Below are 57,671 nucleotides of genomic sequence, written 5' to 3'. Positions count from 1 at the left end.
TGTATAAAAAACTGATGCTTAAGCAAAATCAGCAATAAAATCAGGATGAGAGCCGATGATTAAAAGCAATTTAAGCAATCTGATTGTTAAAAAAGATGTATTAGCTCTTTTAAATGATTTTGCTAAAGCAACAGATAGCCAGTTCACAATAGAAGATATAGAAGGTCAAATACTCTTCGGTACAGCAGTAGATATTTCAGAGATCGCCTGTCCTATAGAGTTCTCTGGTGAACTTATTGGTTGGGTACATAGTTCACAGCAAGCCGCAGGAGTTGTGGCAATACTAATCTATGCACTCAAACAAGAGTCTGAGAAAAAAAATCTCGCTCATGAATTACTCGAAAGATATCAAGAAATTGATTTACTTCATGATATTTCAATTCAAGTAACTGCCAGCCTCAATCTCAAACAAGTTTCTCGATTGCTAATTCAAGAAGCTGGTCAATTAATCCCATCCACTGGTGGGGCTATTTTATTATTAAACAAAAAAACAAATATTTTTGAGACTTTGGCTGAAATTGGTGCCAATAGCTATCTTCAGCACCCGATAAAATTAGGCGAAGGAATTATCGGTGATATAGTTCAAATGGGCAGAGGCGAAATTATCAACAATATTGTATCTTATCCTCGATTTATTGGGGAACAAAAACAATTTAATTCGTTGATTTGTGTCCCGTTAAATGTCGAAGAAAGGGTAGTTGGAGCAATTATTATTGGCAGCGAAACTGCAATTAATTATACAAATAGAGACTTAAAACTATTAAGCATCTTAGCAATGCAAGCAGGCGTTGCAATTGAAAAAGCCCTGCTTTATGAACAAAGTTGTGAAGCCGCTAAAATAGCCCAAATCCAAGCTCAACAATTGCAAACTACACTCCATGAATTACAACAAACACAAGCACAGTTAATTCAAAGTGAAAAAATGTCAAGTTTGGGGCAGTTAGTTGCTGGAATTGCCCATGAAATTAATAATCCAGTCAACTTTATCAGCGGTAATATTAGCCATGCTCAACAGTATGTTGATGATTTATTGCGCCTAGTGCATATTTACCAAGATAATTGCGAATACATCCCAGAAATTCACGACCTCACTGAAGAAATCGATCTAGACTTTCTCTCCAAAGATTTGCCTAAACTAATAGGTTCAATGAGTCTAGGAATTAAGCGTGTTCGTGAGATTGTTGTATCTTTACGCAACTTTTCGCGCACAGAACAAGCACAAATGACGGTAGCAGATATTCATGAAGGCATTGATAGTACATTGTTGATATTAAATAATCGCTTAAAGACAAGCTGTGGAAAATTAGGAATTGAAGTTATTAAAAATTATGACGTACTGCCTTTAGTTGAATGCTATCCCAGTCAACTGAATCAGGTATTTATGAATATTATTGCGAATGCGATCGATGCCTTAGATGTTCAAGAAAAAGAGGGGATTATTACTATTAGTACCTCATTAGAAAATGGCAAAATATTGACAAATCCTCCATATATAGTCGTTCGGATTCAAGATAATGGTTCAGGAATGAGCCAAGATGTGCGCGATCGCCTTTTTGAACCTTTCTTCACTACAAAACCCATTGGTAAAGGCACAGGCTTAGGAATGCCCATCTGTCGCAAAATTATCGAAAAGCATAACGGTAAAATAGAATGCTTCTCTGAACCCGGACAAGGCACAACTTTCTGCATTCAAATACCCATCACTGCTCGCAAGAATGCTGATTTACCAAAAAAAATGCTAAATAAAGGTTCTTTTACCTTTCAACCACCAATTAACACCGTCGGCGCACCTATACCCACAACCGTAGTCAACGGCACACCAGTTACAGTATTCACACCAGCTACCTGAGATGTGACTCGCGCCGCAGGCCTACCACCAATCAAGACGGTAAAAGAACCCATTACAATACTGCCAGTTACTACAGGCCCCGCTACTAAATCACCAACACAAGCTGCGGGTAAACCTGCAATTAAAACATTAGGCACACCAGGCCCAGTAATCGGATCGCCTGTGACAGTTAAATCAGTTAATCGTGCTGCTGGAAACATAAGTTTTTTAGGGAGTGGGGAGTGGAAGAAAAGGTAGGGTGCAGGGTGCAAGGGGGAGAAGAACAAATGACTATTGACTATTGACCAAATTAACAATTCAACCGAATTATCCCGCCTAAAATGCCGACGGAAGCTGCACCGTTGATACTGACCGCAGCGCCAGCATTGACGCTGACCGAACTACCAGAATTAGCGGAAATTGCGCCACCAGCATTAGCACTCAAAGAACCTCCAGCTTGCACGCTGATGGAACTACCAGATTGGATACTTACAGTTCCAGTCGTTCTCATTGTGATACCGCTGGGTGTAAGTTCAATACTTGTACCCCCTACAGTTAAGGTAATTTTTTGCGTTGCAGTTAAAGCAATTTCTCCACCGTTGACACTAATTTTCTTGGCTGTCCCGGTTGTCCCAGATTTAACTGTAATGTCACCTGTGGAAGTCAAACTAATAGTTTTATTACTATCATCACAGCGAAATTTGTGTCCGCCTGTAGTTTCTAATTCGGCAAATTTCTCGCTGTCATTCATTCGCAAATTATGACCGTCTACTGTTTGCAGATATGCACCTTTTTTAGTGCCTTTGTCTTCTTCGACAAATTGCAGTTTATGTCCAACGCGGGTTTTAAACGTCCGTAGCCGCACTTTCCCGCCAACAACAGTATCAGCCACTGCTTCTGGTGGCGCATCTGTGCCATTCCACACACCACCAATCACATAAGGACGGTGAATATCTCCGTGTTCAAAGGCTACTAAAACTTCGTCGTTAATTTCTGGTAAACAGTCAAAACCCCGACCTATACCTGCACCTACACTCACAACTCTTGCCCAATTGCTTTCATGTTCTTCAGTTAATGTCGGAAACTTCACCCGCACACGACCCCAACCTTTCGGGTCGTTGTTATTACTAACCACACCCACTAAAAGAGTTTGTCCTGGTTGCAGATGTTTTTGGGGTGACAGAGTTGCTAACAAGTCTCCTGAACGCAAACCACGGACACTAAACTCTGTGACAAATTTTCGCTCATGGAACAGATGGCGCGTTTCGGTAACGTAATAGCTACCACTGTAATTACCCATATCTGTCAACTTAATTACTTTACCCGGTCTGATTTCGGGATTTCCTTCACCTTTAGCATCAGCTGCAACAAATTCACCGCCTAGTTCATTACACAAAGCTTGGGCAATTTTCTGGGATTCAGCGGCACTAAACACAGGCTGATCTACCACAATCATTTTCGGACTGATGCTGAATTTTGTGCTAGTTGAACTGCCTTTACCGTTATCTGTGCTGGTAATTACTTGTTCTGTAGAGGCTGTAGAAATAATAGGCTTCTTTGTAGTGTAGTCCCACCCCCGCACTTCCACAGAACTGACTTGTTCCGCAGTACTAACACGAACGCGGAAGCTATGGATATCTTCTAACCATTTGAGCGATAAAGATTGGTCTTGTGCGGGTTGGCGAAAGTTTAATTTGCTATCTTGCACATACAACTCAAAGCCGAGACGGGCTGCTCTTTCCCGCAAAAATTCCATATTGGTCTGATTTTCTTGAAAGACGTAATCATGAACAATACTAGTAGAAGTAACTGTACCTGCTGTAATGCCTGCTTCCTTAATAACTTGATTCACAACATCGCTATCGGTGACATTTTGAAAGGAGCGATTATATCGTCCTCGATGCAAGCGATGAGAAACATCATAGCCACGAATCACGATGGGAGCTTGAGAACCACTGGTGAACTCAGTTTCTATGGCTGTAATTTCCCCTTCTAATACGTAACCTTGCTCTGCATCTTCAAAATCTGCGTTTTGCGTCGTGCTGGAAATAAAACCGAGTTTAATTTTTTTACCAATAGCAAATAACTTTTGATGTTTCCACGTTTCCTCTGCTGTCAATCCTGGAAAGTAATCATTGCGAATCACTAAAGTAAACATTCCTGGTAAATGTAGACTTTCTTCTACTGTGATTTGCAAAATATCATTCAGCAAATCAGCAGAAGCAAGAGTGCCATCAATTTGCAATAGTGGTTCAGGGATGTAAAGGACAGCAGGCATAGGTATAGGCAAGAGGAGGTTGCCAATAGCCTAATGAATATGGTGCATTACAGACTATTCCCCAAAGGTCGAATTAACTCCGGCTACTTCTGCTGTCGCCAGCCCGGTTTACACTGCTAGATGTACCCATGCCTGGCTGAGAAATTGATTCATCAACTTCTTCTAGAGTGAGGTTAACTTTAGCACGTACTGGTGTACCGTCGGGCAGAAATAAAGTGAGGCTGTAGTTGAGAGATTGGACAAAACAGCGTAAATATTGCTGATCACCCCAGGTAAATATATACACTGGTGGGCGTTTTTCTTTACCTGCGCCAGCTTCGGCAAAGTTAACGGCTTTTTCAAATTTTTTGAGATGGGTGAGAACGCTAGAACCATCTTCATAGGTATCAAATATGATATTACTAATACTTAGCTTGCATGGTTCTGGGTAAGCAAAACTAACTTTTGGTAAGCCTCTTCCGGTACGCGCACCGCTACTTTTGGTCAAATTAATTTGCTGCGAGAAGTCTAACTGGCTGGGGTTAAACATGAATTCGATATCTGGCGCAGCTTGTTCTGTGGCGATAAGTTTTGCTTTGACTAAACGAGTTGTCATAGTTGGGGAGTGGGGATGGAATTGATAAAGTGAAAAATAAAAAGTAAAAAGTAAAAAGTAAAAAACTAATCTTTACTTTTGCCTTTTTCCTTTTGCCTTACTAGCCCCTATTTCCTGATTATTTTTGCTGAACTGTCAAAGTATACTTATGCTTGGCATCAGAGTTAAATGTACCGACCCAAATCTGATAAATACCTTTTTTCCAGTTGCGATCGCTAATACTAGCATCTTTACTTCTACCAGTGTCATCACCGCAACGAATTGTGTCATCGTTTGGCCCTTTGATGAGTAAAGTTGTATCAGTATTACCTGTATTAACCAATATTGTTAGTTGGTCAAAGTCTTTTTCTAACACCATTGTGTAATCTGGTTTGGGGTCTGCAAAGCCTAGACAAGCTTTTTTATCGCGATCGCGGTTACTAATGGCAGACAATGAGAAAGAACCACCTGTATAACCCGAAAATTTACCTTGAACTGTTTCAAACCCCGGTAACAGACTAAACTTACCAAAATTCGCTGTTTCTGCGATCGCTGGTGTCGCAGTTACCGTGGCTAATATGGCTAAAACCCAACCAATTCGTTTCTGTAGTCGGGGGCGACAGTCTCTCATAGTAGCCCTCCAACAGGCTTAACTAAATGTAGTTATATATACATATTGTAATTAATTAATTCCCGAATAATTTGACTGGTCTGTGCCACATTAAGATGTGACACAAAAAGATATTGGTCATTGGTCATTGGCTTCCTCTTCTTTCTTAATTTCATACTTCATACTTCTTTCTTACTCTTGTAGCTGCAAGAAAACACCGCCTTTAAGTACGTTTGTTTCGCTACCGTAACTACTGACTGTGAGCGATCGCAAACTATTAAAAAATGGTTTACCTAGTACTTCTATAAGCTTCAAAACAGGAATTTGTCTTTCTAAAATTCCTTGACTTTTTACCCAATCAATGTATATATATCCTTGGTTGGGTTGGGGAATTGCTGCAACACTATTTTGGAAATTGCGATCGCTAATTAATGATTTTTCTTGATTGGTGAGAACTTCATTCATTGTTGCCAAGTCGGAGGCAAAAATTTCGTAATTATCTAAGGTTGTGTGTATACCTTGAGCTTGGGCTTCAATAGTGAATAATGGTCGGTCTTTGTCTGGTGTTTGTTTAGCAGTTAACTGTGTCCAAGCGGAGATTTTTTGTTGATCTAAACTTAAATTACTACTGCTAAATCCACTGGAGGCGGCGATCGCATCTAATTTAGCAATCCCTTCTGGTACGCCTTCTGTTTTCTCCACAACAAAAATCCAATCGGGGATATTTTGTCCAGGATGGGGTAAAAGTGCGATCGCATATTCTCCTGTTACCCAGCTAAAAATATCTTGAGCAAAGTTGATTCCCCAGGTTTTCTGCACTTCGGTTAATGGTTGTACCAAACGAGAAATTACATCTGTTCCTGAACCAGAAATAGCTGTTTTCATTTGTGTCCAGAATTTGGCTAAATCACTGTCACCCAAGTTGCTTAAATTAGCACCAGAAATTGCTAACCCCGCCGACACTGGAATATATCTCAACGCTCCTACTGGTTTTGCTAGGGGCGATGATGGCGGCGTGAGTTCTAATTCAGATAAAAAGCTGGTTTCTGCTAATAAACCTTTGGAGTTCAAGCCTAGTGAAATTATTTCACTATCGTAAGTTGGTTCTGGTAGTTTTAAACCTTGCCATTGAGCAATGATGGGAAAATTTAAGAAAGTAACAGCTAAGGAAGCTGGCGGTAATTGCTGGAGAGCTTTTTGATATTGGGGAGAACTAGTTAAATTGAGGTCTGGTGCTTGGACGTTGTTAATTGCATCTTTAACGACACTAGGAGCATTGGCAAATAACACAAAGCCATCACCAACCACTGCGGCGGCTAATTGGCTATCGTAAAGCACTTTCACACCTTGATATTCTTCGGTATCTAAGTTAGCTCCAGCTAATACCCGTTTAGAAAATAGCAACTCGACAAACTCGCGGCTTTTGTCTTGTTTATTGGTAGCTAAAACCATGAGATATCCTGGCTGCTGTCCGTTGGCGGAATCACGGTCTAAATCTGTTGTCGTCACAGCTAGGGTAATTTCGTTTCCTAGCCAAGGCTGAATATCTTTTTGATAATCGATGCCACTCTTAGCTAATAAACTGGTTTTGATTTGAGAAATTTCCCCATCTCGTTCTAAGGCTTGCAAACGGTCAGGGTTGGTGAGTAACGATACCATCACCGGAGAAAGTTTCGATACAAAAATAGCTGCACCAGGTTGGGAAGTCGAGGCGACTAAGTTCACAGGACTTTTGGTAAAGAACCAAAAAGCTGCGATCGCCATTAATAAAAGTGCGATCGCACCAGCCGCGATTAAACCAAAGAATGAGCTTTGCCGATTCACCATAAACCTATTCAATAATCAGTTTCACAGCCATTTAACCAGAATTAGTCAAGACTTAAGCAACTAACCCACTAAATCAATGTGTTTAGTTGTCAACAGTCAATGGTCAATAGTCAAGCTTTTTTTGACTATTGACAGCCTCAACTAAAAATCTATGATACGTAGCTATAGTTCCGTTATTAAGAATGGATGCTCATGCTAAGGGAAAGGTTTTCTGTCAACATAAATGTATAGGATCGTTTACAAAAACTTCATGACAGATAAATCCTTTGGTCAACCCATGACTCAGATTAGTGTTGAGGAATTAGCAGAACGTTTAGCTGCTGGTGATGCAAATATTCAGTTAGTAGATGTACGTGAACCCCAAGAATTAGCGATCGCTAGTCTTCCAGGGTTTGTTAACTTCCCGTTGAGTGAATTCGCTAACTGGAACGAACAAATCTTCGCAATGTTGAATCTAGAAGCTGAAACTCTGGTACTTTGCCATCATGGCGTTCGTTCTGCTCAGATGTGTCAGTGGTTACTGGCTCAAGGATTTACCAATGTAAAAAATATTTCTGGTGGTATTGCTGCCTATTCCCACCTAGTTGACCCAACAATTCCGCAATATTAGTCAATGGTCAATGGTCATTAGTTATTAGTCATTGGTTCTTCCCCGTACTCCCTACCTTCCGCTTCCCACAATCAGCATTTACCCTGACGACATTTATCTTAAAGGGTGAGAAAAATAAGTATCTAACAATACAGCTTATATGAGCAATTTGTGGGAAGATACTTAACAATTAAAAAACTTTAAATCGTTAAATAACTTTTGCTGGGAATATTTATTAGTTCAGAATTAGCAATCTAAGAATGTTGCTATAAGTAACTATAATAGAAATAAACATTTTGCTATCTTAATTAATTAATATTTAGTCTTTTTTGCATTAGCTAAAAAATTTTTCCAATTTTTCTTAAATTTGCTTTCAGTCATAAATACCTTATGGAAGTCCAGTTGACAAATCGACAACAGCACATACTTTGGGCAACAGTACGTCACTACATTGCTACAGCAGAACCTGTTGGATCAAAGGTTTTAGTTGAAGAGTATGACCTAGGTGTAAGCTCGGCCACCATTCGGAATGTGATGAGTGCATTAGAAAAATCTGGGCTACTTTATCAACCACACACCTCAGCCGGAAGAATCCCTTCTGACTCAGGCTACCGCATCTATGTTGACCAGTTAATTGCACCTTCTCTGCGAGACACTACACGAACAGAAACTTTAGCTAAAGAAGTAGAATTGTCACTCCAACAACGGCTGCAATGGGAAGATTGGAGTTTAGAAGCCCTGATCCACGGAGCCGCGCAGATTTTAGCCACATTGAGTGGTTGTATTAGCTTAATTACTATGCCACAAACTTCAACAGCCTTAGTCAGGCATTTGCAATTGCTGCAAATTGAAGCTGGTAGAATTATGCTGATTTTAGTCACAGATGGCTATGAAACTCATTCTAAAGTAATGGATTTGCCGCCTGTAAAAGAAGATGCTCAACTTGATTCTGAAGTAATTGATCGTGGGTTGCAGATTGTTTCTAACTTCTTAAATAGCCACTTACGAGGGCGGAGTTTACTAGAAATAGCTAACCTAGATTGGAGCCAATTAGATCAAGAATTTCAACGTTATGGAGAATTTCTGAAAAGTGCAATTGCGGAATTAAGTCGTCGCACTCAAGCACCAAATACGACACAAATTATGGTGCGGGGTGTAGCAGAAGTTCTGCGTCAACCAGAATTTTCCCAATTGCAGCAAGTCAAAACGATTATGCAATTGTTAGAAGAAGAACAAGATAAACTATGGCAATTAATTTGTGATGAACCAGAAATAGAAGACACTAGTAAATCTAGAGTGACAGTGCGAATTGGAGCAGAAAATCCACTAGAGCCGATACGTACTTGTAGTTTAATTTCTTCTACCTACCGCCGAGGTTCTGTACCTATAGGTAGCGTGGGAGTTTTAGGGCCAACCCGCCTAGATTACGAAAGTGCGATCGCAGTAGTAGCCGCCGCCGCCGATTACCTCTCAGAAGCTTTTAGCTAACAGATTTTTAGCAATCCCACTGACTGAATTTGTATATTTAATTACCCTTGATGATTTAGCTTCATCTAGGTTTTAATGGAATTTACTTCCTCATACGTTTCTACATTACATAAATTACAGAGTATTATCCCAAAAACGCAGTTAAACTCATTTCTCAAGTGAAACGCATTTTCTGAGGAAGAATTAAACATTAAGCTCGGCTAGGGGATTCAGTCAATGATCAAAATTGTGGGATTGTTAATGACCGGATTTTGGTTGTTCATGCTTTATGACTGTATTCGCAACGAACCGAAGCAGCGATTATGGCTGTGGATTTTGATTCTGGTTAACTTTCCGGGTGCGATCGCTTACTTTTTCACGCGCTGGATATCACGAAGTAATGTCCCACTTCTTAATTATTTGAGTTACTGGAAAAGTAGCCACAAACTGTGGACAGCAGCAACACAAGCAAGAAGTATAGGTATAGGCAAAGTTAACATTGGCGATTTTGGAAGATTTTATCAAGCAGAAACAACCTCTAAACAAGATTTAAAAAACACAGATGATAATCTGCAAACCCTTTGGAATGCAGCAGTTATTGATATTCAAAATCAAGAATTTGCTTCTGCTCAACAGTATTTACAAACTATATTAAAAATAGACCCAGATTATCAATATGGTGACGCTTCTTTAATTTATGGCGAAACACTGTTTGCTTTACAAGAATTTGCAGCAGCTAAACAACATTTGGAAAATCACATCCAACATTGGAGTCATCCACAAGCTTATATAACATTGGCTAAGATTCTCTATCGACAGGGTGATGTGGAGACTGCACGTAATTATTTGGAAACTATTATTGTTAAAGTTAAAGAATCTTCTTACTACCACTACAAGCGTAAACAGGTTATAAGTAAAGCCGAGAAGCTATTAAAAACCATAAAACGTTAAAATAAAGTTATTTTTAAGTTTATGTTGAGGAAGGTAGCTTTGTTTTCTCTGTGGATTGGGTTGATTATTTATGCGTTTTTCTTAGCGCCACCCGATCAACCAGATACATTTGAGTTAATCAAGAAACTGTCTATTGGACAATGGCAAGGGATTAATCCTTTAATTATTTCGTTATTTAATCTCATGGGGGTTTGGCCTCTCGCCTATAGTGCATTAGTATTTACTGACGGTAGAAGTCAAAAAATCCCAGCTTGGCCATTCGCTACTGCATCTTTTGGTGTCGGTGCGTTTGCATTATTGCCTTATTTATTTCTTCGAGAACCAAATCAAGAGTTTGTTGGCAAAAAAAATATTTTCATTAAACTGCTAGATTCGCGTGTGACTGGTATTATCCTCACAGTAATTGCCAGCATACTAGTTGCTTATGGAGTACAAGGTGGCAACTGGCAAGATTTTATCCAACAGTGGCAAACTAACCGCTTTATCCATGTGATGAGTTTAGATTTTTGCCTACTGTGCATATTATTTCCGGTGTTATTAGGTGATGATATGGCGCGTCGAGGCTGGAAAAATAATCAACTATTTTGGTTAATCAGTTTAGTACCTTTACTTGGCCCCTTGATTTATTTGTGTGTACGTCCAGCATTAACAGAAGATAATGCAACAGATATAGCAAAGCAACAAGTGATTGATTCACATATCTTGTAATCCTCTCTAACAAATAGAATTCGCGGCTACAACAAGCAAATCCGCCTGCCTCATGTCACCCAAAAGCCTTGATTTTGAGCGACATGAGACAGGTTTTGTTAGTGTAGCTGCTTACACTGGAATTTCAATTAAAAATTCAGTACCTTCATTGATAACAGAGTTACAACTCAATTTTCCGCTGTGAGTTTCTTCGACGATTTGACGGGCGATCGCCAATCCTAATCCCGTTCCTTTTTCTACAGCTTTCGTAGTAAATAAATTGTCAAATACCCTCTGTTTAATTGATTCATTCATCCCCTTGCCATTATCAGCAATGGCGATTTTAACTAGATTATTTTCTAGTGAAGTTGTAACGCTAATTCTGTTGGGTTGAGCTTTTATTTCTTCAAAATTCCGTCCAATGTTTGATTCTTCTAATGCGTCAATAGCATTAGCGAGAATATTCATAAATACCTGGTTTAATTGCCCAGGAAAACACTCTATTTGTGGTAAATTACCGTAGTGATTCACAATTTCAATTGCCGGACGTTGTTCGTTAGCTTTGAGACGATGTTTGAGAATAAGAATAGTGCTATCAATGCCTTCATGAATGTTAAACGGCACTTTGTAATCTTTATCGGCACGAGAGAAAGTACGTAAACTAGTGCTGATATTTTTGAGCCTGTCACACGCCAAAGTCATGGAATCAAGCATTTTGGGCAAGTCTTCTAAGCTATATTCCAAGTCAATTGATTCGGCATGGTCTTCGATTTCTTCACTTTTGTTTGGAAAAGTTTCTTGATATAGATTTAAGTGTTCCACAATATCATTAAAGGTGGGTTTAGCTTGTTTAAGACTGGCAGCAATAAAACCCAAAGGATTATTCATTTCGTGAGCAACACCAGCAACTAAGTTACCCAAAGCAGACATTTTCTCACTTTGAATTATTTGTAATTGCGCTTGTTGCAAGGCAAGTTCTGCTTGTTTGCGATCGCTAATATCAATCACTACCCCATCCCATACAGTTACCCCATCAGCTTGTCGCGTTGGCCTTGAAGCAAATTGCACCCATTTCACCCTTCCCGAAGGCAGGACAAGGCGACATTCTTGTTCAAAAGATGTGAGATTTTGTGCAGAGTAGGCTAGTGCTTCTATCATTGCTGCATTATCGTCAGGATGGTGCATTGTAGAAAGATTATGTATCCCTGCCATCACCAACTCTGGATCTAACTCATACAACTCCCAACAGCCAGAACTAACGTAGGGTGTAGAGGTGGAACCATCCGCAGCCAGATGGAATTGGTATACCATACCCGGAATATTATTGGCTAAATTTTGAAAGCGGATTTCATTAGCCTGCAATTGCGTGAGAGATTGTGTCAATTTTTGAGCATAGTTCTGGGAATTTTCATAAAGTCGCGCATTTTCTAGGGAAATGGCGGCTTGAGCGCAAAGTAGATTGAGGAGTTCGACGCGATCGCTTGTAAACGCTCCTGCAACTAAACTATTTTCCAGATATAAAATGCCCATCAATTTGCCTTGATGCAATATTGGACTGCACAAGATACTTTTAGGCTGTTGACGCAGTATATACGGATCTTTGACTAAAGTGGGATCTGCTGTTGCATCCATCAGAACAACAGTTTGGTTGTTGTGCTTGACTTTGTAAATTACCTTGTGGGGAATATCTTGACTATCTTCAACCCGGAGGTTCTGTAAAACAACTGGCTGTTTTCCTAGAATAATTGAGCCTTTAATCAGCAGGCGCGAGTCTCTTAACAGCATTAACACGCATTTATCAGCTCCCGCATTTTCGATGACGATTTTCAGTAAAGATGCCAGCAATTTTTCTAGTTCGATTTCACTGGACATTGTGTGGGAAGCTTTGAGAATCGCTTTTAAATCTAGGGTATCGGAAACACTGCTGCTAGACGTGGCAGAATTTGTGGAGGTGACAGTCCCCAAAGCGAAAATAGTTTCATCAGTTGAGAAGGCTGAACGACTTTGCTGTAATATCGGGGCAAGTAGTTGGAAATAGCGTTTTTCTAAATCGGCAACTTTGGCTTTTGCCCCCCATTTGGCGTAACAATAGTAAGCTTCTTGCATATAGCCTGCGGCAACTTTTGCTTTACCCCAGCCCAGGTAAAATTTAGCTGCTAGTTCGTGAGCTAAGGCTTCTTCTTGGAGATAGCCATTAGCTTTAGCAAGAGAAATAGCGCGATCATAATATTCTATTGCTTCTGCTCGATTCCCCAAGACTCCATACCACTCTGCTGCTACCAGATCGTATTTGTGTTGGAAATTCATGGGTGCGTGCGTTGCCCAGTATTTGAGAATTTCTTGGTTACTAACAATGCGTTCTTTTATCTGCTGTTGTTCTGAAACTGAGAGTTGTTCAAACACCGCTAGTTGCGCTAAAGACTCATAAAAATGAAAGATGGGTACATAAACAAAAGACAGAACAGCATCTAAATACTGTCTTGCTTGTCGGGCTTGTTGTAACGCTGGGGCAAACTCAGCGAATAGATAAGAAACAATTAGTTTGTTCATCCACAGCAATGCTAATCCAGTGCGATCGCTTGCGGCTTCATGCAATGGTAATTTTTCCTGTTCGTTGTAAGCTGTACCGCTCAAATCCACAGGATGATCTGCATATCCCGTTAAATTCAGGATAATTTGTCGAGCTAATAGAGCATAAGTGAGAGTGAGATTTTGCTTGAGATGAGCGAGTGCTTGACAATACGCATGAGATTCTACTTCTAGTTGAGTTAAATTTTGTCCAGCAAAATAGGAGTATAATACGTAATTATACGCACAATAACCAGTAAAAGCCAAATCGCCCACGCCCAAACAACTAGAATAGGCATTTTGTAAAGGTTGTAAAGTCTCACGCAAATGCCTTTTGCCATGTCTAGTGTAAAGATAGACCAGTGATAAAGTTTTTCCTTTGAATTGGGAATTGGGATCTTGAGATAGTAAATCCAGGGCTAACTGACCAAATTCATAGCCTAATTCCAAGTCGTTTATGATACCACATAGCAATATTCCATAAGAAGCATAGGCAAAGGGTGATGTTGACTCATTGCCGTAGACAACTGATAGATAAACCTTTTTTAAAATCACCACCAAATATAAGAGTGGCTGAGATAGATAAGCTGGAGGTGCTACTGATGTTAAAATTCGTGCTGCTGCCAGAATCTTGAGATCTGTTGCAGGTGGGAGGTGAAGTAATTCAGCAGGTGAGCGTCCGCCAAGGACATGGGAAACGGCATCAAAGGCAGCTGTTACATCTGCTTGACTAGGTACTGAGGGCAGTTCTACATCTAATTGTCCCAGAATAGTAATTGCGCCAGCGATCGCATCGGCAACCTGAGCCTGAGCAGTGAATGACTCAATTATCACCTCATACACGCTGACTCGATCTAATGGCGTTTTGGCATGGCTGAGAACCAGATCTACAAAGGTTTGCATCTGTGGCAAATCACCAATGAGATGGGCTGTTTCTGTCGCTATTTGATGCAGTTCCAGAGTCAAGTTATACTGAGTTTCCCAACTGTCTTCAGCCAGGACTTCCATACCCTTCTGGGCATATTGCAGAGATGCAACATAAGCTGTGGCGGTTTTGGCTTTGCGACTTGCCAAAAGGTTGAACTCTGCTAAGGCTTGACGTTCTGCCGATTGGGTGAGTAATTCTTGTGCCAAGTTTAGTTGACTGACAATCGTAAAAATGCCATCTTCTAGGTTGGCTGCTGGTGTATTGTTGAGCAGTAATCGCCCAATCTTCAAGTGAACAGATTGTTTTTCTTCGGGTGGAATCAAAAAGTACGCTGCTTGTTGAATGCGATCGTGCAGAAACTTATAGTAACAGTGTTGAGTGTTAGAAGTTAAGTGTTGAGAGTCAAGTTCCAAGTTTTGATAAAATTTGTAGATTTCGCTCTGCGGTAAAATTAGTTCTTCTTGCAAAGCTTTCCACAATGCTGTTGCTGTTTCTATTTCCGATTGTTCGGAAATAATCGCCAGAGTTCCTAAATCGAATTGGTTGCCAATACAAGCAGCTAACTTCAAAATGTTTTGCGTTGCAGGAGATAACTTTTGTAGCTGTAATGCCATGAATTCCACGACATCATCGGTGAGTGATAGCGCTCTCACTTCAGCAACATCGCATTGCCAAGAGCCTGTCTGCCAGTCAAATACAATCAATCCATCTTCATATAATGCCTTCAAAAACTGGGTTGTGAAAAACGGATTTCCTTTGACTTTTCGATAGACTAACTCAGTCAAGGGTAAAGCGCGATCGCTCTCACAACTAAAAGTATCAGCAATCAAATGATTTACGTCAGATTGACTTAACGGAGTTAGCTCAATGGTATTGACAGTTGCTTGTTTTTTTTGGATTTTCTCTAATGCCAACATCAGCGGATGAGTGGGAAAAACTTCGTTATCACGATAAGCACCAATAATAAATAAATAGCCTCCCTCTGTTTGACTCATTAACAACTTCATTAAATTGAATGATGCTGCATCTGCCCATTGCAAATCATCTAAAAATATTACTAATGGATGTGATGCACTGGTAAAGACTTGAGTAAATTTTTGAAATAATAAATTAAAGCGATTTTCTGCTGCTGTTCCTAATAATGCTATTGCTGATGGTTGTTCGCCAATAATTCTTGACAGTTCAGGAATGACTTCAATAATTACTTGACCATTTTCGCCAACAGCCTCTAAGATTTTATTTTTCCATTGCTGAATTTGGGCATCACTTTCTGTTAATAATTGTCCCATCAAATCCCGGAATGCTTGCACAAAAGCACTGAAGGGAATGTTACGTTGAAATTGGTCGTATTTGCCTTTGATAAAAAAGCCGTGTTGTCTGGCAATTGGTTTATGAACTTCGCTGACGACTGCGGTTTTACCAATCCCGGAAAACCCAGCAACGAGCATCATTTCGGTTGCACCAAGGCTTACTCTATCAAAGGCTTGTAGCAGGGTTTGAACTTCGGTTTCTCGTCCATAAATTTTATCAGGAATGAGGAAGCGATCGCACACATCCCTTGTGGCTATTTCAAAACTCTCAATTTCACCAGTTTCTTTTAGCTGATGTAAACATTTTTCTAAATCAAATTTCAATCCTAATGCACTTTGATATCTATCTTCGGCATTTTTCGCCATCAATTTACTAACAATTTCTGATAGTACAGATGGAATTTTGGAATTGATTTCATGTACTAATGGTGCAGTTTTAGCAATGTGACAATGTACTAATTCCATTGGATCATTTGATGCAAAAGGTAATTCACCTGTGAGTAATTCGTAAAAAGTTATACCCAACGAATAAAAGTCGGTGCGATAATCAATCCCACGATTCATTCTCCCTGTTTGTTCTGGAGAAATGTAAGCTAGTGTCCCTTCTAACACATTGGGATTGACGAGGGCTTGGGTTTCTCTTGGTAATAAAGATGCTATACTAAAGTCGATTAATTTAACTTGCTTAGTTTCGGGATTAATTAATATATTGCTGGGTTTAATATCTTTGTGAATAATGCGAGCGCGGTAGAGTATATCTAGTGTGTTGCAAATGGCTATTGCTATGGGCAAAAATTCTTGTAAAGACGTTATATAGTTAGCGAAATAATGTTTGAGAGAAATCCCGCCAAAGTCTTCCATCACTAACATATAGCCATTTTGCACAATTTCGAGGCTATAGATTTGGATAATTAGAGGTGAATTGAGATTTTTGGTAATGGTGTACTGATTGCGAAACGACAAGAGTTCATGAAAGCTGGGATAAGAGTTTTTCAGTAGTTTAATCACTACTGGTAACGAATCACTGTCTTGATAACCACGATAAACCAGTGTTCTTGAACCATTGTAGAGTTCTTCAGTTATGTGATATCCGGGAATATTCACAAGAGTAGTAACCATACAACTAAATCCTCAAAATGTTGTGATTTATTATTCCCGGATATATTATATTTTTTATAAACTAGAGCAATAATTTACAAAGGAATTTGGATGATAAATTCTGTACCTTCACCCAGGACTGAGTTACAGTATAATTTTCCACCGTGGGTTACTTCGACGATTTGTTTTGCTATAGCCAATCCTAATCCTGTACCTTTCCCTACAGATTTAGTAGTAAATAAATTGTCAAATATTTTTGATTTAACTGATTCATTCATTCCCTTGCCATTATCAGCAATAGCAATTTGAACTAGATGATTTTCGAGGGAAGCGGTAATTTTAATTCGGTTAGGATTGGCTCGAATATGATCAAAGTTGCGTCCCTGATTTGATTCTTCTAAAGCATCAATAGCATTGGCTAAGATATTCATGAATACCTGATTTAATTGCCCAGGAAAACAATCAATTTGAGGTAAATTCCCGTAGTTGGTGAAAACTTCAACCGCCGGACGTTGTTCGTTAGCTTTGAGACGATGTTTCAATATTAAAACTGTGCTGTCAATTCCTTCGTGAATATTAAATGGCACTTTGTAATCTTTGTCAGCACGGGAGAAGGTGCGGAGTGAAGTGCTGATATTTTTTAATCTGTCACACGCCATCGTCATAGAATCAATTAGCTTTGGTAAATCATCTAAGATATATTCCAAGTCAATTTCGACCGCATGATCGAGAATTTCTGCACTCTGGTTTGGTAAAGTTTCTTGATAGAGTTTTAAGTGTTCGACAATATCAGCGAAAGTAGGTTTAGCTTGTTTGAGACTGGCAGCAATAAAACCCAAGGGATTATTCATTTCATGGGCTACGCCAGCAACTAAGTTACCCAATGCAGACATTTTTTCACTTTGAACAATTTGTAATTGAGCATTTTGCAAGTTGTGTAATGCCTGTTCTAACTGTTGAGTAGATTCCTGAGAACGCTCATATAGTCGGGCATTTTGTAGAGAAATCGCGGCTTGAGTGCAGAGTAAGTTGAGGAGTTCGACGCGATCGCTCGTGAACGCCCCCGTAACTAAACTGTTTTCTAGGTACAAAATTCCTACCAACTTGCCTTGATGCAAAATCGGACTGCACAAGATACTTTTAGGCTGTTGACGCAGTATATACGGATCGTTGGCTAAAAGCGGATCTGCTGTCGCATTTACCAGGACAACAGTTTGATTGCTGTGCTTGACTTTGTAAATTAGTTTGTGGGGAATATCTTGACTATCCTCAACAGGAGTTCTCTGCAATACAACTGGCTTTGTTCCCTGGGTGATAGATCCTTTAATTAACAGGCGCGAGTCTAGTAAAAGCATTAACACGCATTTATCAGCCCCCGCATTTTCGATGACGATTCTCAATAACGATGCCAGCAATTTTTCCAGTTCGATTTCACTGGAGATCGTATGGGAAGCTTTGAGAATCGCTTTTAAATCTAGGGTATTTGAGACACTGCCGCTAGAAGTGGCTCCACTGGTGGAGGTGACAGTCCCCAAGGGGATGATGGTTTCGTTAATTGAGAGGGTCGAACGGGTTTGCTGTAATATGGGGACAAGTAGTTGGGGATAGCGTTTTTCTAAATCGGCAACTTTGGCTTTTGCACCCCATTTGGCGTAACAATAGTAAGCTTCTTGCATATAGCCTGCGGCAACTTTGGCTTTACCCCAGCCCAGGTAGAATTTAGCTGCCAGTTCGTTAGCTAAGGCTTCTTCTTGGATGTAGCCGTTGGCTTTAGCAAGACAAATAGCGCGATCGTAATATTCCTCTGCTTCATAATTCTTGCCTAATACTCGATATTTTTCTGCCTCTACCAAATCCAATTTATGCTGGTGATTCATGGGTGCATAATCCGCCCATTGCTTTAACTTGGTTTGGTTTTCTGTTACACATTGCAATGTTGCCGATGTTTCATCTAACTGTGGATTCAATTGTGCCAAAGTCAGCAGAGAATCATAAAGATAAAATACTGGTTCGCTGACTAATCCCGCACCAGCCATAAAATAGCGCCTGACTTCAATAGCATGATTTTTCGCTGGCTCAATTTCTCCAAACAAGAAACAAAGCATTAATTTATATAAATGGAAAATATACAATCCATATCCATCATTGGTGGATTGTAGCTGCTGGAGAAATTCTGTTTCTTCCAGGGCTTTTCCAGACAAAAGAGTGGTATTCTCTGCCAAACCAAGCAGATTTAAAACCGGTTGCCAATAAATCCGACAATAGTTTGCGGTTGTCAATTGATTTATCTGCATTAAACTATGGCAGTAGGCGGAAATATCCTGCTCTAAGGTAGCCAGGGGTTGATTACACCAAAAAGAATTGAGACAAAAAGTGTGTCCATTATATCCAGCAAGTACCAGGTTTCCAAATTCTAAGGCACTGGTGTAACCTTCTTGCAAAAGGGGTAATGTTTCTTGAATGTGAGATTTGCGGTGTACGATAAATATCCCCAAAATCATCAAAATCTCTGTTTTAGTGGCTTTGGCATCGAGTTTTGAGATGATCTGGAGTGCCAGAGAACCAAACTGCGTTCCTGTATCTACGATTTGGAAGAAATTGCAGAGAATATTGCCATAGTTCACATAGCCGAAAGTAGAATTCGATGTGTTACCATACTGAATAGAGAGTTTAACGGACAAAGTATTCAGCAATGGGTACAACGGTGAGCCAGTGAGGTAAGCTGCTGGGCTGATGATATTGCCAATCTTCAGAATAGCGAGTTTTTCGGCATCTTGCATTTGTGGCAAGTTAACCAAATCAGCAATTTGCCTATTTCCAATCAGTTGCTCAATCTCTTGGATTTCTTGTTGCCAATCTGATGGTGTCGGTGTTTCAGGAAAGGTAATACCAAGCTGTTGTAAGACTGGTTGAGCAAGTGCGATCGAACAAGTCAATTTACTTTGAAAAATCTGAGATTGAATTCTAATGCAATAAACATTAACCTTTTCTAATAAAGAATGTGCCTTTTCAATGACAGTATCAATGAACTGTTCCATCGACTCAAAATTACCATTTAGCAGTGCTACTTCTGCTGCTAATTCATGCAAGGCAAGGGTCATTTCATACTGCTGCTGCCAAGTATTTTTTCCCAACAAAGACAATCCCACTGTGACATATTCACGCGCTGCTTGATAGGCGGTAGAATTTTTGGCTTTGCGAGATGCAATCAGATTAAGTTGTGCTAGTTCATTTCGTTGAGTTTGTTCGCTAATTAAAGCCGTGCCGTAATTTAATTGATTGACGATTTCAAAAATCCGGTCTTCTCTTGCTTGTGCGGAAATCTGTTGTAGTAGCAGTTGTCCGATTTGGTAGTGAGTCGTCTGTTTTTGGTCATCAGGAATCAGGGAATAAGCTGCTTGCTGTACTCGGTCATGTAAGAATTTGTATGTAACAATCAGTTGATTTTCCGATGTACGTGCTTGATTTTCTTGCCCGACATAAAACTTATAAATATCACCAATTGGTAAAATCAACCCTTCTTGCAAAGCTTTCCACAAAGCCGCAGCCGTCTCAATTTCCGATTGCTGCGAAACAATTGCCAAAGTTGCTAAATCAAAAGAGTTACCAATACAAGCAGCTAACTGCAAGACATCTTGTGTTGATAGCGGTAATTTTTGCAGTTGCCAACTCATAAAAGTTACAACGTCATCTGTAACTGCTTGAGCCGTCACTTCTGATATATTGCATTGCCAACAGCCTATCTCAAAATCAAATTGAATTAATCCATCTTGATGCAATGCTTTGAGAAACTGTGTGGCAAAAAACGGATTTCCTTGAGTTTTTTGATAAATCAATACAGAAAGATGCCATGCTAAATCTTCTGAACATTTTAGTGTATCAGCAACTAACTTATTTACTTGCACTTGACTCAGTGGTGCTAAAGTAATCGTATTAATCTTTGCTTGTGATTTCGCAATTTCATTCAAAGTTAACATCAATGGATGTGTTGGATTGACTTCGTTATCTCGGTACGCACCGATAATGAAAAGATGGCTTGTATCAGCCATTAATAGCTGCATTAACTTGAGCGATGCCGAATCTGCCCATTGCAAGTCATCTAAAAATATTACTAAGGGATGTGATGCACTGGTAAAGACTTGCGTAAACTTTTGGAATAATAAATTAAAGCGATTTTCTGCCGCTGTTCCTGATAACTCTATCGCTGGTGATTGTTCGCCAATAATTCTGGAAAGTTCGGGAATTACTTCAATAATTACTTGACCATTTTCGCCAACAGCCTCTAAGATTTTATTTTTCCATTGCGCTAATTGAACATCACTTTCTGTTAGTAATTGTTCCATTAAATCCCGGAATGCTTGCACAAATGCACTGAAGGGAATATTGCGTTGAAATTGGTCATATTTACCTTTGATAAAATAGCCGCGCTGCCTGACAATTGGTTTATGTACTTCGTTGACAACCGCAGTTTTACCAATACCGGAAAACCCAGCAACGAGCATCATTTCTGTAGCACCAAGGCTTACTCTATCAAAGGCTTGTAGCAGGGTTTCTACTTCAGTTTCGCGTCCATAAATTTTATCAGGAATCAGGAAGCGATCGCACACATCACGCTGTGCAATTTCAAAGGATTTAATTTCACCAGTTGCTTCTAGCTGCTGTAAACAATTGTCTAAGTCAAACTTTAATCCTAATGCACTTTGATATCTATCTTCGGCATTTTTTGCCATCAATTTCATGACAATCTCACCCAGAACTGAAGGAAGTTCTATTTTGGGATTACTTAACTTTTCTGGGAGTTTTGCCAAATGAGAATGTACCAACTCCATTGGGTCACTAACTTGAAAAGGTAACTCTCCTGTAAGTAATTCATAAAAAGTTACACCGAGGGAATAGAAATCTGTGCGATAATCAATCCCACGATTCATTCTCCCTGTTTGTTCTGGAGATATATAAGCTAGTGTTCCTTCTAAAACATTAGGATTGATTAGTGTTTGCGTTTCTCGTGGTAGTAAAGATGCAATGCTAAAGTCAATTAATTTAACTTGTTTGGTTTCGGGATTAATTAATATATTACTGGGTTTAATATCTTTATGAATGATGCGATCGCGGTAGAGTATATCTAAGGTATCGCACAAAGCGATCGCTATCACTAAAAACTCTTTTAAAAACGCGACACTTTGATTTTGGGCAAAATAATCGGTGAGAGAAATTCCCCCAAAGTCTTCCATTACCAGTGCATAGCCATTTTGGAAGGGTTCGAGGCTATAGGTTTGAACAATCAATGGTGAGTTGAGATTTTTAGCAATGGTATACTGATTGCGAAACGACAAGAGTTCATGGAAGCTAGGAAAAGAATTTTTCAGTAATTTAATCGCTACTGGTACTAAGTCGGATTCTCTAACTGCTCGATAAACTTGGGTTCTAGAACCACTGTAGAGTTCTTCAATGATGCGATATCCAAGAATACTAGCAACAGCACTAACCATACAGCTAAATCCTCACTATTTCTGGTGGATTTAGTATTCCCAGATCGTTAATGATAAGTGAAGAATAGAAGCAAATTGTCAAGCATGGTATTTGCTGTGTTAGCATACTCCCTACCCTGAAGGGTTGAAATCTGTGTCAAAATTTACGTGGGATGGCATAACAGCTTCTTTTAAAAGTAAAAACTAATATTTTTTATTTCTAACCTGCGGTAAAAGCTGAGATTGGTATTTTTGAATTTCCTCTAAAATCTCTTGGCGTTGTGGATGACCTTCACTCTTATTTACTAATGGAAGCGAATTCGTCTAATACAATTACCTTTGGCTGTGGCTCAGGATTGTTTGCATCTGGTTCTAGGGAGTTCATAATTTTTATCTTTGAAGTGTGTTTGTTTGAGTAAATTTTATAAGCGCATTTTAATGTTTATATATTCGCTTACTTTCGCTCCAAGCCACAAAACCAATACCTAAAATTACGCTCAATCCTACTATAAAACCTGAACGACAACCACCAGTGAGCAACAGCATAGCTAAAAATTCAAGCCCAACATAAGCTGTTTGCTTGAGTGAATAAAAAATACCTTTAGTTGGTGCGTTAGGTTATCTTAATTTACGTCCTGCATTACGCACAAATATTGCTCCAGATTTTGCCGGAGCAAATAGATAATTTTATCTTAGCGATCGCTGCTGATCAAAAAATAGATTATGGGAAAAAATAATACCCATAATCTAGAGTTTTACAGAGTTTACTACTTTTGAAATCAGCCTAATTTTTAGCGGGAATTATAAGCAACTAGATGAAGTACATCACGCACTATGCTATAACCATTTAAATCCCACAGTAGATAAGCAAGAAAACCAATCATAGCTAAACGACCGTTCCAAAGTTCAGTCTGGGGAGTTATTCCAGCTTCCAAAGCATTACGATCTTTGCCATTGTATGCGGTTTCTGTTTTATCACTAGGATAACGTTCCATTGTTAAATTTCCTAAATAGAATCATTTCATTTCTTATAGTAGTTACCAAACTACATACTATTATCTGTCTCTAGTTTCAAATCACCAGTAAATCTTGAGAGAGAGTTTTCAAAATCAATAAATATCACAAAAGATAAGTATTATTTATCTACAGATACATAATTTATAGATGAGTAAAATTTCCGAATATCAACATTTTACTCATCAATGTTATGGCTAAATTGCTAGTGAAATACTGCTTCAGTTAGAGGAATTATAAATTTTGCTATTAATTCAGCAATGAGTCTAATTCAAGCATAAATCTTACGTATGAGGAAATTTTCGTACTTGATACTCGGCTGACTCTATTAGCTGATAAATATCTCCTAATGCTTGAGCAAATTTACTATCAATAACTGCTAAGTCTGCTTCAGAAATAGCTTGCCACTGTTCTCTTGTTGCCCAACGAATAATGAAAGTAACTTCTGAAAGATTGTGTGGGTTAATCCAAACTTCTTTACTGAGGAAACCGGGATACTTAGCTAAGGCTGTTGTCCAAATTTCTGCATCTTGTTGGATAAAACTTTCTCGCCGATTTGGGTCAACCTGGAATTTTAGCAGTTCTATAACCACACCTATTCATTCCTTCTGTTTGCTAATTTGCCAAAATAGAGATGTAGGCTAGAATTAACTCCGCTTCCAGCATAGCTTGATTGCATACACTCAAGAGCAAGGAGGCTGGTTTGAAATAAATAACAGGAAGGACGTATGGATAGCAACAATTGGTTGCAACAGCTAATGATGGTAGGAATTGGTACAACGTCTTTGGTAGCAGAAAAGTTGCGAGAAGTCAGTGATGAATTAGTCAAAGACGGCAAGCTAAATCCTGAGCAAGCTAAGGCGGTAATGGATGATATTGTACAGCAGTTAAAGTCGGAGCAAGGAAACTGGGATGTTCAAATGCAAAGACAAATGCGGAATATGATGCAGGACTTAGGGGTGGCGCGTCAGTCTGAAGTAGATGAGCTACGGGGAAGAATTGACCGTTTGGAACGTCAAGTACGTGATTTAGAAAATAAGCTTTGGCGTTAAATCTGTCCTTTGTGATTTAAACTAAATGTGTTCTGTTAGTATTGCTTTTTCCAAACGACCTCAGTAGGGAGGACTAATTTTGAAAGCAATTTTACTCAGCGTGGGTGTCATGCTGGTTTGTGTTGTGGTTTTAGTGTTAGGGCAATTAGGCAATAAACAAGATACTGCCATTGCTGCTAATTTGACTCAATCGCAATCATCGCCCACTACCATTACAAAAAACGATACTCTAATAGCGAACAACACTATGTCTGATAAAAATGTTGTCACTACTTCCTCTGGGCTGAAATACGTTGAAATCAAAGAGGGAACAGGGGCAACTCCTCAGTCTGGCCAAACAGTTGTAGTTCACTACACTGGCACTTTAGAAGATGGTACTCAGTTTGATAGTTCCCGCGATCGCGGCCGTCCTTTTAGCTTTCAAATCGGAGTAGGACAAGTGATCAAAGGTTGGGACGAAGGACTTAGCACAATGAAAGTTGGGGATCAGCGTGAGTTGATTATCCCCGCAGAGTTAGGCTATGGTTCCCGTGGTGCAGGTGGCGTAATTCCACCTAACGCTACCCTAATTTTTGATGTAGAATTGCTTGATGTTAAATAAAGTATGAAGTCTGAAGTATGAAGTCTGAAAATTTTATACTTTCAGACTTTATGCTTCAGAATTTAGTAATTTGGTCTTGCTAGGTTTTTAAACTTGGTATATTGCGGGTCGAATAACAATTTCACTGTACCTGTTGGGCCGTTGCGGTGCTTTGCTACTATGACTTCAGCAATGCCGCGATCGGGGGTATCTGGTGAATAGTATTCATCGCGGTATAGCATAATCACCAAGTCCGCATCTTGTTCAATACTGCCGCTTTCTCTCAAATCAGATAACATTGGTCGCTTGTTGGTACGTGCTTCTACGCCGCGACTTAACTGGGATAAAGCAATTACAGGCACAGATAATTCACGGGCTAAACCTTTGAGACTTCGCGTAATGCGAGATAATTCTTGTACGCGGTTATCACCTGCACCTTCCATTAATTGCAAGTAATCTATGACAATCAAGCCTAAATCTGCACCTTGTTCGGCTTGCAGTCGTCGGGCTTGCGATCGCATTTCGTTAACGGTCATATTCGGCGTATCATCAATATAAATTGGCATCTCGGAAAGCATACCAATCGCCCGACTTAAAGGTTCCCACTGGGTTTGGCTGATGCGTCCACTCCGCAGATAACCAGATTCAATTCCCGCTTCACTCGCTAATAGTCGCTGTACTAGCTGTTCTTTAGACATTTCTAAGCTAAAAACCGCGACTGGTAATTTATAACCAGCAGCAATATTATGAGCTAGGTTCAAGCAAAAGGCTGTATTGTGAACACAGATATCATTAGCCACAAAATTGTGTGTTTTAGGAATTGTTAAGTCATAGACTTGCTTGTAACCTACTAGCTCAATTGCTACAATTTCATCCCAGTAGATATCACTAGTAGCTAACTGTTGTAGTTGTAAATTTTCTAAAGCAGTTGCTAAATTCCACAGCCGTTCTCTTTTTAAAGCACGTTTACCGACGTGCATATTTGTATAGTTTTGAATACCAGCACGTTTGGCTAAACTTGCCCAAGATTCGTTACCTTTAGCGATCGCTATCTGTTCCCAAATTTCAACTGGAATGAGGTCACAATTAGTTTGATATCGCTTTTGTGATATTGCTTCTGCAACTTTTTCTAAGGCTGCTTCTTTACCAAAAATCCCAATTTCTGAGATAAATGTTTTGATACTCTGAGCATCAGTGATGTCTAATTGCCAAGCTTGTCTGCGAGTGTCTTGATATTTCACCAAACGTTTTTTCAGTCTGGCAATAATGCCAAATCGCAATAATAAATGTTGTATTTGTCTTGCAAGTTTTTCGCTGACAGAACAGTAACCTAATTGTGATTGACCGCTTGTAAGTAAAGTTGCCCATCCATCTGTAGCAAACAGACGATTGAGAAACATAGCTATTTGCGATCGCTCTACCTGAAAAACAATGGCTGGTACTGTTTTAGTATGAGCATCTTTACCCCATAACCCTAATTTTTCTAACCAAACTGTGAGGGCATTACCACTAGTCTTGCTGATGCTAGTAAATCCATGAGGTGCAAATTCTTCGGCTTCCGTTTCGAGAAGTATACACAGTTGCTTAAAGGTATCAGAATTTGGTACACACTGCCCTTGCTGCCAAATACTGAACAAAGATGGACTAACATCTAACTCACAACTCAATTGTCTAGCAGTTAAACTTTGAGACTGAACTAAAGTTTTTAAGCGTTGAGCAAACAACTGTCTTTGACTAGCAATAAATTCTAAATCACCTCGAACACAAAGTGATGGTGTGTGTTGTCCTTGGGAAGTCTCCCAGCGCACAGCCAAACCGCCAAAATCAGCCACAGCTTGAGAAAATTCTGCTTGGAGTAACGGATTACTATTTGTAAATCGTGGATTACTATTAGTTAAACCACCATCACCGATTAAATAGGCGAGTAATTTCACCTCACATTCACGCAGAGTTTTTGTGCCAAATACATCTATTTTGCGCGGTACAGCAATTCGCTCTCCAACTTGGATATTTGCTAATTTTTGCCAGCCTTGAATAGTTAGAAATGGATGGGTAATTGTGGTTTCAATGGTTCTTCCCAAGCGAGTTGTTACCCGAAAAACAGGTTTGATGCCATCATCTACAAATGCTGATGGTTGGGTAAAGCTAAATTTCCAATTATCATTCAACGTCAATAAGGAGGCTTGTCGTTGTTTGTACAATTGTTCAATAGTGGTAATTTGTCCATCTGCCAAGACGATTTCTGAATCCAAGCTGAGACATTTCCCCATTGACGGCCTGCCAGCGACGATAATTAAATCAGAACGCTGAAAACCGCTAGTCATAGCATCTAAATCATAAAAGCCGCAAGGAATCCCAGGTAAAGCAATACCTTGGTGGCGCGTTTCAATATCTTGAAAAGTATTGACTAAAGTATCAGAAATATGTACTAAACCCGATTGAGGCCGTTCTTGGGTGACACCAAAAACTTTCTGTTCGGCTTTATCTAAAACTAGTGGTAATTCGGTTTCTGTTTCATAACCAAGATGGACAATTTCGTTGCCAGCTTTAATTAACTGTCGCCGCAGGTATTTTTCCATAACTAATCCTGCTAAAGCGTCAATGTTAACCGCTGAAACTGTACGGTCTACAAGGGTAGCTAACTTATTTCTACCGCCAATTTTGGCTAGTAAATCATTATCTGTTAACCAGCTAGTAATTGAAAGTAAATCTGTAGGTTTACCTTGGGCGTGAAGACGCAAGGCGGCTTGATAGATTTCTCTGTGGGCGCTAATATAAAATGCTTCGGCAACTAGGCGATCGCTAACTCGACCAATCGCTTCTGGATCTAATAAAATTCCCCCCAAAATCGCTTCTTCTGCTTCAATATTTTGGGGTGGTAGGCGATCGCTACCATCGCCTTGAAAACTTAGTTCTTCCGCCATAATGCGATTTTGGATGAGTAATGAGGATGTCTCTATTACCCTTATAGTCCAAAATCTGCGAGAGAACACAGTTGCAACTCGGTGATTACTGACAACTTGCTGAAGAAATTAGCAACCACAGATTTAACACTGATAAAACATCTGTGTGTATCTGTGGCAAAATCTCAGCAAATCGTTAGCTGGCAACAACTTCAACGTCGATTTGCGCTGTTACGTCTGAGAACAACTTAATTTCCGCTTTGTAAGTACCCAGCTTGCCAATATCGGGGATGGTAATACCACGACGGTCAACTTCTTGGCTGGTAGCTGCTTGAATTGCATCTGCTACGTCTTGGCTGGTAACAGTACCGAAGATTGCTTCGTTTTCACCAACTTGCTTGGCAATTTTCAAGCTGCCAACTTTTTCTAAAGCAGCTTTTTGTTCTAGCGCTTGTTGCTTGAGTTCTAATTGCCGTTGACGCTCTTGTTCACGACGGCGTTCTACTTGCTTGAGAATACCAGGAGTAGCACGGGTTGCTAAACTCTTGGGAATGAGGTAATTTCGAGCATAGCCAGGAGCTACTTCTACTAAATCGCCTAATTTTCCTAACTTGCTGACATCTTGAGTCAAAACTAACTGTACGCGTTTCGCCATTGTTTTCTGTTTTTCCTGTAAAATCTCAATAACTTGGGTTGCAGCAGGATAGCCTACATGAGTGTAACTGTATCCCAAGCAGCTTTGTCTATACCCTAAAGCTTACAGATCCTAGCGAAAGGCGGGGGGCGATCGCAACTGTTTAGTAAGTCAAAAGTCAAAAGTCAAAAGGAGCCAGTGCGTTGGGCGGCTCTGCCGACTTGAAGCAACTGGCGTTCAAAAGAATAAAAATTGAGATTAGCAAGGGTTTTTGACTTTGTTAGTTTACGTAAAAATTTTGCGAACTTGTTTTTTGACTGTTTTGATTGTTGTTTCCCATTGACTTTGTTTTGGGGGTGCGGGAATTTCCGCCGATGGTATTGCTGGATTTAAATTGCGGTAATGTTCCCAAATATCCCAATAAGGACAGCCTGGTTGAATGTGAATCCCAGCCCAGTGCAAGAATTGCAGAGGTTGATTAACTGTCGGGTCAATGAGAATTTGACCTTGTTGCTGAAACTGGGGGCTACCCGCCCAATTTCCTGGGGCTTTCCCTTCTCGACGCACAATATTAAAACGCCGGGGAATTCGCTTCAGCAGGAGATAGTTGAGAATTGGTTGATCAGAAACTTTTTCGCTAAAGTCAAAATACTCTGGATGGGCGGCACATTCTGCAAAGGTGTCGTATAAATCTTGTTCGGAAAAAATATTTTTCTTGGAACCCCAAAAACCACTATTAAAAATATCTTTGGTTTCAGCTTGAGTAAATACTTGTGCTTCTACAACATGAGGACTAAAAACATTTTTTATTCCGCCTAAATGTTGATAATCGCAACAAATAAAGTCGTATTCTGCTAAATAATTAAAGTTATTACTGAGTTTTTCAAAGACCACCACATCAGTATCGATGTACAAAAATTCATCAAAGGGGCCAAACCAACAAGCTGGTTTACGGAGTTTATTGGGACTGGCAAAAAATTGTCCACCAAAGATGTCAAATAACTTCTGGGAAAGATGATTAATGAAATCTAAATCTTCATATACCTGCACACCATAATGTTGATTGAGTATTGCAGCTATATTGTGATAGTTTTCATTATATGGAATCATGATGATCGGAATATCCGGGTCTGTTAAGCGGATACTATTCAACAGAGCGATCGCATGATCTGTGACTTTATCGTTCGCAAAAATATAAATTCCCCGACTCATCTTATTTCCCTCCTACTGCCAAACCTAATTTTTTGAGAATTCGTTTACCTAAACTCGGAGGCGCATTATAAGCTTTGGGTTTAGTTGTAAATTTTGGTCGCTTTTCTGGCTCTTTCAAGTAGCGATAGTGCAAGAAAATATCTCTGTAAGGAAAATCAATATTTTCTCCAGCACAAAGGCGATTAAATAGTTTAGAAGATAAGCCAATATAATGCAGAAATGTTAATTTATTACCTTTGTCGTAAAGCACATTTTCCCGGTTAGCAAATTGTGGTGAATTAGCACAACAACCTGTTAATTGATTTTCTGGTAAATTGAGAGAAAAGTTGTAATAAGATACATTACTTTTCATTCTCATATAATTCAGTACAGACTGGTTAGGAGCGCCCATATACAAAATTTCTGAGTCGCCATTATTCAACTGTGATAGTAACCATTCTCTTTGTTCGGGGGGAAATATACCTCGCTTAGAAGCATAAAAACCAGAACAGAAAATTTCTGAGGCAATACGCTCTTGGTTAAATACTTCATACAGCTTAGGCGATGAAATTTTAAATATATGACCAGGGTCTTTATATTGAAAGTCGTAGGCAACAAAATCATATTCATCTAACTTGTCAAAGACAAAATCTAAGGGCTGCATGACTAATGTGTCAGCATCCAAATAGATAAATTTTTCAAAATAACTGCCTGGATCAAATGCACAATAACGGCGATTTTCCCCAACGCGATAAAATTTCTGAATGCCTTTAGCTTGCCAAGTTTCAATCGCTGTTGGGTGAGATTGCCAAACACGATGAGAAAATTCTTCCCAACGAGCAAAAATTTCTGGATCTTCTAAAAGAGTGACATTTTTTCTGGATGCAACTTCAGCACGTACTAAATCTATCTGATCATTATAAGCAATCACGCATACTGGCACATCGCCAGCATTAACTTCGATGCTATTGAGTAAGGCTACAAGTTGGTTGTAGACATAATCATTAGCCAAAGTATAGATGCCATTTGTCATACAGTTTTATCCATTATTTTTCACAAAATTTCCTAGCCAATTGAGCAGATTTAATTTGTGCAGAATTATTTGACGAGCTTCCGCGATCGCATCTTTGGCTGCATACCAAGCATCAGGGGTAGCAGTTACTTCTTGAATATAAGCGATGCCTTTTTCATCCAAGCTGGGTAATCTTAAAAAACTCCCAGGTGGTAATAATTTATCTGCCGCAGGGCCGCCATAGTATATTGGCAAACACCACGCTAGTAGAGCATCCCAAAGTTTTTCACTTACATACCAATTATTATCTGCATAGTTTTCAATTGCCAGATTGTAATAATACGGAGCCATACCATACCATTTATTACCAAGCTCACCCTGCGATTTTGCTGATGTAGGTAAGTCACGCCCATACAAATCAAATTTAATTTCGCTGGACTGCATCGATTGCAAAAAACTTAACCGTTGACGATGATTAGCTGTACGATTAATTCCAGAAGTAATCCAACTACAGGGAGCAACTTTTTCTGGAGGCGGCATTTCGTTTAAATCTTTAAATGAGTTGCTGTGATACCAAATAGCTGGCATATATTCAGGAATTGGTGCAAAATCATCGGGGCCAGAAACATAGCCACAATATTGTTGTGCTGTGTGATAAACTTTTTTATGTTTTCCTACTACTTCATCTAAGGGCGGTTCTCGCATGAGGTAAATTATTTGTTCTTTGCTGACTCCCCGAAGCAAAGAATTAATATCTACTTCTGGCGATCGCTGTTTTTTTTGCAGGCGACTTAACCAGGTTTCTTTGGGCTTTTTGAGTATGTGCGGAAAATCAAATTGATACATTAATAAAAACTCAGGCTTACTAGCTAATGCCTGAATTTGGATGTTTTGCCAAACTCCAAAAGGATGGGGTGTTTGTTGCCACAGCCAATCGCCTTGAGTCTTCAAGGCTTTATAGCTGCTAATCATACCAACTTTTGTGATTTGCATTTGATTTCTTGATTTTGGGTGATTTAATACAGTTACTGGATTAAGCTACAAGTTGAGGACGATAAGATTCATCAACATAACTGAGAATTTTGGCAGCGCGATTTTCCCAAGAAAATTGTTGGACAAATTCGATGGTATCTGGATAGCCATCAATTTTTTTGGGATGAGTTTCTAAAACTTGTTGGAGGGCTGCGGCAAATTTAACGGGGTTATCTGGTTCACACCAAGCTGCGATCGCTACAGTATTTTTAAATTCCATTAATGAGGGAATTTCTGTTGCCACAATCGGATTTCCCGAAGCTAAATAATCAAATAGTTTTAAGGGTGAAGTAAAAGTAGCAGCTTTTCCCGAACAATGGGGATGAGCCAAAATATCGGCAGCTTGCAATAAAGGTGCTAATTCATCATGTAAAACATGACCCAAAAAACAAATATTATCTGTTTGTTTGGCTTGGGCTAATTGTTGATAATGTGCAACTTCGCTTGGTTTACCACCAGCACAAGCAAACTGCACATTTGGCATTTGTTTGGCAACATCAATTAAAATATCAATGCCTTTAAATTGTTGAAGCGCCCCGGCATAAACTACTAAATGCGATCGCTGATTTTGCAAAAGTTTCTCTCGCCATGCGGCTGCTTGTTCTGGCTGTCTCTCCATGAATAAGCGATTGAAGCCATTGTGGATTTTAATCAGTTTTTCTGCTGGCATTCCATGTTTAATCATGCTTTCACGGACGGTATCGGCAACTGTGACAGCAACTTGAAATAATGGATGGTTGACTATTTCTGGTTCAAATTGTTTATCTTCATGGTGGTGATGCTCATAAATTGCTGGCACACCATTTTGAATTGCTGCTTTGACAAAATTCCAATTCCAAGTGTGGACAATTTTGGTAGTTGACCGAATATGAAAGGGAAAATAATACTTTGTAGCGATGGTTTTAGAATTAGTAAATTTATTTTTAAAATAATCAATAGGCCAAGGCATTGGTAGCCTAGCAACTTGTAATTTATCTTGCAAATTGTAATATTTAATAACGCTTTCTGGCGGTTTTTCTGGTTGAAAAGGCTGTAATAAATGAACTGGGTTCATTGCTTCCCAACCTTTTTGGGGATAAATCAAAACTGTAGGACAACCTAAGTTGGCGGCTCCATTGGCAGCGTTAGCAGCCTGGACGTAATAAGCGTCTGGTTTGGGTAATTCTTCGGTAAGAAAGAAGTTATAGTTTTTTTGTAAACTATGGTTTTTCATAAATATTATATTTTGTCTTCAAATTTTTCTAGTTTATCAATTAATTCAATAGCAGAATTATAAGCATTTGTAATCAATTGATGTTGTTCTTCAGGAGTGTAAATGGCAGTTTCAGAAAGGGAACGCAGATTGTTTAAGCTAATGTTTAAACAGTCACGAAACTCAGAAAACATCAAATTAAAGCGTTGATATCGATGATTGAGGTTTTGATTGGCTTCTGTGGAAGAGAGAAATCGCTCTTGAATTTGCATTTTCAAAATGTCTTGAAAAATATCAATTGTGGTGATAATTCTCAAAGCAGATTTATAAGATTCTTCGATTAATTCTTGCTGTTCTTGGGAATTATCGATTAAATCATCTATGAGTAACCCCAACACGCCAATCATTGAGTTGAGGCGGGTGCGAATTTCGTGGGAAATGCGGGTTAAACTTTGATGTTGTTGAGCGTTATCATCTGGGCGATCGCCAAACTGCATCGTATACAGGCGAGAATAGTAACCACCTTTTTGTAAAAGTTCTTCGTGGGTTCCGACTTCTACCACTCGTCCTTGATCGAGGACGGCGATTTGATTAGCTTTTTGGACTGTGGAAAGACGGTGGGCGATGACTAAGGTGGTGCGATCGCGGCTTAAATCATCCAATGCTTCTTGGACTAAACGTTCGGAAACCGTATCTAAAGCGCTGGTGGCTTCATCTAAAATGAGAATTTCGGGATTTTGCAGTAAGGCGCGGGCGATGGCTAATCGCTGTCTTTGTCCCCCCGATAACATTACGCCGCGATCGCCAATTAAGGTTTCAAATCCTTGGGGTAATTTGCTGATAAACTCGTAGGCATTCGCCCGCTTGGCGGCGCTGATGATGTCATCTTCCGTCGCTTCTGGTCGTCCGTAGGCGATGTTATTCTTAACGGAATTATTAAAGAGAAAGGTGTCTTGGCTAACAATTCCCATTCTCTTGCGTACAGATGTGATATCAAATTTCCGCAAATCTGTACCATCTAAGTTAATACTGCCAGCGATCGGGTCATAAAATCGTGGTAAGAGGTCAGCAACAGTTGATTTCCCCGCGCCAGAACCACCAACTAGCGCCAAAGTCGTACCACGCGGTAAAAATAAATCCACATCTCTGAGAACTAACTTCTCATGACCAGGGTAAGCAAAGGAAATGCAATTAAAATGCACTCCTTCTTTTAACTGGGTATAGATAATTTCACCTTTAGGCATAAAAGGCTTATCATCTAACCTTAAAAAATCTGTGACTGCTTCGACACTGGCGCTGGTGCTGGCAAAACTGCTTCGCAGTCCATTTAACTGGGAGATTAATGGTAGCAGTCGCAACAGGATTAATAAATATGTGAGTAATACTGCGGAAAGAGAAGCAATTTGATTAGCAAAAAAAGTTTTACTTAAAAATACAATCAAAATTAAAGCGCTAATTCCCATAACCTCACTCAACGGTGCGATTACTTCTGAATTAGCCTGAGATTGGAAATCTGCTTTTTCCCGTTCCCGAATTAATTTTTGAATTCTGTGATATTCTTTGCCTTCGTTACCTGTTGATTTAACTAACCGAATGCCGTTGAGCGTCTCTAACATTGAAATTGAATAAGCTTTCGACATTTCAGTTAGCTGCTTCCCAAATTTTTTGGCACGGGCAATAGCGTATTGATTTACCAATGTCACTAAAGACAATAAAGCGGTAGAAGCTAATGTTAACTGCCAAGAAATTGATAGCAATAAACCAATAAATACTAAGATTGTAATCCCTAAAATAGCTAATTTGAATGTATTACCAATAGCTGTAGCAGAGCGCCCAATTTCTCCGCCAAGACGGTTGATTAAATCACCAACTTTCATCTTGGCGTAATAATCTATATCAATTTCTAGTAATAATTTTAATCCGGCTTCGCGCATATCTGACATCAACATACGCGTTAAAGAATTAGATACTAATGAGCTTGTATAGGTAGCTAAATTCTTTAAAATAATTACCAATATAATTGCCCCAGCCATGACTATGATGCGGTAATTATCTGGTACACCATCAAAGGGAGTCATGATTTTTTTGAGAATTGCTGGCGCTTTAGTTAAATCAACATCTTGCCCGACAATTTTTAAAATAACCGGCACAATTAAAGCTGTGCTGACACCATTAAACAAGGCTCCAGAAAATCCCAAGACTATAGTCAGCAGAATTAAACCTGGATAGGGTTTGGCAAATCTTACTAGTAGCTGCTTGGTAGACATTGCGGATTTATCAAATTTTATATATGCTCAATACAATATTATTCATAAATTAATTACCAAACCAGCTAATCCTCAAATAAATATTTTTAAATTGGCTTTTTGTAATAACAAATCATCATGAGACGGGCATTAGCCTATCATTTAAAACTAATGTTTACAACCGCGCAATTACTGACTTGAGAGTGGCTGCCATCGCCTCAATGCTATATTTTTCCACACATCTTTGTCTCGATTTTTTGCCGCGTTCATTGGCAGCATCTAAATCTTGAAAAATGAGTTGAATTTGCTCGGCAATTTGCTCAGGACAACCAGGTTCAACTAAATAACCTGTGTCACCTAAAATTTCAGGAATATCGCCAACTCTTGTGGATAATACAGGTTTGGCCATTGACATACCATCTGTCAATTTTAACGGGAATTGCGCCCGCGTTTCGGGAGTGTCTCGCTGGGGAACAACTATAACATGAGCCGCCGCAACCACATCAGGCATCACATCTGCGGGATAATTGGGCAATTTGATAATCCAGCGTCCCCATTTTTGTCGGAGTTCTTCATCATAATTGTCGTAGGGACTACCACCTACAATTACTAGTTTTAGGTCTGGTTGATTCAGTGTATCTAAAGCAATCAAAACGTCTTCTAGCCCTTTATAAGGTCTAGGTGCGCCAGGAAACATTAAGATGCGATATTCAGATAAACCATAGCGATTTCTACTTTCTTCAGGTTGATATTTAGCCGGATCAAATAAAGCAGTATCTTTGCCGTTAGGCACAGAAATTCCCCCAAACCGCTTTTGCAAAAAGCTAGTATGTGTTGTGATAGCATCAGCACGCTTGACCAAATTTTCCATCCATTTAATATATAAAGGATGGTAGGGAATTCTTAAAACACCGTCTTTTTTGAGTATGTCTTTAGCTAATTGTTTAAGTGAGGGTTTATACTGCCAAGCATCGCCACCATACCAACTAAGTTCCCAATCATCTATGTCTACGATTACTGGTTTTTTACTAAATAATTTCTTAATTAGTGCAATTCCAAAGCTGGCTACTTGCGGCTTAATTGCATAAATAATATCACCATCAATTAATTTTAAAATTTTGTTGATAGATTTAAAAAATCCAGGATAATTACCACCTTCAACAGTTTTTAATTGAGCTTCTGAAGGAATCGCTCGGTATAATTCTTTATCAAATAAAAAACCGATAATTTCTACTTCACAATCTAATTTATGTAAAGCTTTTTCTAAAAGTGAAGCTCGAATAAAACCATCGTTAGTTGATAAATTCCAAACTAGTATGGATATTTTGGGTTTATCTTTCATTATTAATCATATTCCTTGAAGATAAATTATTTTTGTCGCCAGGGATTTGTTACTTGATCAGGCAAAAATAACTGAGCGAGTTTATCAAATATTCTCGTGTACAAGGAACGAGTAATATTTTTAGCATACTGAGGTCGGTAAGGATAGGTACAATGTAATACTTTAATTTCTTGATCAATTTTGTAAGCATCTTTCCACTTACTCAAAAAATTATACGTAGGTGGTAAGACTTTCATTTTAGGTTTAACGGTGGCGATCGCAGTAGCAAAAGCTCCTTGATCTCGTAATAATAATTTATCTTGATGTTCAGTGATAATTCCAAAATATCTTTGAAATTCACTAAATAATTTCTTGGTTTCTTCAGTTTTCCGAAAGGCAATTAAGCCGCTATTATATTGAATATCGTTTTCTTGGAGTGGGAAGCCTACAGATTGAAGAGTTTGTAAAACTTTATCTAAGTTTTCTTGTTGACTACCACGCAGTAAATTGGTAGCTTTTGATATATCTGGTTGGACATCTTCAGTTAACAATAAGTCAAATTCATCTAAAGATTCAAAGACATCATTAATATTAGTTAATAAGCAAATATCTGAATCTAAAAAAATTGTTTTATCAAATTCTGACGCATTATATAAAGAGACTTTAGCCAGTCGTGATGCTAATACTGTATTTTCATGCTTTGGTGCTGGCTTGAGGATGACATTTTTAAATACTTTTAAAAAAGGATATAAAATTGGCGGAACCTGGTCAATTAAAACAATTATTGGTTCATGATGAAATTTGCGGATTGCGGCTAAAAAATGAATGCAGTCTTGAAAAGAATACAATCCAGTTAAGATGGTAATAAATCCTCTGGTTTCTTTCATAAGTTAATTATTAATTGTATGTATTTGCAAACATTATTAATCTGCTATTTGTGTCATCAAAAGTTCTGAAAATTGGTTAAAATTTACAAAATATTGCCAAGCTAACTTTTTATTTAGATGTTTGAATATCTATAAAATGCAGCTTGGAAAATAATTATAGAGATTACGCCAGTTAGATATGTTGGCAATATTATATAGGTGTAGTTGATGTTGTTGTAGAAGTTCTAGTTTTTTCAGCAAACATAGGTGTGCTGATAGATGATGAATCTTGTCATCTAGACCATCATAATACACAAGGTAGGAATGATAGATGCTATTGATGATAAATTGAATAGTCAATCGCGCCTTACCAGTCGATTAATTTTAACTGCCCTGTTTGAATCTGATCTAGGATGCGGTTAACCTGGCGACGGACTCTATCGTTGATTAGACCATCAGTAAATGCTTGAGAAAGTAGCAATGTATGGTCTTGACGACTCAGCTTTCCTGATGAAATTATTTTATCTACTATTTTTTTAATAGCAATTTCTGATTGACTATCAACACTAATGTAGATAGACGGGCGATCGCTCATTACTTCTCCTGAGAAATGTAAAAAATTACAGCAATATTTGCTAACTGAAGTATAGGTAAATGCACCCCAGATCAAGATTAATGTTGGTAGCCAATAGCAAATATGTACACCATTTGATAACAGTCTTTTTAGCTATTTTTAGAACTAAAAAGAACACAATAAATCTAACTTCGGATTTATATATACTCCCAGAGGATTTTTACTGATAAAAATAACTGTTTTTGATGAGTTTTTATGTTGCCTTCAGTATTACCACGGTTGTAGATTAACATGCTTGATGCAGTTTACCCGCTAGAATAAATAAAACCAAAAGTTTACGGTATCTCAAAAATACCAAGAATTTATTAATGTAAGGGAGTTAAGAGGAAATGCGGGTACTCCGTCTTGAGGCGCTCTCAGATAACTACATATTCTTACTACACAATACGCAACAAAATATTGCCGCCGTTGTCGATCCAGCAGAAGCAGAACCAGTTTTGAGCAAACTAGCAGAACTCAATGCGGAGTTAGTAGCGATTTTCAACACTCACCATCATCATGACCATGTAGGTGGTAATCAACAGTTAATGCAACGCTTCCCTAAACTGACTGTATATGGTGGTGCGGAGGATAAAGGGAGAATTCCCGGACAGCAGGTGTTTCTGCAACAAGGCGATCGCATTTCCTTTGGCGATCGCCCGGCTGAGGTCATCTTCGTTCCCGGCCATACCCGCGCCCATATTGCTTACTACTTCCCACCCCACACAGCAGACGAACCGGGAGAATTATTTTGTGGCGATACTTTATTCGCTGGTGGTTGTGGTCGCTTATTTGAAGGTACACCGACACAAATGGTGTCATCTTTAGAAAAACTGCGTTCTCTCCCAGATAATACCCGTGTCTGGTGCGCCCACGAATATACCTTAAAAAATTTACAATTTGCCCTCACTGTTGATGGTGAGAATACTGACTTACAACAGCGCTATGCAGAAGTAAACACTTTTCGCACTCAAGGAAAAGCCACTGTCCCTTCTTTATTGGGAGTAGAAAAGCGTACCAATCCATTTTTGCGTTGGGAACAACCATCCCTACAACTAGCCGCCAACAGTAATGATGCAGTGCAAACATTCGCCCGCATTCGGGGAATGAAAGATAGGTTTTAATGATCAATGGTCATTAGTTATTCACCCCTCTCTGCCCCTATTTCCCATGTCTTACGCTTCTGGCTTCAGTCCAAACTACGCTACTGCAAAATACCGTTTCTGCGCCGCAGCACAAGCATTAGGTTGCCAATTAGAAACATATTCTATTGACCAAACAGGCCCCGATGAAGAGGACTTAACTATTGATGTGGCAATATTAGGAACCTCACAACCTGAACAAATTTTGGTTGTTTCTAGCGGCTTGCATGGGGTTGAGGGTTTTTTTGGTTCTGCTGTTCAATGTGCTTTGTTAGAAGAACGTTTGATTGGTTGGAGTCCCAGCCCAAGAACAGCTTTGGTGCTGTTACACGCTTTAAATCCTTATGGTTTTGCCTGGGAACGGCGTGGGAATGAAGAAAATATTGACCTTAACCGTAATTTCCTGCTACCTCATGAGGAATATACAGGTAGTCCTGAAAAGTACGGGGACTTGAATAGGTTCTTTAACCCTACTTCACCACCATCGCCTTTTGAACCGTTTTTGATGAAAGCGATCGCTACTATTTTCCGTCACGGGATTAATTCTTTAATCAATACCTTACCTGTAGGTCAATACGACTTTCCCCAAGGTCTATTTTTTGGTGGAAACAGACCATCGAAAACATATCAAATATTAGCGGCTCATCTTCCTCGATGGATTGGTAATGCCAAAAATGTTCTGCATATTGATTTACACACTGGTTTAGGCAAAAAAGCGACTTATAAACTGTTTATTAATGACCTCCCAGATTCAGCATCAGCCCAATGGTTAATCGAAAAGTTTGGTGCTGATGTCGTGGAACCTTATCAACCAGAGGGAAAGATGTATAAATTTCGTGGGGGTTTAGGAACTTGGTGTCAAGCGATGTTTCCCCAGTGTGATTACAAGTTTCTCACGGCTGAGTTTGGTACTTACCCAGTTATGCAAGTAGTAGAAGCCTTACGGGCCGAAAATCGCGCTCATTTCTATTCTCCGCCAGAACACCCTGATAAAAAATGGACGCGCCAAAGATTGGCAGAAGTGTTTGCACCAGCAGATATGACTTGGCGGAATACGGTGGTGTGTAAAGGTCTTGATTTAGTCGAAAAAGCAATCGAAGTTTGCTTTCCTACAGAAGTGATTTAAAACTCAGCTTACCTTTGCATTGAAAAACAGCAAGGGTTGAATCTGGAGAACTTTAAAATTGGAATTTACCCGCAATATTATAAGTAGAGTGACATAAATAATTGTAATTAAGACAAGGCAGGAAGCAGGAGGCAGAAGGCAGGAGGGAAGAAGTTTTTAATATTTTGCCTAAGACTTGTCTATTTAATTTTATTTGTGTCTTTCTAGTTAAATCTAAGAGATATTTTTGATTGCATTTAGGAAACAAATAATGGCAGATATTGGCTTTACTCATATTGCACTGGGAGTAACCGACATCAATAAAAGCATCGCTTTTTATCAGAAGTATGCTGGAATGAAAGTAGTACATCGTCGCACCGATGAAACTAATCAATTAGAAGTTGCTTGGATTAGCGATTTAACTCGACCATTTGTGATTGTGCTATTGCAATTAGATCAAGCACAATGTCAGCCTTCATCTGGGTTCCATCTTGGCGTAGCCTGTCAAAGCCGTGAAGAAGTAGATAGTCTCTGTTATGAGGCGAAATTAGAAGGATTATTGCAAGAAGGGCCTCATGATTGGGGTTCTCCGGTTGGTTACTGGGCTTTTATCCGTGACCCTGATGGTTATCAACTTGAGGTTGCCTATGGTCAGGAAGTTAGTTTGACGATCGCCCAAACACAACAACCAGAATAAGGATAGGCGATCGCTATTATAAGTACTGGCAGTTACAGCAGTAGCCAAGTTTGTTAGGGCATCGGTAAATGAAGAATTGAAGAAAAACTTAGGATTACTGGCAAAATCAACAACTAAATTCTGATAAAACTCTGCGTAACTTTGCCCTTACCTCTCTACTCCTCTGCGTTCCCAACTCTCTTAGTAGGAGCATAACTAATGATTACTTTCCCAGAAAACACCCAAACCAGTTATAAACTACCACCGCAAGCAATCGAGCCTAGATGGTTTCAAACGGCGCGAGCAATCATACAACCAATCGAAAATCTAGATTGGCATCAAAAAAAATATGGCGATATTTTTATTTCCAGATTTGCTGGTTTTCCTACACAGGTAATTATTAGTAATCCGCAAGCAATTCAAGAACTGTTTACTGCTGATGCCAAGTTGTTTGAATCAGGTTCAGGAAATAAAGTTATTCAACCTTTGGTAGGCACAAATTCATTAATATTACTTGATGGCGATCGCCACTTACAACAGCGGAAACTTTTAATGCCGCCTTTTCATGGGGAACGGATGAAAGCCTATAGTAATTTGATTTGTGAAATTACTCATCAAGTCACTAGTCAATGGCAAGTTGGGCAATCATTTATCGCTCGTCCTAATATGCAGGAAATTTCCCTAAAAGTGATTTTAAGCGCTGTTTTTGGGCTAAAAGCGGGGGAGCGTTCCCAAAAAATTCAGCAAATCTTAGTTGAGATGTTGGATACTTTTAATGAACCGTTGAGTGTTGTTTTCTTATTTTTCCAATCATTACAACAAGATTTAGGTGCTTGGAGTCCTTGGGGGAAATTTATTCGACGTAGACAGCAACTAGATGAGCTAATTTACCAAGAAATTCGAGAACGTCGCCATCAAGCAGATTCCCCAGGTGAAGATATTATGAGTTTGCTATTGTCTGCACGAGATGAAAATGGTCAACCCATGAGTGATGAGGAGCTACGCGACGAGTTGATGACTATGCTATTTGCTGGCCATGAAACTACTGCGATCGCATTAGCTTGGGCTTTATATTGGATTCATTATGTGCCAGAAGTCCGCGAAAAATTACTGCAAGAACTTAATTCTGTTGATATCTCAAGTACAGACCCTACAACGATTGCTCAACTACCATATCTGAATGCTGTTTGCTCTGAAACACTGCGAATTTATCCAATTGTTTTCTTTAGTTTACCGCGCATTTTACAAGCTCCTATGCAATTGATGGGTTACGATTTACCCAAAGGTATAACAATATCTGCTTGTATTTATTTAACTCATCATCGCCCAGATATTTATCCAGAACCTCAGCGTTTTCGACCAGAAAGGTTTCTGGAACGCCAATTTTCTCCTTATGAATTTGTGCCTTTTGGTGGTGGAAATCGTCGCTGTTTGGGAATGGCGTTTGCTTTATTTGAAATGAAATTGGTGCTGACAACTATCCTCTCTCATTACTCATTAGAGTTGTTAGAAAAAGCTCCTATCAAACCTGTGCGGCGTGGCATAGTATTTACACCGGCTGGCGGTGTGCATTTGATGGTAAAGGATAAGTTTTAAAGTCAGAAATCAGGAATAAATTTACTACCTAAAAATAGGCAAAAGCTGAATAAATTAAAATTTTTACTTTTGCCTTTTAACTTTTTATTTTTGCCTTATTCTACTAGTTTGGGTATGCTAATTAAAAACTCAGTTCCTGCTCCTGCTGTGGACACACAATGTAATTCACCACGGTGTTTTTTGACAATAATTTGATAGCTAATTGATAACCCCATACCTGTACCTTTGCCTACGGCTTTAGTGGTAAAGAAGGGGTCAAAGATGCGATCGCGAATTTTTTCGTTGATTCCTGGCCCGTTGTCAGTAATACTAATAACTATGCGATCATCTGCTTGCAAATATGTGCGAATCTGAATTTGTGGATGGGGAATAGCGACTTCTTCTAAAGCATCAATAGCATTTGTTAACAGGTTCATAAATACCTGATTCATCTGTCCAGGGTTACACATCACCTGTGGTAAATCCCCATACTCTTTAATCACCTCAATTTCTGGAGATTCTGGTTGAGATTTCAAGCGGTTTTGCAATAGTAGGAGCGAATTATCTATACCTTCGTGGATATTCGCTAATTTCATGCCTTCTTCATCAACCCGTGAGAAATTACGTAAAGACAAGACAATTTGACGAATGCGTTCTGCACCACTATTCATCGAATCTAATACTTTAGGTAAATCTTGGCGGATAAAATCTAAATCAACTGCATATATTTGCTGGTGAATTTCTGGTGTTGGTGGGTAAAAATATTGTTGATAAAGTTCAATTAAATGTAATAAATCCTGTACATAATCGTTGGCATATTTCACATTGCCATAAATAAAATTCACAGGGTTATTGATTTCGTGAGCAATACCTGCTACCAACTGTCCCAAACTAGACATTTTCTCTGACTGAATCAGTTGAGCCTGGGTTTGTTGCAATTGTCGCAGTGTTTCTTCTAGCTGCTGAGTTTTAGCGCGAAACTTGGCTTCTGATTTTCTTAAAGCTTTTTCTGTACGCTGTCGCCGTAGTTCTTCTTGTTTGCGAACTGTAATATCGTGGCAAATACCAATAAAGTAAATAATATTGCCAGTAGCATCTTTGATGGCTGATAAGTAGCAACTATGCCATTGCCAATTACCATTTTTGTGTTTCACACGATATTCAATTGCCTCTTGCTGTTGACCTGTGGTGGAAACTGTGGTGAAATAATCTACACAAGTTGATAAATGTTCTTGATGTATAAAGCCCGCAAAATGCTGACCTTCAACTTCTGCTACTTCATGCCCTAAGATATCTTTCCAGTTGGAAGATACATAAGAAAATAAACCATCAGGAGTAAGCGAAAAAATAATATTGTTGGCGTTTTCGACAATAGTCCGAAAGTTATCACCACACTCAATAAAAGCTTCTTGAACTATGTGAGTGATATCACGCACAAGTACGATAATTTCTTGTGATTCTAAGGGTAATAATCGGGCTTCAAAATGTGCCTTACTTTTTCCTAAATCTAAACTATATACAAAACTAACTACAGCCTGAGTTTGCAAAGCTTGATTGATTGCTTGATGAAAGCGGATGACAAGAGATGTTGGTAAACACTCTAGTAATTGCTTACCAGGAATTATGCTGGATGGGTTAACTAAATTATATGTTTTGCTTGATTGATATTCTAAAATAATACCGTGGGGATCAATCCGAAAGTACATATCTGCAAGCATCTGCCAAATTGCTTGAATTTGAGAAGTTTTCGGAAATGAGTTTGGTTCTGTTACTATCTGGTTATCAATTTTTGTTGCTAGTTCATGATTAGCATTTGCTAATGCTATGGTTATTAACTTGCGATCGCTTATATTTTTTGTATTGCGCTTCTGCACTATTTTCGTGCTTTCATCAAGTTTATTATTTAAGTTTTGCACCCTTTCAGAGAACACTTTTACCTGCCTACTTCTACGGAGAAGAATATGATATAAAATCTGAAAAATTAACTTAAATTTTAAAAACTGTTTATTTTCTATCCTGCGATATTACCCCAGAAAATAAATAGTTACTATTATGATCTTAGTATTATCACTTTAGTAAGACATCTATCTTAAGAGTGGGTCAGATCACTGGGTAAATAATATTTTGCGTAAATAGAAATGTAACATAACTTTGCTGCTGCAAAATCAATTATGCTTAAATTTTTAAGTAATAATGTTGAATTTTTTGTAAATTAAAATATTTTCAAATATTACAAAATTGGTATTGATATAGCTTAGACTTTGACTTAATTAAGTTATTTTAATCTTTCGACTTAAAATTTGACAGTAATCTTAAATGATACATTTTATACAGAAAAAGCTGCGGAATCGGATTATCAACGATTAAAAATTAGCTTAAATCCTGATTTTTTCGTTGTAGACATTGTTTTTCAAACATAAAAATTATCAAAAAAGAATTCTTCAGAAGTGCATATTTGTGCATTACTACTCACTAAGATGAGATTCTGGGTAATAAAGTTAAATTTTGATTAAAAATGACTGTTATTAAGTTTTTGTACAGAATAAATAGCTGTTTGCTTGAGAACAGATATACCTAGATGCTAACCAATTCCCAATAAATAGATATCACAGTTCACCATTGCATCAGGGACATTGTAGTCTCTGATATCAGCAAGATGTACCTCACTTAAACGAGGAACACCATCACATCTGCTGGCAACTTTTATGTTATAAAACTCACATAAATTTTATTTTTAACGGTAACTATTGTATGGAATCTGAAAAATTAGCAAATTTTAAAGAGTATGGCGAATTTATACTCCAGAAAATTAACTCGGTACCGCAGTATCCTTCTAAACAAGAAGACTGGGTTCCAGCCAGCCTAGATGAATGTCTGGAACGTTTGCGAGAAACTGCCCAGAAAACCGTAGAACTTGCAACTTCCCCTGTGAAAATTGGTGTGATGGGAGAATTTAGTAGTGGCAAAACTTTATTATTAGGTAGCTTAATCGGATATGCAGATGCGTTACCAGTCAATGAAAACCCCACGACGGGTAACGTTACAGCCATTCACCTCATCCCCCAAGATGAATTTGCAACTACTCAAGTGGGAAATTTTACTGTTGAGTATCTTTCCCATGAAGGGGTGAAAGAGTGCCTGCGCTATATGTTAGCAGAAGCCAGCCGCAGGTCAGCAGCAGCCGGACTTGTGCCTATACAGGTTGCACAGTTAAACTCTGGCAAAGATATTCTGGCTTGGTGTGAACAAGCATGGAATCAGAGTAATAATTTAGAGTTACGCTATTTGCTGCGGGAGTTGGTGTTATTTGTGCGTGCTTATAGTTCCTACGGCGAGGCGATGTGTAGCGGCCATTATCAGATTGATCATGCCACAGCACGGGAGGGTTTACAGCTGGCAGAACAACCAATGGCTATTCAAACTCTCAGGTTTGCAGACTTACCGCCAGCACATATCCGTTTACCCAGTCCACCCCAAAAGTTAGCCACCAAGTTATTGCAAAATAGCTTCCCCTTAATTCGCCGCGTTGATATCGAAGTCAAAATCTCGCGGGAAATTTGGGATGTGACAGACGCTTCCGAATTTATTTTGTTAGATTTTCCGGGTTTGGGTGCGGCGAATTCCGGCGCGAGGGATACCTTTTTATCACTGCGAGAATTGGCGGAAGTCCAAACAATTTTAATCTTGCTCAATGGTAAATCGCCGGGGAGCGATCGCGCCAACAAAATCTTCACCATGATGCAGCAACAGCGTCCCGGACAAGACCTGAAAGATTTAATTCTTGTCGGTGTCGGTCGTTTTGACCAACTACCCCTAGAAAGTGAAGGCGGCGAAAGAGAACTCGACCAACTCATCGAAGAAACCAACACTCCTTTATATGAGAATGCTGTTGTCCAAAAACTTAGAGTTCTGCAAACAACTATTGATGGCGCGAGTGCATTCACAACTCAAAAAGACCGCATTGTATTGTTATCCCCTTTGTTAGGACTAGCGGAATTAGCCAAACGTTCGAGTAGTGTCAAAGCTGGTTCGCCAGAATTTTTATCTAACTTAGATTATCCTAATTACCTCGAACGCTCAAAGCGGTTGCAACAAAAATGGACTCGCCTCAGCGAAAGACTATTAGAGTCGGATGCACGTAGTCAACTTGGAAGACAATTAGGTTATTTTGCTCAAGATGGCGGTATTGCCAAACTGCGAGAATTAATTCAAAATCACGTTGCAATGCACGGACTTAAGCAACTGTATGAAGACACCCGTCGCGCTGCTGAAAGTCTCCGTCAACAACAAGAAAACCTCAAAAATATCATCGCCGAAATTCACGAACAAGGTATCCCAACTGTTGATAGCCCAACATTAATTGATTTGCGAAATGCTATCGATAGTTTAGATAAAACCTACCGCAACTTTCAAAAAGAATTAGGCAAAGAACCACTCAAAGACCGCCGCGGAACTGTCGTGAGTGAAGTTGTGAAAGACGAACTCACATTTAAAATTCTCAACTGGAACCAGTGGACTTTATTATTTAACAAAGCGAATAATGGTGCTATCACCATAGCAGAAACCAAAGGCGCGGCCGGGAAGTTATTTGAAAGAGGAAATCGCATTAATAATACTTTGCCAAGTAAGAGTGATGATTTCTATCCTACCTTTGAAAAAACTGTGCAAGAAGTCGAGATATTTGCCCGCGATCGCATTCGGCAAGCAGTGGTAGATTTATTAAATAAACTCTCCAATCAAGTAGCTGAAGCACGGGACTATCTTAAATCTCTTCTCTCACCCGCAATGGAACAAGAAATCGAAATTGGTTTTGGTGGAGAAGAAGCCGACTTATTTTATAAATTACTGTTAGGTTCCGACCCCAATCAATGGAAAGAAGCTATCCTTGCAGAAATTAATAGCAAAGATAAAGAAATTGCTCCCGAATTGATATTTCCCCTCGCACGCCAAGACGAAAAACACAACATTGGTCAAATATTTGACTGGTCACCCGAACGAAATCAAAATTCACCTAGAGCCAGCCATCATCAAATGTTAGTATTACGTTTACGTGATGAAATTACTGCCAGCGCCAGTTTACATTTAGTGCAGTATGTGAGTGAAGTAAATCAACAAGTCAACTCAGAAATAGAAGGCATTTTAGACCAAATTATTCCCACACTGCAAAATGTTTCTAAAAAAGAAGCATTGCTGAGATACCTTGCTGCTGGCGACTCACCACCAAAACTTGCTATTCCCACTTGGTTAAATATTCTCGCAGAAATCGCCACCACTTCTGATTTAGATATTCCTAGTTACTAAGGAATTAGTCACGTAAGAATAATTAACCGCCGATAAACGCCGATAAATTCATATCATTTCGGTCTTCTTTGCGCCTTTGCGCCTTTGCGTGAGATAAAAGAAAGGAACTAAAAAATGCCAGTAGAAATTCGCCTCCCTCCACGCTTTCAAGTCCAAGTCAACGAAAACGAATATTTAGAACTCCCCACCATTCAACTAGTTGCTATTGGTAATAATGTACCCCACATTGCCCGGATCAACTTCTCCGTTAAAGGTACACCCAGCGAAATAACTACCCAAATTCAAAAAGCATATAAACCCTTTGATGCTGTCACCCCAAAAATTTCCCAAATCGGACAATTAGAACAATATCCTTGTAAATTAGAAAAACCTTTAACCGAACCAATCAACTGTACCTTACAAGTAATTGTTGAATATTTTGATTCCGATTTTTCAGGGGAACCAGTATTATCTGAACCTAAGCAAGTTCAGGCTGTTTGTTATTTATGGACACCATCTACTGCTGAAGCGCAAATTATGAATTCTGATTCATTACCAAACCCTTATGAAGAACCAGTTAACTATCAGCCAGTCAAAAGATTTCCGGGATGGTTTGCGTTAGATTTTGGTACATCGAATTCTACCGTGACTTTGTTTGACCCGATAGAAATTCCCATTGCCGAAATTTTACCACGGGAACAGGAATTAAGATTGCGCGATCGCCTCTCCCAATGGCTCAATTCTCCCGCTTCCGAAGCATTACCAGATATCAGTGAAACTGAGTGGCAGAAATTTATTATTGATATTAGTAAAAACTTAGAAATCGAACCCAGCCGTTTAGGCGAAATCTTTGAAAGTGATAATAAAGAAAGATTTTTAGAAGCAATTCGCCAAATTGAATTATGTTTAGGTAATAGCGAAAAATTTCAACGTGCCGCTAGTAAAAAATTATATCAAATATATCACGAAGTTTTTCGCGTTCCCACCTTAGAATCGCAAAATTTAATTCCTGTAGTTCTAGATATTGACCGCCGCGATAGCGAAATTCCCAGCGAGTTAGAAATTTACAACTTAGAAGTATTAAAACTGAAAATGGGGCGAGAAGCAAGAGATAATCGAAAAAAAGCGATCGCCCAAGGCACTAGCAGTTCTTTAAAAGAAATTATTAGCCGTTTTCATCATTCACCAAAGCGGTATTTTGGTCAAAATAAAACATTCCCTGTAATGTTAAATGATACCGAAATTAATATTAATGTTAACCAATTAATTCAAGCAGCTTGGGCGCATTTAATTGATTTAACCGAAGATTATCGCCAACGCGCTAGACGTAGATTTTCCGAAGGTGAACTGTTAACCGCCGTTGTTACCTATCCCACCGTTGCACCGCCAGTAGTTCGCAAAGAAGTTAAGCAATTAGTAGAACAATTAGGTATTGATGATGTACAAACAGCTTATGATGAAGCTGTTTCCGTAGCGATATTTTTCTTATGGCGAGAATTCGGTGGTAATTTAAATATTGGCATTGAATCTTTTAAAACTCGTTGTCGCCGCGATGGCAATAAATGGTCACAAAATGTATTAGTTTTAGATATTGGTGGCGGCACAACAGATTTAGCATTAATTGAATTAACCTTAGAAGATAAAACCCCCTTCTTTGCCAATAATGAAGACAGAGGCTTAGGCGGAAGATATTATAAATTAACACCAAAACTATTAGGTTCATCGGGACATTTACAACTCGGTGGCGAATTAATTACCCTGCGAGTATTTAGGTTATTAAAAGTTGCGATCGCAGATTTTCTCCTCACAGCAGTTACCCGTGGCGATATCGATAGCGAAAAACTCGAAGACTTAATTAGTTCCGAACTAAACGAGCGTTTTCTCGACCAAGGTAAATTCAAAACAAGCAGCTTATTAAAATGCTTAGATAGAGAAAATCCTGAAGGCGATGCAGCTTATAAAGATGCCTTAGATACAGCGGAAAAAGTCCTACCAACCCGTTGGCAGCAAGCACCACAACGCCTACAAACCTTTTACACACTATGGGATTATGCAGAAGCCGCCAAACTCAAACTCGGACAAAAATTGTCAACCGATAATTCACTTTTAACCTTTACAATATCCGAACAACAAATTGCCGAACTTCTCACCCAAAGCGCAATTAAATATCAAATTCACAACCCCGATAATATCTCCGTCACCCTAGATAATCAACAATTTGAACGTGTCGCCACCTCCGCAATTAAAGAAGCCATTGGTATTGCCAAAGGCTTAATGGAAAGCCGCTTACGTTCAGAAGATAATACCATCGATGCTTGGAATACTCACAAAGTTGACTGGTTAATTCTCTCAGGAAAAACTTGCAATCTCGACTTAGTACAACGCCATATTTACCAAGAATTTAGCAAGTCTCCCTACTTCGTTTGGAACCCAGAACGCATCACCTTTGTTTTAGAATTTACTAAACTCGCCACCTCCGCAGGTGCGTGTTACGCCGAAAAATTACGCCGACTCAGATTTGATCCCGAAGAATCAAAAGCACTCCTACAAAAAGGCGCGAATCAATTAGAAATAGACGTTAAAAATCTATTTTATTACCTACCTTGTAACTTCAAACGCAAAACCCAAAGTAACGAACTACTACCAGTATTTAAAGCAGGACAAGAACTCTATCAAATTGCACCTTGGGAAACAGTTGCCAAAGTGCGTACAGCTTGGCAAGGTATACAGTTAACTAATATTATTTATCGCCAAGATTACGAAGACGGTGATTTAAGACTGTGGGGAAGCTTCGACGGTAAACATCTCATGGAAAAATTAGGGATGGAAGAAGCAGAGTTTCTCAAAAAAATCAAAGTGCAATTTGAAATTGACCAGACATTACAATTTAGCGTTTTATTATGCCAAGGAAATCCTCATTATTTAATTGATGTTCCCGGTATTGATGTTGGTTCGGCAATCTTAGCAGCTTCCGAAACCTCATTATTTGCCGACGGTAAACTAAAATGGAACATCGCCGTAGAACGACCAAATAAAGACTTAACTGATGGCGATATCGCAGTCAACGTCATCGAATCTGCAACAGTAGATCAACCAAACGCCTATCATTTAGTCTTTGAAATCGACTCAAATGATAATCAATTTCTACACGAATTTCATTACCTCCGTGATGGTTCACCCCAACCAGGAAAAGGTTTAATTAGTAATCCTTTACCACCCTTTCCTTACACTGGAGAACACACATTTTATGTCTATCAAACCGACACTGAAACTAATAGAAAAAAATGGATACGTATCGGTTCACTCAGTAAACCATCCGTCACCACAGACTACCCTTGCCAATATCGCGTCACCATAGACAACAAAGGTATTTTGCGAATGCACTCCGGCGAAGTTCCCTACTGGACATCCACAAGTCAAGAATGTTTAAAACAAGAAGGTTGTGTTTATCGTGCAGAATTAGAATTGCAACCCAACGAAGTTGATAAAGAACGCGATCCTTTCTGTGGAATACATTAACTTACTCCGCGTTACTCCGCGTTTACCTTCGCGCCCCTTTGCGTTTAAATTAATGCAAGCCCTTACTCACCATGCAGCATCTACGTCAATTATTAGAAACAGAAAACTCCGAATTAGCCAGGTTATTGCGGTGTAGCCTGTATGGACTAGAAGCTGCATTAAACCAAGCCTATACAGAAATACCTGATGATCCTGGTACTGAAATTTGTGCAGAATTGCTGCAAGAAATCCAAAATTTGTTGCAGCCTCCACATCAAGAAGAAACGACTGTTATCCAATCTTCAAATGAATTAAAACTAAATTATCTGCGTGATGCTTGGGATGCTGACTCAGAACTAAGTTTATATTTAGGTGATGCACAATTACAAAGCCAAACCGACGCTGATTTATGGCATGAGATTCACCGTAAATTACTACGAATACCTGATGATTTAGCTGCATTTTGGCAACAACGCGCCTTAGATTTAGCTCAAGAAATTGGTGCAGTAGAAGATAAATCTAACTTCTATCAACTTCCATTTATCAGAGATGAAATCATTTACCCTGGACTCAAAGGTAGTGTGAATGTTCAGGGATTATGTTTATCTCAAAAAGCACTTTTAAAATCAAAGTTACATCCAATTCACGAATCGGAAGATTTACAATTACTCTCTGGCTTATTAAATTTATATCTCAAATTTATAGAAATAGAACCAAATTTACATCACGCCTTAAAAAGTATTTTTAGCTTTGATATTATTCCTTTCAATTCCAAACCAGAACAACAACAACAATATATAGAAGCCTTAACAGACCGCTTTCATCGCACCCAAAAAGCCGAAGAAAATAACGATATTTTAGCTATTGTACGTGCATGGATTGATATAGATGAAGCCATACATTCTTTAGTATTCATTCCCCCCGTTGAACGTTATTCTTGGTGGGGAAAATTACAGCAAGAATCACGGCGAACCTTAAAAAAAGTTGCGGATAAAGCCAATAAATCAGGACACAATGTCAGAATTCGCCAACTCTCAGGACTCTATGCGGATATATGTGCTTTTTCCAAAGATGATTTACAGCTAAATTGTGGCGGTATCCCTGGAGAAGTTTTAACTTGTTTGCGAGTCTATGCACGCATTAATCAAGAAGAATTCCCCGGACGGGTAATATTTCGTTCATTACGCTAGAGATTATTAATTTTTATGCTGCATAAATAAAATCAGAACTTACGCAAAAGTATGAAGAAACGAACCGCAAAGGACGCATAGACGCGATAGCGGCTTCCCGCAGGGTAGGAGACGAAGTGATAAGAGTTTGAGAGAGTTCTTGTGTAAGTCCTAAAAAGATTAAAATTACTAATCTAAATTATATAGTTGTATCGTTAATCATCGATGTTGTTAAACTTTATCTCATTTTAGGGAAACCTAACTTATGTATAGGTTGAAAGAATATATTTCAACCCATACTAAGTTGATTCAGAAACTAAAAAATAAGTAGTTGAGTAGAAAAATGGTAAATCAACCACAACGCCCTTTAATATTAGATGGCAGTACTGACGCTTCAAATCCTGGAACTCTCAACGTTGATTATTTTTATTGGGTTCTTTCATTTCCTAGTCAACCAATTAAGTTGATTCTACCAATAATTGCTTTGCTTGCTTTAGCTATTTTTATTGATTGGATTTTTGGTGCTGCTATTCTGGACGTAATGCGTAAAGGTAAAAGTTTGGAACATTTACCATTCGCATTATTGGGAGTTGCTATATTCAATATTTTCTTTGGTATTGGAATATGGTGGTTTCTAAAACCGCTTTCATTTCTTGCAGTCTACATCCGTGAATATTTCATTTATGGTTGTGTTAACCCAGGTATTGTAGTTTCATCAAAGCCATCTTTAGTTGCCGTATTCACTGATCTCAGGACAGATATAATGCCATATTATGCTATTAAAATTCTCCATCAACCGCTTCGATGGATGAAAAATGGAGTTCCACCCGTGGGTACAAGACTGGCTACAGTGGCTTTATATGAAGGTAATATTAACAAAGGTCATTGGGATACTTTTCACCCAATAGCTATTGATTGCGTAACTGGGAACCAAGCTGATATACAAAGAGTTTTAGAAAGTATACCTGATTGGGAATGGGAACAGCTTGAAATAGGTCTTGAATACATTAAAACAACTAAGCCAGGATTGTATTTTCTACCTTCTCCGAATCCATTTGAATAGTTTAAGGACATCTGATTATTTTAATTTTATTTTCATGCTTATACCCAATTTTATGAGTAGAGACGTTGTATAAAAAGTCTCTACATTTTTATCAAGAAACAATATTACTATTCCGAAAAAAACACAGGTAGGAGAAATGCAACAACAACTCCAATCAATACAAACGCCTCAATAATTCTCAAACTTAAATTATTATCTAACAATTGATTAACTCTTTCACCAAAATTAGTTTGGAAGCTATTCCACCAAGTACGGTAACGAGTAACCCATTGATTTGGACTATCTTCTGGGTGAACTTGCCATGAAATCATAGACAATAATAATGGCGCGCCACCCACTTTCGTAGACATTAAAAGATGAATAGCTAAACAGCCAACTATCACACACCAAGCGATAAGATGTAAGGTATACCAAATATGATTAATTTCTCCAGCCGGAAGCCATTCTTCTTTCATCATCCTGCCAGAAACTACGGAAAAAACTGAAGCAATTAGCATAAGAGTGTTAGCTAGTCTTTGCAAACTCACCCACCAAATTGGTTTACCAACTTGGCGCAGTTGTTCCCATGAATTAGCTTGAATAAGTCGCCTATTCCCAGCATGAAAGCTGTAAATTGCAAATGCTGGTAGGAAAATCAAGAAAAATAAGGCAAAAGTGCCATGAATCCCTTGAATATCGCCAAGTTGCGGAAATGAAATTTTACCAAATCGTCCATCGTAGGTATTGTAAACTAGAAATCCAGTGATGATGGCTGCGATCGCTAAAATTCCACTCACCCCATGCAGTAGTCGCAACCATAACGGTTGATAGGGAACAGAACGAGGCATAAAAACATTTATTCTGCACAACAAATATAAAGATATTTTAAGACAAAGCGCGATTTTTTACTTATGCTCAAAAGTCCCCTCCGCTATCCTGGAGGTAAATCTAAAGCGATAAAACAGATTATTGAATACATTCCAGATAATTTTTCGGAATTTCGAGAACCTTTTGTTGGTGGCGGTTCTGTATTTATTTATTTAAAGCAAAAATACCCTAATTTAAAAATTTGGATTAATGATTTAAACCCAGAACTATTCTTATTTTGGAAACTAGCTCAATCTGATATATCTGTATTAGTTCAAGAAATACGCCAAATAAAAAATCAATATACAGATGGTAAATTATTATTCACAGAGCTAACTACTATTGACGTAAAAAAGTTGTCTCATTTAGAAAGAGCAATACGGTTCTTTATCCTTAACAGAATTACCTTTTCTGGTACTATAGAATCCGGTGGTTTTTCTCAAGAAGCTTTTGAGAAAAGATTTACACATTCCTCAATAGAACGTTTAGAAAAACTAAAGTCTATTTTAACAGCAGATATCAAAATAACTAACTTAGATTATAGTTACCTGTTAAATGAAAAAGGGGAAAATATATTTTTATTTTTAGATCCGCCATATTTTAGTGCTACTAAATCTAGACTATACGGTAAGGATGGAGACTTACACACCTCTTTTGAACATCAAAGATTTGCTGAAAGCTTAAAACAATGCGATCATCCTTGGCTGATTACTTATGATAATTCTTCGCAAATTCGGGATAATTTTCAATGGGCGAATATTTATGAGTGGGAATTGCAATATGGCATGAATAATTACAAACAAAATGGTGCTGCGAAAGGGAAAGAATTATTCATTACTAACTATAAAATAGAGAAATTTCTATGAATAACTAACTTTGATAGCTGCTCATTTTCCGGTACGATAGCTGCCATATCCGCTTCTTAGGAAGCCTTGGCGATCGCATTTTCATCACTTACAACCCTAGCTATGACAACTTCCTCAGAAATTTCTACAAGTTGGTATATTCTGCTACAGCAATTAATAGACGGTCAATCCTTGACACGCCCCCAAGCTGCGGAATTGATGCAAGGGTGGCTGAGTGAAGCAGTTCCCCCAGAGTTATCAGGAGCAATTTTAACCGCCCTCAATTTTAAAGGCGTTTCCGCCGAAGAATTAACGGGTATGGCTGAAGTCCTACAATCTCAATCTAAAGGACTCAGCACTCAGCCCTCAACCCTCAGCACTGTCATAGACACTTGTGGAACTGGCGGTGATGGTTCATCAACTTTCAATATTTCTACGGCGGTGGCTTTTGTTGTCGCGGCTTATGGTGTACCTGTAGCTAAACATGGTAATCGTTCCGCCTCTAGTCTTACAGGTAGCGCGGATGTTTTAGAAGCATTGGGTGTCAACTTAAGCGCGCCTAGCGAAAAAGTCCAAGCCGCGTTACAAGAAGTCGGGATCACCTTTTTATTTGCCCCTGGTTGGCATCCAGCACTGAAATCAGTGGCTCAATTACGCCGAAATCTCAGAATTCGCACTGTTTTTAACTTACTAGGGCCGTTAGTCAATCCCTTGCTTCCAACTGGGCAAGTGGTGGGGTTATTTACACCCAAACTTTTAGAAACTGTTGCTCAAGCGTTACATAATTTAGGGAAACAAAAAGCGATCGTTTTACACGGACGCGAAAGAATTGATGAAGCCAGCCTGGGAGATTTAACTGATTTAGCTGTGTTATCTGATGGCAAAGTGCAGCTAACAACTATCAATCCTCAAGAAGTGGGTGTAACACCTGTATCTATCAATGCTCTTAAGGGTGGCGATGTCCAGGAAAATGCCGAAATTCTCAAAGCTGTGCTGCAAGGCAAAGGAACCACAGCACAACAAGATGCTGTAGCGTTAAATGCTTCTTTAGCTCTACAAGTTGCAGGGGCGATTCCCTTATTAGATCACGCCCAAGGTGTGAGTGTGGCTAAGGAAATTCTACAGAGCGGGAGTTCGTGGACGAAGTTGGAGGCTCTAGTTGAATTTCTACAGAATTAACTTCTGAATGGGATTGGGGACGGAACTCAACAACATTACGTTTAATGGTGACATCGTAATTGCCAAAGAAATCATGTCCTAATAAACCAGTTTCCAAATCTGTGCCAGCGATCGCCACTGGCACTCGATTCACCCTCACCCCACTAACTGTCATTGAATCGACATAACCAACTGGAAATTCTACGGCTCTGGAACTGGCAGTATTTGCTTTGGCTTTACCCACAGCAACAATCCCTAACTCATTAGCCATCTGCTGAGTAATTACAGTGCCACTTGCTCCTGTATCTACAATCATGTCGAATTTCTGCTGACCGTTAAAGGTAACTTCCACAATCGGCGTACCACCAACGCGGCGTTTGATTGGGGCAACAAACACATTTTTTTCGGGAGGCGGAACTTCTACCGCTGAAAAAACTCGCTGTTCTGGCTGCTGTCTGGTTGTAATAGTCGGTTGTGGCATAAATTTAGCCACAGTTTTGGGCTGAGGAACTGCCACCACTATTTTTTGATTATCAGTTGAGGCCTGCTGCAAATTAGGATTAGCCTTTTGCAGGGCGTACTTCACCTTCCGTTGGTATTCAACAATTTTGCCTTGAGCCGAGACAAAATCTGGACTTTGACGGCTGACTTTTTCCATGAGGGCGATCGCCTCTTGAAATTGATTAGCCACTAAGTTCCAATCCTCAACCGACTGTGCCGATTGGCTAATACTCACGGCTCCTGCGGCTTTGTCTAGTCCCAATTCAAACGAATTTGGCTCAAGTTCCGACGGCGGCAGTGCTTCAGGTTCCGGGCGGTTTACTGGGGCTGCTGATTCAACAGAGGGCTGTACTGATGAATTATCTGTCACCACAGATTGTTGATTAACAACACTCTCAGTAGTCTGTTTGTCTTCACTACAGGCAACACCCAAAACGGCTAAAGCGCTTGAGATCAAAATCAGGGCTGCACGAGATAAAAAAGACTGAAGCATAATTGATATCTATTTTACCTACCCAAACAACTGCAAAACCACTTCTGCCACCGATTACCCTGGAAAAATTTTGTCTGCTTAATTTTTAATTCTTAATTAATTACCTAGAGAATGCACAGTTGTTGAACTCATGGGATAATTAACTCTCGCAGTATTGACTATATTGGGGATGACAGACTGCTCACTATTAACTTCCCCATCCCTAATCTATCGCCTATGTCCCTGTCTGACGCAATACCTGCTCTACTTGTCTTGGCAGATGGCACTGCTTACCGTGGTTGGTCTTTCGGTGCGACGGGAACCACCATCGGGGAAGTGGTGTTTAACACTGGTATGACCGGATATCAAGAAGTGTTGACCGACCCTAGTTACTGTGGTCAAATTGTGATTTTTACCTACCCTGAATTAGGGAATACAGGCGTTAATCCTGAAGATGAAGAATCGTTAAGGCCGCAAGCGCGAGGGGCGATCGCTCGCAATA

General features: G+C 39.1%; 39 protein-coding genes and 1 pseudogene (1 of these 40 cut by a window edge). 18 read left to right on the top strand and 22 right to left on the bottom strand.

The features are described from left to right. Positions 1–55 precede the first annotated feature (55 nt). Positions 56–1,849 (top strand): GAF domain-containing sensor histidine kinase, encoded by a 1,794-nt coding sequence (locus tag AC504W_RS13775; protein WP_494878358.1) that lies wholly within the window; start codon positions 56–58, stop codon positions 1,847–1,849. Here AC504W_RS13775 and AC504W_RS13770 read toward each other — a convergent pair. The 5 genes from AC504W_RS13770 to AC504W_RS13750 all read right to left on the bottom strand — a co-directional run bounded on the left by AC504W_RS13770 (position 1,762) and on the right by AC504W_RS13750 (position 7,117). Then, positions 1,762–2,049 (bottom strand): PAAR domain-containing protein, encoded by a 288-nt coding sequence (locus tag AC504W_RS13770; protein ID WP_494878357.1) that lies wholly within the window; start codon positions 2,047–2,049, stop codon positions 1,762–1,764. The genes AC504W_RS13775 and AC504W_RS13770 overlap by 88 nt on opposite strands. 89 nt (positions 2,050–2,138) lie before the next feature. Next, on the bottom strand, positions 2,139–4,106 hold the full coding sequence (locus tag AC504W_RS13765; RefSeq protein WP_494878356.1) for a VgrG-related protein: 1,968 nt from the start codon (positions 4,104–4,106) through the stop codon (positions 2,139–2,141). A 73-nt stretch (positions 4,107–4,179) separates the two neighbouring features. Next, complete coding sequence (locus AC504W_RS13760) at positions 4,180–4,701, bottom strand: CIS tube protein (RefSeq protein WP_494878355.1); 522 nt, start codon at positions 4,699–4,701, stop codon at positions 4,180–4,182. Positions 4,702–4,819: 118 nt separating this feature from the next. Next, entirely contained in the window at positions 4,820–5,311 is a 492-nt protein-coding gene (locus AC504W_RS13755) for a hypothetical protein (RefSeq protein WP_494878353.1), read from the bottom strand. 171 nt (positions 5,312–5,482) lie between these two features. Continuing rightward, a complete protein-coding gene (locus tag AC504W_RS13750; RefSeq protein ID WP_494878351.1) occupies positions 5,483–7,117 on the bottom strand; it encodes a DUF3352 domain-containing protein in 1,635 nt (544 codons plus the stop codon). A 250-nt stretch (positions 7,118–7,367) separates the two neighbouring features. Between AC504W_RS13750 and AC504W_RS13745 the strand changes: the two genes are divergently transcribed. The 4 genes from AC504W_RS13745 (at position 7,368) to AC504W_RS13730 (ending at position 10,832) form a co-directional block, all read left to right on the top strand. Then, entirely contained in the window at positions 7,368–7,727 is a 360-nt protein-coding gene (locus AC504W_RS13745) for a rhodanese-like domain-containing protein (RefSeq protein WP_494878349.1), read from the top strand. 369 nt (positions 7,728–8,096) lie between these two features. Next, positions 8,097–9,194: a heat-inducible transcriptional repressor HrcA gene (hrcA, locus tag AC504W_RS13740; RefSeq protein WP_494878347.1), complete on the top strand. Its 1,098-nt coding sequence runs from the start codon at positions 8,097–8,099 to the stop codon at positions 9,192–9,194. 216 nt (positions 9,195–9,410) lie between these two features. Then, positions 9,411–10,124, top strand: coding sequence for a tetratricopeptide repeat protein (locus AC504W_RS13735; RefSeq protein ID WP_494878345.1), 714 nt, complete (start codon positions 9,411–9,413; stop codon positions 10,122–10,124). A gap of 21 nt (positions 10,125–10,145) precedes the next feature. Further along, the gene (locus tag AC504W_RS13730; protein WP_494878344.1) at positions 10,146–10,832 is read left to right on the top strand and encodes a DUF2834 domain-containing protein; all 687 of its coding nucleotides are present in this window, start codon (positions 10,146–10,148) and stop codon (positions 10,830–10,832) included. Positions 10,833–10,943: 111 nt separating this feature from the next. On the opposite strand, the gene AC504W_RS13725 is transcribed toward AC504W_RS13730, so the two are convergent. The 4 genes from AC504W_RS13725 to AC504W_RS13710 form a co-directional block, all read right to left on the bottom strand. Further along, complete coding sequence (locus tag AC504W_RS13725) at positions 10,944–16,736, bottom strand: trifunctional serine/threonine-protein kinase/ATP-binding protein/sensor histidine kinase (protein WP_494878342.1); 5,793 nt, start codon at positions 16,734–16,736, stop codon at positions 10,944–10,946. A 74-nt stretch (positions 16,737–16,810) separates the two neighbouring features. Beyond that, on the bottom strand, positions 16,811–22,204 hold the full coding sequence (locus AC504W_RS13720) for a trifunctional serine/threonine-protein kinase/ATP-binding protein/sensor histidine kinase (RefSeq protein ID WP_494878340.1): 5,394 nt from the start codon (positions 22,202–22,204) through the stop codon (positions 16,811–16,813). Between the two features lie 770 nt (positions 22,205–22,974). Further along, positions 22,975–23,178 carry a high light inducible protein gene (locus AC504W_RS13715; RefSeq protein ID WP_494878339.1) on the bottom strand — a complete coding sequence of 68 codons (204 nt, stop codon included), beginning with the start codon at positions 23,176–23,178 and terminating at the stop codon, positions 22,975–22,977. Positions 23,179–23,481: 303 nt separating this feature from the next. Further along, complete coding sequence (locus AC504W_RS13710; protein ID WP_494878337.1) at positions 23,482–23,790, bottom strand: TIGR03792 family protein; 309 nt, start codon at positions 23,788–23,790, stop codon at positions 23,482–23,484. Between the two features lie 135 nt (positions 23,791–23,925). Between AC504W_RS13710 and AC504W_RS13705 the strand changes: the two genes are divergently transcribed. Beyond that, the gene (locus tag AC504W_RS13705) at positions 23,926–24,249 is read left to right on the top strand and encodes a phasin family protein (RefSeq protein ID WP_096576996.1); all 324 of its coding nucleotides are present in this window, start codon (positions 23,926–23,928) and stop codon (positions 24,247–24,249) included. Positions 24,250–24,328: 79 nt separating this feature from the next. After that, on the top strand, positions 24,329–24,850 hold the full coding sequence (locus tag AC504W_RS13700) for an FKBP-type peptidyl-prolyl cis-trans isomerase (protein WP_494878335.1): 522 nt from the start codon (positions 24,329–24,331) through the stop codon (positions 24,848–24,850). 62 nt (positions 24,851–24,912) lie between these two features. On the opposite strand, the gene dnaB is transcribed toward AC504W_RS13700, so the two are convergent. From dnaB to AC504W_RS13650, 10 genes are all read right to left on the bottom strand, one after another. After that, positions 24,913–27,753: a replicative DNA helicase gene (gene dnaB, locus AC504W_RS13695; protein WP_494878333.1), complete on the bottom strand. Its 2,841-nt coding sequence runs from the start codon at positions 27,751–27,753 to the stop codon at positions 24,913–24,915. Between the two features lie 175 nt (positions 27,754–27,928). Continuing rightward, a complete protein-coding gene (gene rplI, locus AC504W_RS13690; protein WP_096584900.1) occupies positions 27,929–28,387 on the bottom strand; it encodes a 50S ribosomal protein L9 in 459 nt (152 codons plus the stop codon). Positions 28,388–28,651: 264 nt separating this feature from the next. Further along, the gene (locus tag AC504W_RS13685; RefSeq protein ID WP_494878331.1) at positions 28,652–29,578 is read right to left on the bottom strand and encodes an Npun_R2821/Npun_R2822 family protein; all 927 of its coding nucleotides are present in this window, start codon (positions 29,576–29,578) and stop codon (positions 28,652–28,654) included. 1 nt (position 29,579) lies between these two features. After that, positions 29,580–30,590, bottom strand: a complete 1,011-nt coding sequence (locus AC504W_RS13680) for an Npun_R2821/Npun_R2822 family protein (protein WP_494878329.1) — start codon at positions 30,588–30,590, stop codon at positions 29,580–29,582. Positions 30,591–30,596: 6 nt separating this feature from the next. Then, complete coding sequence (locus AC504W_RS13675) at positions 30,597–31,562, bottom strand: glycosyltransferase family 10 domain-containing protein (protein ID WP_494878327.1); 966 nt, start codon at positions 31,560–31,562, stop codon at positions 30,597–30,599. A 40-nt stretch (positions 31,563–31,602) separates the two neighbouring features. Beyond that, positions 31,603–32,814 carry a glycosyltransferase family 4 protein gene (locus AC504W_RS13670; protein WP_494878325.1) on the bottom strand — a complete coding sequence of 404 codons (1,212 nt, stop codon included), beginning with the start codon at positions 32,812–32,814 and terminating at the stop codon, positions 31,603–31,605. Positions 32,815–32,819: 5 nt separating this feature from the next. Further along, positions 32,820–35,060, bottom strand: a complete 2,241-nt coding sequence (locus AC504W_RS13665; protein WP_103125421.1) for an ATP-binding cassette domain-containing protein — start codon at positions 35,058–35,060, stop codon at positions 32,820–32,822. A gap of 154 nt (positions 35,061–35,214) precedes the next feature. Further along, positions 35,215–36,381 carry a glycosyltransferase family 4 protein gene (locus tag AC504W_RS13660; protein WP_494878322.1) on the bottom strand — a complete coding sequence of 389 codons (1,167 nt, stop codon included), beginning with the start codon at positions 36,379–36,381 and terminating at the stop codon, positions 35,215–35,217. Positions 36,382–36,407: 26 nt separating this feature from the next. After that, complete coding sequence (locus AC504W_RS13655) at positions 36,408–37,247, bottom strand: putative nucleotide-diphospho-sugar transferase (RefSeq protein ID WP_494878321.1); 840 nt, start codon at positions 37,245–37,247, stop codon at positions 36,408–36,410. 346 nt (positions 37,248–37,593) lie between these two features. Then, complete coding sequence (locus AC504W_RS13650; RefSeq protein WP_494878320.1) at positions 37,594–37,821, bottom strand: hypothetical protein; 228 nt, start codon at positions 37,819–37,821, stop codon at positions 37,594–37,596. Between the two features lie 368 nt (positions 37,822–38,189). On the opposite strand from AC504W_RS13650, the gene gloB reads away from it, so the two are divergent. The 4 genes from gloB (at position 38,190) to AC504W_RS13630 (ending at position 42,358) form a co-directional block, all read left to right on the top strand. After that, positions 38,190–38,963: a hydroxyacylglutathione hydrolase gene (gene gloB, locus AC504W_RS13645; protein WP_494878319.1), complete on the top strand. Its 774-nt coding sequence runs from the start codon at positions 38,190–38,192 to the stop codon at positions 38,961–38,963. A gap of 46 nt (positions 38,964–39,009) precedes the next feature. Beyond that, complete coding sequence (locus AC504W_RS13640; protein ID WP_494878317.1) at positions 39,010–40,107, top strand: DUF2817 domain-containing protein; 1,098 nt, start codon at positions 39,010–39,012, stop codon at positions 40,105–40,107. A 250-nt stretch (positions 40,108–40,357) separates the two neighbouring features. After that, a complete protein-coding gene (locus AC504W_RS13635; protein WP_494878316.1) occupies positions 40,358–40,783 on the top strand; it encodes a VOC family protein in 426 nt (141 codons plus the stop codon). 198 nt (positions 40,784–40,981) lie between these two features. Further along, positions 40,982–42,358, top strand: coding sequence for a cytochrome P450 (locus tag AC504W_RS13630; RefSeq protein ID WP_494878315.1), 1,377 nt, complete (start codon positions 40,982–40,984; stop codon positions 42,356–42,358). A gap of 95 nt (positions 42,359–42,453) precedes the next feature. Here the strand turns inward: AC504W_RS13630 and AC504W_RS13625 are convergent, their stop codons facing one another. Beyond that, complete coding sequence (locus AC504W_RS13625; RefSeq protein ID WP_494878314.1) at positions 42,454–44,268, bottom strand: ATP-binding protein; 1,815 nt, start codon at positions 44,266–44,268, stop codon at positions 42,454–42,456. Positions 44,269–45,088: 820 nt separating this feature from the next. Here AC504W_RS13625 and AC504W_RS13620 point away from each other — a divergent pair. From AC504W_RS13620 to AC504W_RS13605, 4 genes are all read left to right on the top strand, one after another. After that, positions 45,089–47,638, top strand: coding sequence for a proteasome protein (locus tag AC504W_RS13620; protein ID WP_494878313.1), 2,550 nt, complete (start codon positions 45,089–45,091; stop codon positions 47,636–47,638). Between the two features lie 114 nt (positions 47,639–47,752). Then, a complete protein-coding gene (locus AC504W_RS13615) occupies positions 47,753–51,136 on the top strand; it encodes a molecular chaperone (protein WP_494878311.1) in 3,384 nt (1,127 codons plus the stop codon). 71 nt (positions 51,137–51,207) lie between these two features. Further along, positions 51,208–52,305, top strand: coding sequence for a hypothetical protein (locus AC504W_RS13610; RefSeq protein ID WP_494878309.1), 1,098 nt, complete (start codon positions 51,208–51,210; stop codon positions 52,303–52,305). Positions 52,306–52,627: 322 nt separating this feature from the next. After that, the gene (locus tag AC504W_RS13605) at positions 52,628–53,347 is read left to right on the top strand and encodes a DUF3239 domain-containing protein (protein ID WP_494878307.1); all 720 of its coding nucleotides are present in this window, start codon (positions 52,628–52,630) and stop codon (positions 53,345–53,347) included. A 107-nt stretch (positions 53,348–53,454) separates the two neighbouring features. On the opposite strand, the gene AC504W_RS13600 is transcribed toward AC504W_RS13605, so the two are convergent. Further along, a complete protein-coding gene (locus tag AC504W_RS13600) occupies positions 53,455–54,174 on the bottom strand; it encodes a cytochrome b/b6 domain-containing protein (RefSeq protein ID WP_494878305.1) in 720 nt (239 codons plus the stop codon). Between the two features lie 63 nt (positions 54,175–54,237). On the opposite strand from AC504W_RS13600, the gene AC504W_RS13595 reads away from it, so the two are divergent. Both AC504W_RS13595 and trpD read left to right on the top strand, forming a co-directional pair. Continuing rightward, a complete protein-coding gene (locus tag AC504W_RS13595; protein WP_494878303.1) occupies positions 54,238–55,059 on the top strand; it encodes a DNA adenine methylase in 822 nt (273 codons plus the stop codon). A gap of 102 nt (positions 55,060–55,161) precedes the next feature. Beyond that, the gene (gene trpD / locus AC504W_RS13590; RefSeq protein WP_494878301.1) at positions 55,162–56,217 is read left to right on the top strand and encodes an anthranilate phosphoribosyltransferase; all 1,056 of its coding nucleotides are present in this window, start codon (positions 55,162–55,164) and stop codon (positions 56,215–56,217) included. On the opposite strand, the gene AC504W_RS13585 is transcribed toward trpD, so the two are convergent. After that, the gene (locus AC504W_RS13585; protein WP_494878299.1) at positions 56,147–57,190 is read right to left on the bottom strand and encodes a retropepsin-like aspartic protease family protein; all 1,044 of its coding nucleotides are present in this window, start codon (positions 57,188–57,190) and stop codon (positions 56,147–56,149) included. The two genes, trpD and AC504W_RS13585, sit on opposite strands and share 71 nt — an antisense overlap. A 216-nt stretch (positions 57,191–57,406) precedes the next feature. Between AC504W_RS13585 and carA the strand changes: the two are divergent. Beyond that, positions 57,407–57,671 (top strand): annotated as a pseudogene (gene carA, locus AC504W_RS13580) (glutamine-hydrolyzing carbamoyl-phosphate synthase small subunit) (it continues 904 nt past the right edge of the window).

Source organism: Nostoc sp. C96, assembly GCF_059384975.1.
Note: the sequence above shows the minus strand (reverse complement) of the source record. Positions and strands in the feature narration are given on the sequence as shown.

Bases quoted from the DNA above. Each gene is read 5' to 3' on its own strand.
- AC504W_RS13735 (WP_494878345.1), top strand. From the start codon at position 9,411: ATGATCAAAATTGTGGGATTGTTAATGACCGGATTTTGGTTGTTCATG.
- AC504W_RS13770 (WP_494878357.1), bottom strand. From the start codon at position 2,049: ATGTTTCCAGCAGCACGATTAACTGATTTAACTGTCACAGGCGATCCG.
- AC504W_RS13640 (WP_494878317.1), top strand. From the start codon at position 39,010: ATGTCTTACGCTTCTGGCTTCAGTCCAAACTACGCTACTGCAAAATAC.
- AC504W_RS13755 (WP_494878353.1), bottom strand. From the start codon at position 5,311: ATGAGAGACTGTCGCCCCCGACTACAGAAACGAATTGGTTGGGTTTTA.
- AC504W_RS13665 (WP_103125421.1), bottom strand. From the start codon at position 35,060: ATGTCTACCAAGCAGCTACTAGTAAGATTTGCCAAACCCTATCCAGGT.
- AC504W_RS13660 (WP_494878322.1), bottom strand. From the start codon at position 36,381: ATGAAAGATAAACCCAAAATATCCATACTAGTTTGGAATTTATCAACT.
- AC504W_RS13650 (WP_494878320.1), bottom strand. From the start codon at position 37,821: ATGAGCGATCGCCCGTCTATCTACATTAGTGTTGATAGTCAATCAGAA.
- AC504W_RS13595 (WP_494878303.1), top strand. From the start codon at position 54,238: ATGCTCAAAAGTCCCCTCCGCTATCCTGGAGGTAAATCTAAAGCGATA.
- rplI (WP_096584900.1), bottom strand. From the start codon at position 28,387: ATGGCGAAACGCGTACAGTTAGTTTTGACTCAAGATGTCAGCAAGTTA.
- AC504W_RS13680 (WP_494878329.1), bottom strand. From the start codon at position 30,590: ATGACAAATGGCATCTATACTTTGGCTAATGATTATGTCTACAACCAA.
- AC504W_RS13775 (WP_494878358.1), top strand. From the start codon at position 56: ATGATTAAAAGCAATTTAAGCAATCTGATTGTTAAAAAAGATGTATTA.
- AC504W_RS13705 (WP_096576996.1), top strand. From the start codon at position 23,926: ATGGATAGCAACAATTGGTTGCAACAGCTAATGATGGTAGGAATTGGT.
- AC504W_RS13760 (WP_494878355.1), bottom strand. From the start codon at position 4,701: ATGACAACTCGTTTAGTCAAAGCAAAACTTATCGCCACAGAACAAGCT.
- AC504W_RS13600 (WP_494878305.1), bottom strand. From the start codon at position 54,174: ATGCCTCGTTCTGTTCCCTATCAACCGTTATGGTTGCGACTACTGCAT.
- AC504W_RS13635 (WP_494878316.1), top strand. From the start codon at position 40,358: ATGGCAGATATTGGCTTTACTCATATTGCACTGGGAGTAACCGACATC.
- AC504W_RS13730 (WP_494878344.1), top strand. From the start codon at position 10,146: ATGTTGAGGAAGGTAGCTTTGTTTTCTCTGTGGATTGGGTTGATTATT.
- gloB (WP_494878319.1), top strand. From the start codon at position 38,190: ATGCGGGTACTCCGTCTTGAGGCGCTCTCAGATAACTACATATTCTTA.
- AC504W_RS13605 (WP_494878307.1), top strand. From the start codon at position 52,628: ATGGTAAATCAACCACAACGCCCTTTAATATTAGATGGCAGTACTGAC.
- AC504W_RS13615 (WP_494878311.1), top strand. From the start codon at position 47,753: ATGCCAGTAGAAATTCGCCTCCCTCCACGCTTTCAAGTCCAAGTCAAC.
- AC504W_RS13720 (WP_494878340.1), bottom strand. From the start codon at position 22,204: ATGGTTAGTGCTGTTGCTAGTATTCTTGGATATCGCATCATTGAAGAA.
- AC504W_RS13750 (WP_494878351.1), bottom strand. From the start codon at position 7,117: ATGGTGAATCGGCAAAGCTCATTCTTTGGTTTAATCGCGGCTGGTGCG.
- AC504W_RS13745 (WP_494878349.1), top strand. From the start codon at position 7,368: ATGACAGATAAATCCTTTGGTCAACCCATGACTCAGATTAGTGTTGAG.
- AC504W_RS13585 (WP_494878299.1), bottom strand. From the start codon at position 57,190: ATGCTTCAGTCTTTTTTATCTCGTGCAGCCCTGATTTTGATCTCAAGC.
- AC504W_RS13725 (WP_494878342.1), bottom strand. From the start codon at position 16,736: ATGGTTACTACTCTTGTGAATATTCCCGGATATCACATAACTGAAGAA.
- AC504W_RS13765 (WP_494878356.1), bottom strand. From the start codon at position 4,106: ATGCCTGCTGTCCTTTACATCCCTGAACCACTATTGCAAATTGATGGC.
- AC504W_RS13655 (WP_494878321.1), bottom strand. From the start codon at position 37,247: ATGAAAGAAACCAGAGGATTTATTACCATCTTAACTGGATTGTATTCT.
- AC504W_RS13670 (WP_494878325.1), bottom strand. From the start codon at position 32,814: ATGAAAAACCATAGTTTACAAAAAAACTATAACTTCTTTCTTACCGAA.
- AC504W_RS13715 (WP_494878339.1), bottom strand. From the start codon at position 23,178: ATGGAACGTTATCCTAGTGATAAAACAGAAACCGCATACAATGGCAAA.
- AC504W_RS13675 (WP_494878327.1), bottom strand. From the start codon at position 31,562: ATGCAAATCACAAAAGTTGGTATGATTAGCAGCTATAAAGCCTTGAAG.
- AC504W_RS13620 (WP_494878313.1), top strand. From the start codon at position 45,089: ATGGAATCTGAAAAATTAGCAAATTTTAAAGAGTATGGCGAATTTATA.
- trpD (WP_494878301.1), top strand. From the start codon at position 55,162: ATGACAACTTCCTCAGAAATTTCTACAAGTTGGTATATTCTGCTACAG.
- AC504W_RS13610 (WP_494878309.1), top strand. From the start codon at position 51,208: ATGCAGCATCTACGTCAATTATTAGAAACAGAAAACTCCGAATTAGCC.
- AC504W_RS13685 (WP_494878331.1), bottom strand. From the start codon at position 29,578: ATGAGTCGGGGAATTTATATTTTTGCGAACGATAAAGTCACAGATCAT.
- AC504W_RS13630 (WP_494878315.1), top strand. From the start codon at position 40,982: ATGATTACTTTCCCAGAAAACACCCAAACCAGTTATAAACTACCACCG.
- hrcA (WP_494878347.1), top strand. From the start codon at position 8,097: ATGGAAGTCCAGTTGACAAATCGACAACAGCACATACTTTGGGCAACA.
- dnaB (WP_494878333.1), bottom strand. From the start codon at position 27,753: ATGGCGGAAGAACTAAGTTTTCAAGGCGATGGTAGCGATCGCCTACCA.